At 66.6% G+C, this 57,494-nt stretch carries 49 protein-coding genes, 1 tRNA gene and 1 pseudogene (1 of these 51 running past the window's edge); 15 read left to right on the forward strand and 36 right to left on the reverse strand.

Translation table 11 applies throughout. The features are described from left to right. The first annotated feature begins 4 nt into the window (after nt 1–4). A complete protein-coding gene (locus VOI27_RS15900; RefSeq protein ID WP_323766408.1) occupies nt 5–94 on the forward strand; it encodes a transposase domain-containing protein in 90 nt (29 codons plus the stop codon). Between the two features lie 507 nt (nt 95–601). On the opposite strand, the pseudogene VOI27_RS15905 reads toward VOI27_RS15900, so the two are convergent. Then, a pseudogene (locus VOI27_RS15905) lies at nt 602–763 on the reverse strand (ISL3 family transposase); the annotation flags it as partial. 516 nt (nt 764–1,279) lie between these two features. Continuing rightward, nucleotides 1,280–1,356: transfer RNA gene (locus VOI27_RS15910), tRNA-Arg, on the reverse strand. Nucleotides 1,357–1,703: 347 nt separating this feature from the next. Between VOI27_RS15910 and VOI27_RS15915 the strand changes: the two genes are divergently transcribed. From VOI27_RS15915 to VOI27_RS15925, 3 genes are all read left to right on the forward strand, one after another. Next, nucleotides 1,704–2,726 (forward strand): LacI family DNA-binding transcriptional regulator, encoded by a 1,023-nt coding sequence (locus tag VOI27_RS15915; RefSeq protein ID WP_323766352.1) that lies wholly within the window; start codon nt 1,704–1,706, stop codon nt 2,724–2,726. A gap of 124 nt (nt 2,727–2,850) precedes the next feature. Next, entirely contained in the window at nt 2,851–4,044 is a 1,194-nt protein-coding gene (locus tag VOI27_RS15920) for a winged helix-turn-helix domain-containing protein (protein ID WP_416374685.1), read from the forward strand. 554 nt (nt 4,045–4,598) lie between these two features. Then, on the forward strand, nt 4,599–4,805 hold the full coding sequence (locus VOI27_RS15925; RefSeq protein WP_323766354.1) for a DUF1127 domain-containing protein: 207 nt from the start codon (nt 4,599–4,601) through the stop codon (nt 4,803–4,805). Between the two features lie 7 nt (nt 4,806–4,812). On the opposite strand, the gene VOI27_RS15930 is transcribed toward VOI27_RS15925, so the two are convergent. The 13 genes from VOI27_RS15930 to VOI27_RS15990 all read right to left on the reverse strand — a co-directional run bounded on the left by VOI27_RS15930 (nt 4,813) and on the right by VOI27_RS15990 (nt 20,853). After that, the gene (locus tag VOI27_RS15930) at nt 4,813–5,412 is read right to left on the reverse strand and encodes a glutathione S-transferase family protein (RefSeq protein WP_323766355.1); all 600 of its coding nucleotides are present in this window, start codon (nt 5,410–5,412) and stop codon (nt 4,813–4,815) included. A gap of 65 nt (nt 5,413–5,477) precedes the next feature. Next, complete coding sequence (holA, locus tag VOI27_RS15935; RefSeq protein ID WP_323766356.1) at nt 5,478–6,503, reverse strand: DNA polymerase III subunit delta; 1,026 nt, start codon at nt 6,501–6,503, stop codon at nt 5,478–5,480. A 15-nt stretch (nt 6,504–6,518) separates the two neighbouring features. After that, nucleotides 6,519–7,013: an LPS assembly lipoprotein LptE gene (lptE, locus tag VOI27_RS15940; protein WP_323766357.1), complete on the reverse strand. Its 495-nt coding sequence runs from the start codon at nt 7,011–7,013 to the stop codon at nt 6,519–6,521. Further along, nucleotides 7,000–10,062, reverse strand: a complete 3,063-nt coding sequence (leuS, locus tag VOI27_RS15945) for a leucine--tRNA ligase (RefSeq protein WP_323766358.1) — start codon at nt 10,060–10,062, stop codon at nt 7,000–7,002. The genes lptE and leuS overlap by 14 nt, the downstream gene beginning before the upstream one ends. A gap of 41 nt (nt 10,063–10,103) precedes the next feature. Next, the gene (locus tag VOI27_RS15950; protein ID WP_323766359.1) at nt 10,104–11,753 is read right to left on the reverse strand and encodes a peptidoglycan-binding domain-containing protein; all 1,650 of its coding nucleotides are present in this window, start codon (nt 11,751–11,753) and stop codon (nt 10,104–10,106) included. A gap of 16 nt (nt 11,754–11,769) precedes the next feature. Beyond that, entirely contained in the window at nt 11,770–12,942 is a 1,173-nt protein-coding gene (locus VOI27_RS15955; RefSeq protein ID WP_323766360.1) for a phenylacetate--CoA ligase family protein, read from the reverse strand. Between the two features lie 108 nt (nt 12,943–13,050). Then, the gene (locus tag VOI27_RS15960) at nt 13,051–13,887 is read right to left on the reverse strand and encodes an ABC transporter ATP-binding protein (protein WP_323766361.1); all 837 of its coding nucleotides are present in this window, start codon (nt 13,885–13,887) and stop codon (nt 13,051–13,053) included. 64 nt (nt 13,888–13,951) lie between these two features. Then, on the reverse strand, nt 13,952–15,238 hold the full coding sequence (locus VOI27_RS15965; RefSeq protein ID WP_323766362.1) for an ABC transporter substrate-binding protein: 1,287 nt from the start codon (nt 15,236–15,238) through the stop codon (nt 13,952–13,954). A gap of 50 nt (nt 15,239–15,288) precedes the next feature. Then, a complete protein-coding gene (locus VOI27_RS15970) occupies nt 15,289–16,365 on the reverse strand; it encodes a branched-chain amino acid ABC transporter permease (RefSeq protein ID WP_323766363.1) in 1,077 nt (358 codons plus the stop codon). Between the two features lie 99 nt (nt 16,366–16,464). Beyond that, nucleotides 16,465–16,839 (reverse strand): VOC family protein, encoded by a 375-nt coding sequence (locus VOI27_RS15975; RefSeq protein ID WP_323766364.1) that lies wholly within the window; start codon nt 16,837–16,839, stop codon nt 16,465–16,467. Nucleotides 16,840–16,867: 28 nt separating this feature from the next. Beyond that, nucleotides 16,868–17,821, reverse strand: a complete 954-nt coding sequence (locus tag VOI27_RS15980) for a branched-chain amino acid ABC transporter permease (RefSeq protein ID WP_323766365.1) — start codon at nt 17,819–17,821, stop codon at nt 16,868–16,870. Nucleotides 17,822–17,921: 100 nt separating this feature from the next. Continuing rightward, the gene (locus tag VOI27_RS15985; protein WP_323766409.1) at nt 17,922–18,713 is read right to left on the reverse strand and encodes an ABC transporter ATP-binding protein; all 792 of its coding nucleotides are present in this window, start codon (nt 18,711–18,713) and stop codon (nt 17,922–17,924) included. Nucleotides 18,714–18,879: 166 nt separating this feature from the next. Continuing rightward, entirely contained in the window at nt 18,880–20,853 is a 1,974-nt protein-coding gene (locus VOI27_RS15990; RefSeq protein ID WP_323766366.1) for an AMP-binding protein, read from the reverse strand. Between the two features lie 217 nt (nt 20,854–21,070). On the opposite strand from VOI27_RS15990, the gene VOI27_RS15995 reads away from it, so the two are divergent. The 3 genes from VOI27_RS15995 to VOI27_RS16005 are packed head-to-tail and all read left to right on the forward strand — an operon-like array spanning nt 21,071 to nt 25,085. After that, the gene (locus VOI27_RS15995) at nt 21,071–22,435 is read left to right on the forward strand and encodes a sensor histidine kinase (protein WP_323766367.1); all 1,365 of its coding nucleotides are present in this window, start codon (nt 21,071–21,073) and stop codon (nt 22,433–22,435) included. 38 nt (nt 22,436–22,473) lie between these two features. Continuing rightward, on the forward strand, nt 22,474–24,381 hold the full coding sequence (locus tag VOI27_RS16000; protein ID WP_323766410.1) for a PAS-domain containing protein: 1,908 nt from the start codon (nt 22,474–22,476) through the stop codon (nt 24,379–24,381). Then, on the forward strand, nt 24,378–25,085 hold the full coding sequence (locus tag VOI27_RS16005; RefSeq protein WP_323766368.1) for a response regulator transcription factor: 708 nt from the start codon (nt 24,378–24,380) through the stop codon (nt 25,083–25,085). The genes VOI27_RS16000 and VOI27_RS16005 overlap by 4 nt, the downstream gene beginning before the upstream one ends. Here the strand turns inward: VOI27_RS16005 and VOI27_RS16010 are convergent. Next, on the reverse strand, nt 25,079–25,246 hold the full coding sequence (locus tag VOI27_RS16010) for a hypothetical protein (RefSeq protein ID WP_323766369.1): 168 nt from the start codon (nt 25,244–25,246) through the stop codon (nt 25,079–25,081). The two genes, VOI27_RS16005 and VOI27_RS16010, sit on opposite strands and share 7 nt — an antisense overlap. A 119-nt stretch (nt 25,247–25,365) precedes the next feature. On the opposite strand from VOI27_RS16010, the gene VOI27_RS16015 reads away from it, so the two are divergent. Together VOI27_RS16015 and VOI27_RS16020 are read left to right on the forward strand one after the other, a co-directional pair. Beyond that, nucleotides 25,366–25,764, forward strand: a complete 399-nt coding sequence (locus VOI27_RS16015; RefSeq protein WP_323766370.1) for an MAPEG family protein — start codon at nt 25,366–25,368, stop codon at nt 25,762–25,764. A gap of 122 nt (nt 25,765–25,886) precedes the next feature. Beyond that, nucleotides 25,887–26,519, forward strand: a complete 633-nt coding sequence (locus VOI27_RS16020; protein WP_323766411.1) for an MT-A70 family methyltransferase — start codon at nt 25,887–25,889, stop codon at nt 26,517–26,519. Between the two features lie 240 nt (nt 26,520–26,759). Here the strand turns inward: VOI27_RS16020 and VOI27_RS16025 are convergent, their stop codons facing one another. Then, entirely contained in the window at nt 26,760–27,545 is a 786-nt protein-coding gene (locus VOI27_RS16025; RefSeq protein WP_323766371.1) for a BglII/BstYI family type II restriction endonuclease, read from the reverse strand. Between the two features lie 43 nt (nt 27,546–27,588). After that, nucleotides 27,589–30,354 carry a formate dehydrogenase subunit alpha gene (gene fdhF, locus VOI27_RS16030; RefSeq protein WP_323766372.1) on the reverse strand — a complete coding sequence of 922 codons (2,766 nt, stop codon included), beginning with the start codon at nt 30,352–30,354 and terminating at the stop codon, nt 27,589–27,591. Nucleotides 30,355–30,611: 257 nt separating this feature from the next. Between fdhF and VOI27_RS16035 the strand changes: the two genes are divergently transcribed. The 3 genes from VOI27_RS16035 to VOI27_RS16045 are packed head-to-tail and all read left to right on the forward strand — an operon-like array spanning nt 30,612 to nt 33,486. Next, the gene (locus VOI27_RS16035) at nt 30,612–31,262 is read left to right on the forward strand and encodes a histidine phosphatase family protein (protein ID WP_323766373.1); all 651 of its coding nucleotides are present in this window, start codon (nt 30,612–30,614) and stop codon (nt 31,260–31,262) included. A 37-nt stretch (nt 31,263–31,299) separates the two neighbouring features. Next, a complete protein-coding gene (locus VOI27_RS16040; protein WP_323766374.1) occupies nt 31,300–32,355 on the forward strand; it encodes a saccharopine dehydrogenase in 1,056 nt (351 codons plus the stop codon). Nucleotides 32,356–32,358: 3 nt separating this feature from the next. Further along, complete coding sequence (locus VOI27_RS16045) at nt 32,359–33,486, forward strand: saccharopine dehydrogenase family protein (RefSeq protein ID WP_323766375.1); 1,128 nt, start codon at nt 32,359–32,361, stop codon at nt 33,484–33,486. Here the strand turns inward: VOI27_RS16045 and VOI27_RS16050 are convergent, their stop codons facing one another. The 5 genes from VOI27_RS16050 to VOI27_RS16070 all read right to left on the reverse strand — a co-directional run bounded on the left by VOI27_RS16050 (nt 33,487) and on the right by VOI27_RS16070 (nt 38,369). Then, the gene (locus VOI27_RS16050) at nt 33,487–34,209 is read right to left on the reverse strand and encodes a metallophosphoesterase family protein (RefSeq protein WP_323766376.1); all 723 of its coding nucleotides are present in this window, start codon (nt 34,207–34,209) and stop codon (nt 33,487–33,489) included. It lies immediately after the preceding gene. A 58-nt stretch (nt 34,210–34,267) separates the two neighbouring features. After that, nucleotides 34,268–34,909, reverse strand: a complete 642-nt coding sequence (locus VOI27_RS16055) for a hypothetical protein (protein WP_323766377.1) — start codon at nt 34,907–34,909, stop codon at nt 34,268–34,270. A gap of 99 nt (nt 34,910–35,008) precedes the next feature. After that, nucleotides 35,009–36,607, reverse strand: a complete 1,599-nt coding sequence (gene serA, locus VOI27_RS16060) for a phosphoglycerate dehydrogenase (protein WP_323766378.1) — start codon at nt 36,605–36,607, stop codon at nt 35,009–35,011. 94 nt (nt 36,608–36,701) lie between these two features. Continuing rightward, on the reverse strand, nt 36,702–37,184 hold the full coding sequence (locus VOI27_RS16065) for a hypothetical protein (RefSeq protein WP_323766379.1): 483 nt from the start codon (nt 37,182–37,184) through the stop codon (nt 36,702–36,704). Between the two features lie 3 nt (nt 37,185–37,187). After that, a complete protein-coding gene (locus tag VOI27_RS16070) occupies nt 37,188–38,369 on the reverse strand; it encodes a phosphoserine transaminase (RefSeq protein ID WP_323766380.1) in 1,182 nt (393 codons plus the stop codon). Nucleotides 38,370–38,584: 215 nt separating this feature from the next. On the opposite strand from VOI27_RS16070, the gene serB reads away from it, so the two are divergent. After that, nucleotides 38,585–39,454, forward strand: a complete 870-nt coding sequence (serB, locus tag VOI27_RS16075; protein ID WP_323766381.1) for a phosphoserine phosphatase SerB — start codon at nt 38,585–38,587, stop codon at nt 39,452–39,454. Nucleotides 39,455–39,667: 213 nt separating this feature from the next. Here the strand turns inward: serB and VOI27_RS16080 are convergent, their stop codons facing one another. The 12 genes from VOI27_RS16080 to VOI27_RS16135 all read right to left on the reverse strand — a co-directional run bounded on the left by VOI27_RS16080 (nt 39,668) and on the right by VOI27_RS16135 (nt 52,180). After that, a complete protein-coding gene (locus tag VOI27_RS16080) occupies nt 39,668–40,258 on the reverse strand; it encodes a VOC family protein (protein ID WP_323766382.1) in 591 nt (196 codons plus the stop codon). A 75-nt stretch (nt 40,259–40,333) separates the two neighbouring features. Further along, nucleotides 40,334–41,140, reverse strand: coding sequence for a glutathione S-transferase family protein (locus tag VOI27_RS16085; protein ID WP_323766383.1), 807 nt, complete (start codon nt 41,138–41,140; stop codon nt 40,334–40,336). Nucleotides 41,141–41,232: 92 nt separating this feature from the next. Next, the gene (locus tag VOI27_RS16090) at nt 41,233–42,309 is read right to left on the reverse strand and encodes a BMP family ABC transporter substrate-binding protein (RefSeq protein ID WP_323766384.1); all 1,077 of its coding nucleotides are present in this window, start codon (nt 42,307–42,309) and stop codon (nt 41,233–41,235) included. Between the two features lie 35 nt (nt 42,310–42,344). Further along, nucleotides 42,345–43,268, reverse strand: a complete 924-nt coding sequence (locus tag VOI27_RS16095) for an ABC transporter permease (protein ID WP_323766385.1) — start codon at nt 43,266–43,268, stop codon at nt 42,345–42,347. Between the two features lie 40 nt (nt 43,269–43,308). Beyond that, nucleotides 43,309–43,569: a hypothetical protein gene (locus tag VOI27_RS16100; protein WP_323766386.1), complete on the reverse strand. Its 261-nt coding sequence runs from the start codon at nt 43,567–43,569 to the stop codon at nt 43,309–43,311. Further along, complete coding sequence (locus VOI27_RS16105) at nt 43,570–43,719, reverse strand: hypothetical protein (protein ID WP_323766387.1); 150 nt, start codon at nt 43,717–43,719, stop codon at nt 43,570–43,572. Nucleotides 43,720–43,797: 78 nt separating this feature from the next. Next, complete coding sequence (locus tag VOI27_RS16110) at nt 43,798–44,883, reverse strand: ABC transporter permease (protein ID WP_323766388.1); 1,086 nt, start codon at nt 44,881–44,883, stop codon at nt 43,798–43,800. Nucleotides 44,884–44,982: 99 nt separating this feature from the next. Continuing rightward, nucleotides 44,983–46,506, reverse strand: coding sequence for an ABC transporter ATP-binding protein (locus VOI27_RS16115; protein WP_323766389.1), 1,524 nt, complete (start codon nt 46,504–46,506; stop codon nt 44,983–44,985). Continuing rightward, nucleotides 46,503–47,267, reverse strand: coding sequence for a xanthine dehydrogenase accessory protein XdhC (gene xdhC / locus VOI27_RS16120; RefSeq protein WP_323766390.1), 765 nt, complete (start codon nt 47,265–47,267; stop codon nt 46,503–46,505). The genes VOI27_RS16115 and xdhC overlap by 4 nt, the downstream gene beginning before the upstream one ends. Next, entirely contained in the window at nt 47,264–49,702 is a 2,439-nt protein-coding gene (gene xdhB / locus VOI27_RS16125) for a xanthine dehydrogenase molybdopterin binding subunit (RefSeq protein ID WP_323766391.1), read from the reverse strand. The genes xdhC and xdhB overlap by 4 nt, the downstream gene beginning before the upstream one ends. Further along, the gene (xdhA, locus tag VOI27_RS16130; protein ID WP_323766392.1) at nt 49,699–51,084 is read right to left on the reverse strand and encodes a xanthine dehydrogenase small subunit; all 1,386 of its coding nucleotides are present in this window, start codon (nt 51,082–51,084) and stop codon (nt 49,699–49,701) included. Before xdhA ends, xdhB begins: the two co-directional genes overlap by 4 nt. Nucleotides 51,085–51,256: 172 nt before the next feature. Further along, nucleotides 51,257–52,180: a glutaminase gene (locus VOI27_RS16135; RefSeq protein WP_323766393.1), complete on the reverse strand. Its 924-nt coding sequence runs from the start codon at nt 52,178–52,180 to the stop codon at nt 51,257–51,259. Nucleotides 52,181–52,229: 49 nt separating this feature from the next. Between VOI27_RS16135 and dnaE the strand changes: the two genes are divergently transcribed. Continuing rightward, nucleotides 52,230–55,730, forward strand: a complete 3,501-nt coding sequence (gene dnaE, locus VOI27_RS16140) for a DNA polymerase III subunit alpha (protein ID WP_323766394.1) — start codon at nt 52,230–52,232, stop codon at nt 55,728–55,730. Nucleotides 55,731–55,788: 58 nt separating this feature from the next. Here dnaE and VOI27_RS16145 read toward each other — a convergent pair whose 3' ends face one another. After that, a complete protein-coding gene (locus VOI27_RS16145) occupies nt 55,789–56,556 on the reverse strand; it encodes a sulfite exporter TauE/SafE family protein (RefSeq protein WP_416374684.1) in 768 nt (255 codons plus the stop codon). Nucleotides 56,557–56,704: 148 nt separating this feature from the next. Here VOI27_RS16145 and VOI27_RS16150 point away from each other — a divergent pair, with 148 nt between their 5' ends. Further along, nucleotides 56,705–57,494: the 5' portion of an acyl-CoA dehydrogenase family protein gene (locus tag VOI27_RS16150; RefSeq protein ID WP_323766396.1), read on the forward strand. Its footprint extends 911 nt past the window's final position; the window shows 790 of its 1,701 coding nt (coding positions 1–790); its start codon is at nt 56,705–56,707; the stop codon falls past the right edge of the window.

Raw genomic sequence — 57,494 nt, forward strand, 5'->3', positions numbered from 1 at the left:
CTATTTGAAGGCGACCCTTGAAGCCATCGCCGCCGGTCACCCGGCCAGCAGGATCGACGAGCTGCTACCTTGGAACTTCACCCCGTCAAGCTGATCCCGCGTGGGGCGCAGACAGCGCTTACGATGATGCATGCTCATGAGCTTGCTCCCTGTTGAGGCGCTTCCAGCGCTTCAAATTTCGAACGCTTGGCGTCCGGACTGCCTTCATGGCGGGTCAAGGGTGGTAGAGCTCACGTTCACGTGCTCTTCGTGCCAGACATGTAGTTGCAGAATTTTCCCGCGCAACCCATCAAGATAATGTTTTTGTGTGTGTTTTTCCTTCGTCTTTTGCTAATTTGGCCGAGAGCCGCTGCAGGGAGAAGGACCCACGGGTTCGATCAAGTCTCACTCAGCGAACTAAGCTCTCGAGCACCTCGTACTTTCCGTTCTTTTCCGTGAACGTCCGGACGATGTTTTCCGAAAAGTTTGAGCTAATGGGATGAACTGCCTTCCCATCAACCCGCTGCCACCGTGGCGGGCATAGGTGGAGAGAGAAGCATCTGATGTGTCAATCGGCAGCGAACTTTGGCTCTCACTCAAAGTTGATGCACCTTCTCAACTATTATGTCGCGACAAGCCGAGCCTTGAGCAGGTCGATATTCGCGCGACCATACATCTGGCGTTTCAGCGTCTTTAGGCGATGGCCCTCGGTCTGCCCGTTCGACCAAGGTTCCCGCAGCGCGGCGGCAACTGCGGCCTGGTCGCTACGAAGGCCACCGGCGAAGATAGTGCCCCGAGAGGTGGTGTAAGAGCGCCGACCTTCGGAGAGGTCCAAGGCTGATCAGGTCGCCACGGCGGACAACCTTGAACTGATGCGGTGGATGCCCCCACCCAGCGGCATCAGTTCAGAAGAAGGCTATCACAGTCATGGAGCCGACTATCAGTTGATCTTAGAACAACGGGCATTCCGAGATGTTGGCCAAAGAGAGCTGGCCATCGCAGCGGCTGGCAGAGTTCACATAGCACTTGACTATGGGCAGGCACATTTCGACACGATGGATGACGCACACATGACGATGCTGGCTGCGCTAATGACGATCATGATCTACCACCGCTACTGCGAAGGTTCTTCTTTGATAACACCGGAGCGAAAGGAGGCCGAGTAAAATGAAGCCGAGCGTAGAGCCGCTGGCTGACTTGGCCCTGGCTGATCTGGCCCCTGCCGGGGGCACATTCATGACGAGATTTTCCAGTCCGGTGCTCAGCGCCTCCCTACATCGCATTAGTGGTTAGATGTTTTTGGTGACCCCGGTTGGATTCGAACCAACAACCTGCCCCTTAGGAGGGGGCTGCTCTATCCAGTTGAGCCACGGGGCCACTCTTGATGCGAAAACAGTTCGGAAGACTGTTCGCGCGCCGACGCTATCCTAACCATCCGTTGTTCTCAAAGGCAAACTCTCCTCTTGACCTGTCGCTTAGGAGGGGCCTGCTCTATCCAGTTGAGCCACGGGGCCGCGCAAGGTCTCACATACCCTCCCACGCTGCCGCTGTCAGCCCGGAAATCCGCGCGATCTGAAACGTCGCCGCAGGCCGGGGCCGGGCGGGGCCCGCGGGTGCGGTTCCGGACGCATGCGCCGGGGCCCTCGCTCGCCTGCGGCACAGGCGAACTTGAACACCCCCCGCGGAGGGCCTAGTCTGAGCCCAGATCAATCGGGATTATCCAAGTGACCTCAGAGCATAACCGCCCGCTGACGCTTCGCGACGTGTCCGAAGCCTCGGGGGTGTCAGAGATGACGGTGAGCCGGGTGCTGCGCAACCGTGGCGATGTCAGCGCCGCCACCCGCGAAAAGGTGCTCGCCACCGCCAAGCAGATGGGCTACGTGCCCAACAAGATCGCCGGCGCGCTGGCCAGCCAACGGGTCAACCTGGTGGCGGTGATCATCCCGTCGCTGTCGAACATGGTGTTTCCCGAGGTGCTGAGCGCGATCAGCGCGGTGCTGGAAGAGACCGAGCTGCAGCCGGTGGTGGGCGTCACCGACTACATGCCGGAAAAGGAAGAGCGGGTACTCTTCGAGATGCTGTCCTGGCGGCCCTCCGGGGTGATCATTGCCGGACTCGAACGGTCAGACGCCTCGCGCGCCATGCTCAAGGCCTCCGGCATCCCGGTGGTCGAGATCATGGACACCGACGGCATCCCGATCGACGCCGCTGTGGGCATTTCGCACCGCCGCGCCGGTCGGCAGATGGCCAAAGCGATCCTCAAGCAGGGCTATGAGAACATCGGCTTCATGGGCACCAAGATGCCGCTCGACCACCGGGCCCGCAAACGCTTCGAGGGGTTCACCGAGGAGCTGGCCCGCAATGGTGTCGAGATCATGGACCAGGAGTTCTATTCCGGCGGCTCGGCGCTGGCCAAGGGGCGCGAGATGACCAAGGCGATGATGGAGCGCACGCCGGACCTGGATTTCCTGTATTATTCCAATGACATGATCGGTGCGGGCGGGCTGTTGTGGCTGATGGAGGCGGGCTATGACATCCCCGGCCGCATCGGGTTGGCCGGGTTCAACGGCGTCGAGCTGCTGCAAGGCCTGCCGCGGCAGCTGGCGACGATGGATGCCTGCCGGCGCGACATCGGCAAGCGGGCGGCGCAGATCCTCGTCGAGCGTCTGGAGGGCAACGGCAGCGACGCGCGGGTCTTCGAGATGACCCCGACGATCAGTTTCGGCGATACCCTGAAACGCTATTGACCGGGCTGCGGGGAGCGCGGTGCAGGGGGCTCTGCCCCCGTCCTTGCAGGACTCCCCCGCGGTATTTTCAAACAGAAGAAGCAGGGGCGCGCGCCTGTCTTCGGGCCGGGGGGCTGCCGGCATGCTGAGGCTCGACAACCGCGCGGCGCGGCGGCTGTTCCTGCACCGGCACAGGCTGGCCGAGGCGCCCGAAGGCGCGGCGCAGGGCGCGGCGCTGGAGGAGGTGATCGCGGGGCTGGGTTTCGTGCAGCTCGATTCGATCAACACCGTGGCGCGGGCGCATGACCTGATCCTCTTTGCGCGCCGGCCGCGGTACCGGCCCGAGGCCCTCTGGCGGCTGGTCGAGGGCCGCCGGCTGTTCGAGCATTGGACCCACGATGCGGCGGTGATCCCGATGGGCTTTTATCCGGCCTGGGCGCTGAAGCGGCGGCGCGATGCGGCGCGGCTGGCCGAGCGCTACCGGGTCTGGCAGCGGCATGAGTTCCAGACCGAGTTCGACCGGGTGCTGGCGATGATCCGCGACCGCGGGCCGGTCTGCAGCCGGGATCTTGGCCCTGACACGCCGCGCAAGGCGGGCGGCTGGTGGGGCTGGCACCCGGCCAAGACCGCGCTGGAATACCTCTGGCGCAGCGGCACGCTGGAGATCTGTCACCGCTCGGGCTTTCGCAAGTTCTACGACCTCTCCGAGCGGGTGGTGCCGGAGGCGTTGCGCGCGGCCGACTGGGGCGCGGCCCGCACCATCGACTGGCTGATGCGCGGGGCGCTTGACCGGCTGGGGTTTGCCACCGCCGGAGAACTGGCGGATTTCTGGGATATCGTCACCCGGCAAGAGGCCGGGGACTGGTGCGCCGCGGCTTTGGCGCGCGGCGACATCGTCGAGATCGCTGTCGAGGGGGCCGATGGCAGCGAACGGGTGCATTTCGCCGCGCCCGATGTGCTGGCCGCGGCCGAGGCGGCGCCCCGGCCGCCCGGCCGGCTGCGGGTGCTCAGCCCGTTCGACCCGGCGCTGCGCGACCGCAAGCGCGCCGAGCGGCTGTTCGGCTTTCACTACCGGATCGAGGTCTTTGTGCCGGAGGCGAAGCGGCGCTATGGCTACTACGTTTTTCCGCTGCTCGAGGGCGACCGGCTGGTCGGCCGGATCGACATGAAGGCCGACCGCAAGGCCGATGTGCTGGCCATCACCGCGCTCTGGCCGGAGGCAGGGGTGCGCTTTGGAGCTACCCGCATCGCCCGGCTCGAGGCAGAGCTGACGCGCATGACCCGGCTGGCCGGGGTGTCGCGGCTGGCCTTTGCCGACGGTTGGCTGCGCCACGGCTGACCTGTCATCGCCCTGTCATGCAGGTCCGCTATCACCGGCCTCGGTATTGTTCCCATCCCCGGGCAAATTCTAGTGTTCGCTATTTCAGCATATCGGGCGGGCCTATTGCGGCCCGTCCCATTCCCACAGGCTCTGGATCAGGCTCTCTCAGGGCCGCTCACCAAAACAGCCCCGCGCCGGGGGCTGTTTCGATCCCGTCCGCCGACCGACGAAGGTCGGGCAGGTCCGGCGCTCGGGGAGGAGACAAGAGCCGGGCCACAGGCGGGAAAGTTGAATTGTCGTGGGTCTGTTAAACTCAAGTGTGCAATAGCCATCCCGGATCTGTCAAGAAAAACGCCGGTAGCGCTAAATCTATGCGCATTTGAGCAACACCCGATTTGAGGGCGCAGCGACGATCGCTTTTCAAACCGCTTGCGGGCCGTCCCGAGCGCCGAAAGCCACCGCTATGCGTCCCTCGCAACCCGGGTTTTCGATCGCGACACTGGTCAAAATGCTGCACCTGCACAATATATTCTGCAACACAGCGACACACGGACGAGAAAAGGAACGACCAGATGGCACAGCTGACCACCAACATCACCGACACCCGCCCCGGCCTCTTTGAACGCTTCATGGACTTCATGGTGAGCATTGCCGAGAGCAACAGCCGCATGCGCCGTGTCGAGTTTCTCAACTCGCTCTCCAACGACGAGCTCAAGGCCCGTGGCCTGCGCCGCGAAGACATCGTGCGTCACGTCTTTGCCGATGCCATGGCGATCTGAGCCGGGCTCAGCCCTCGGGTTTACCCAATGCACGGGCGCGTCCGAATGCCGGACGCGCCCGCATTCGTGAGAGATACTGCGCCAGTGGCGCGTCGGGCTCGGGGAACCGGGCCGAGATCGCCCAGTTGCAGCAATGGGTCAGCAGGATGTCCGGCACGGTCATCATCTCGCCCATGACAAAGGGCCCGGCCAGACGTTCGCCCAGCCGGGCGAGGTTGCGGGCGTATTCCGCTTTCAGGCTCTCCTTGACCTCCGGCACGCGCTCGTCCTCCGGCAGGACAAAGCTGTGGCGCGCGGCGGTCCAGAGCAGGCTGTCGAGCTCGTCGAGTACCGCGAAGCTGAAGGCATCCTGTCTGGCGCGCTCGAGGCTGCCTGCGGGGTAGGTCAGCGCTTCGTGGGTGTCGGCGAGATAGGTGACGATGGCGGTGGAATCGGTGAGCACCGCGTCGCCATCAAGCAGCACCGGGATCTTGCCGGCCGGGCTGTGCGCCGTGACCTCGGGCGTATGCGGCCGCGCCGGCACATGTTCATAGGCCGCACCCAGCTCTTCGAGCATCCAGAGCACGCGGAAGCTGCGGCTGGCGACGCCGCCGATCACGGTATACATGGCTGGTTCTCCCCCCACCTGACGCCGCGAGCTTATGCGCAGGGTCGGCGCGCGTGCAACCGGAACTAGCGGCTGGCCCCCAGCATCGCGAGGCGGATCAGCATCCGCTCCACCAGCGCCATCGCCGGGGCGTTTTGACCGGCCGAACGCAATTGCAGGTCGGTATCGGTCAACAGCGAGATCGCCTGATCGAGCCGGTGCGCGCCCCAGGCGCTGGCCTGCCGGGTCATCCGGTCGCGCCGGGGGCCAAAGATCGGCGGGCGCATGGCCGCGATCCCGCGCGCCGCGCCGTCCGGATGACTGGCGGCTGCATGGAGCGCGCGAAAGTGTCGCATGGCAGCAATCACCAGCCCCACCGGCTGGGTGCCCTGCGCGGCCAGTCGCGCCAGCATCGGGCCGATCTCGCGGGTCTTGGCCTCGGCCACGATATTGAGCACGTCGTCGAGCTCGGCCTCGGTCGAGACCGGGGCCACGGCGGCGATATCCTCTGGGGTCACCGGCGTGGCATCGCCGTGCTTGTAGAGCGCCAGCTTTTCCAGCGTCTGGCGGAAATCGCCGGGATCGAGCGCGCGAGAGAGCGTGGTGATGTCTTCCATCGCCGCGCCGCCGATGGTGACGCCGGCGCGGTTCAGCTCGGCCTCGATCTCGGCGCGCGACGGCGGGTCGTCATAGATCGCTGCGGCGTAGGCGTTGGGATGCGCCTCGAAGGCCTTGCGGATCTTCGACGTTGCCTTGAGCTGGCCGGCGGTGACGACGATCTGGGCATCGCCCTCGGCCCAGTCCTCGAGCGCGGCAAGGATCGCAGGCGCGGCCACATCCGTGGCCTCCTCGACAAAGGCGACGCGCGGACCGGGGAAGAAGCCGATCGCCTTGACCGCGTCGATCAGCAGGGTGGGCTGCTTGCGCAGATCGCCGCCGGGGATGCGGGTAAGGCGCATCTCGGCCTCGCCCGCAGGCCCGACCAGCGCCGCGATCACCTGCTGGCGCTTCAGCGCCACGCGCATGCCGTCGGGGCCGTAGATCAGCAGGCCGGTGCGGCGCGGATCGGGCTTGGCGAAATAGCCGGGGGCTTCGCGGGGCGAGAGTTTCATGACGGGCTTTCGGGGTCAGAGATCGGGCGCGGCAAGCACCAGCTCCTGGATCACGCGGTCGGCGAGGATCACCATCATCCGCTCTTCGGCATCGCGCTTGGCCTGCAGCGTGGCGACGGTGGAACCGGAGGCGGAATAGCCGGTGAAATGCCGCAGCGTATTGCTGTCGAGCACCTCGCCGCTGCCGGCGCGGCGCAGCGCATAGGTGACCCGGCCGAGCACCTGATAGCGGGTCAAGGCGCCGTCGGAGGTACTGGCCGAGCTCTCCTCGGACAGCGACAGGGTCAGCCCCAGCGCGTAGGGCGCATCGGCCCCGCCGGCGCCGAGCCGTTCCTCGATCCGGCGGGTGACCACATAGGCGTTGCGGCTGCCCGGCGTGTCGATGCGGATGGCGTTCTGCAGCTTGCTGGCGGCACCATTGGTGCCATAGGCCGGGGCAAAGCCGCAGCCCGCCAGCGTCGCCGCAGCGAGCCCGCCGAAAAGCAGGCTGCGTCGGTCAGACAACCACATTCACGATCCGCCCCGGCACCACGATCACCTTTTTCGGCGCGCTGCCCTCCAGCGCCTTGATCACAGCGTGATGGCCGAGCGCGAGTTTTTCAACCTCTTCCTTGGAGGCATCGGTGGCGACGCTGATTTCCGCCCGCCGCTTGCCGTTGACCTGGATCGGCAGGGTGACCGCGTTCTCGACCAGCATCGCCTCGTCGGCCTCAGGCCAGGACGCATCGATCACCAATCCGTCGCCGCCGAGCATTGCCCAGACCTCCTCGGCCAGGTGCGGCGTCATCGGTGCCATCAGCTGGGCCAGGGTGCGGGCGGCCTCGCGCTTGGCCGCGCCGCCGGCCTTGGATTTGGCCAGCGTGTTGGTGAAGGCGTAGAGCCGGGCGATGGCGGCGTTGAAGCCGAAGCTCTCGATGCCCAGCGTCACGTCGCGGATCGCCTTGTGCATCTCCTTGAGCAGCGCCTCATCGGCCCCTTGCGGGCCCTCCTCGGAGCCGGCCGCCTCTGTCGCGATGCGGTGGACGCGGGCGAGGTGACGCGCGGCGGCCTCGGCGCCGGCGGCGGTCCATTCCACGTCGCGCTCGGGCGGGCTGTCGGACAGCACGAACCAGCGCGCGGTGTCGGCGCCGAACCCGGCGACGATCTCGGCCGGGTCAACGACGTTGTTCTTGGACTTCGACATCTTGGCCGAGGGGATCACCTCGACCTGCTCGCCGGTCTCTTTGACGAAGGTGCCGCCGTCACGCTCCTCGACCTCGGCCGGGTAGTGGAAGATTGGTCGGTTGCCCTCGGTGCGCGCGGCATTGCGGTAGATCGCGTGCGTCACCATGCCTTGGGTAAAGAGCGCATTGAACGGCTCTCGGGCGCTCTCGGGCAGGTGGCCGGTTATGTTCATCGCCCGGGCAAAGAAGCGCGAGTAGAGCAGGTGCAGGATCGCATGCTCGACGCCGCCGATATACTGGTCGACGTTCATCCAGTAGTCCGCCGCCGCCATGTCGGTGGGGGTGTCGGCATCGGGCGCGGTGAACCGGGCAAAGTACCACGAGCTGTCGACGAAAGTGTCCATCGTGTCGGTCTCGCGCTGCGCCGGCTTGCCACAGGACGGGCAGGCGCAATCGCGCCATGTGGGATGGCGGTCGAGCGGGTTGCCGGGCGTGTCGAAGGTCACGTCGTATGGCAGCTCGACCGGCAGGTTTTCCTTCTTCTCGGGCACCACGCCGCAGGCATCGCAATGCACCACCGGGATCGGGCAGCCCCAGTAGCGCTGGCGCGACAGGCCCCAGTCGCGCAGGCGGAACTTGGTCACGCCCTGGCCCACGCCATTGGCCTCGCAAAAGGCGATGGCGGCGTCGATGCCCGCTTCGCCGGTCTGCTCGGTCTCGCCGGCAAAGCCGCGGACGTAGATCACCTTCTCGGTCTTCGGCGGCACATAGGCCTCGCCGCCATCCTCGGGCATGGCGCGGCCCTCATCCTCGGCGGGGGCGTAGGTCGAGGTGACGGGCAGGTCGTACTTGCGGGCAAACTCCAGATCGCGGGCGTCATGCGCCGGGCAGCCGAAGATCGCGCCGGTGCCGTAATCCATCAGGATGAAGTTGGCGATATAGACCGGCAGTTCCCAAGCGGTGTCGAAGGGATGACGGACGCGCAGCCCGGTGTCGAAGCCCTTTTTCTCGGCCTTCTCAAGCGCCTCTTCGGTGGTGCCGCCCTTGCGGCACTCGGCGGTGAAGGCGGCGAGCTCGGGGTTGTCCTTCTCGAGCGCCTTGGCCAGTGGGTGATCCGGCGAAATGCCAAGGAACGACGCGCCGAGCAGCGTGTCGGGGCGGGTGGTATAGACCTCGACCCGGTCGAAACCCTCAGGCGCGTCGACGAGGCCGAAGGCGAACTGCAACCCGCGCGAGCGGCCGATCCAATTCTGCTGCATCAGCTTGACCTTGGCCGGCCAGTCGTCCAGCCCGTCAATCGCCTCCAGCAGTTCCTCGGCCATGTCGGAGATGCGGAAGAACCATTGCGTGAGTTCGCGCCGCTCGACCTCGGCGCCGGAGCGCCAGCCCTTGCCATCCTCGACCTGTTCGTTGGCCAGAACGGTCATGTCGACCGGGTCCCAGTTGACCACGGCGTTCTTGCGATAGACCAGCCCGGCGTCGAGCATGTCGAGAAACAGCGCCTGCTGGTGGCCGTAATACTCGGTGTCGCAGGTGGCAAACATGCGCGACCAGTCAAGCGAGAGGCCCAAGGGCTTCATCTGCTCGACCATGTCGTCGATGTTGGAATAGGTCCAGTCCTTGGGGTGGATGCCACGGTCCATCGCCGCGTTCTCTGCCGCCAGACCGAAGGCGTCGAAACCCATCGGGTGCAGCACGTTGTGGCCGGTTGACATCTTGTAGCGCGCGATCACGTCGCCCATGGTGTAGTTGCGCACATGGCCCATGTGCAGCTTGCCCGAGGGGTAGGGGAACATCTCGAGCACGTAGTATTTCGGCTTGCCGCCCTCCATCGTGGCGGTAAAGGTTCCGGCCTGTTCCCAGGCCTTCTGCCAGTTTGCCTCGATCGAGGCGGCATCATAGCGCGACATATGCGGGTTTCCCTTGGGCGTCTTGCGGTCATCCGCGGTGATATGGCCTGACGTGGCCAGCGTCCAGTGGGGCAGGGGAAAAAGCGGCGCGTGGGGCTGGCTGCCGGCCGCGGTCCTGCGGTCCTGCCAGGCGGCCCGGATCATCTCGGCAAGCGCCGGCGTCTCGCAATCGGACAGGCTGCGGATCTTGACGTGGCGCATGTGCTTGCCGGTGCCTTCCAGCAGCCCCTCGGGATCGGGGATGTCGGTGCCGCGATAGAAGCCGAGGTTGACCCAGTTCCGGTGTGGCAGGATGTGGCAGTAGCCCTCGCTCATCTTGCGCGGCCCGACGCCGAAGGTGGCCGCCCGGTCGCCCGGCCGGACCACAACGCAGGCCTCGGGGTGCACCGCGAGAATGATCTCACGCAGCCGCCGGGTGACCGGACGCAGCGGCTCGGGCGTCATTTCGACGATGTCCTCGAACGCTCCGAACGTCTGATCTGCCATGCTGCGCCCCGGTTTGTGGCTGCGAGGGTCCGGAGGCGGGCTCAGCGCCCCGCCAGCAGGAAGGCAGCGGTGCGTTTGGTCACATAACCGCTGGCGAAGATACCGCGGTCTTCCTGGTATTCGCGCAGGGCGCGGCGGGTCTGGTCGGTGAAATTGCCGTCGGCCATCCCGAGCTTGTAGCCCAGCCCCATCAGCCGCTGCTCGACCAGCAGGCGGGTGATGTTGTTGGTGAGGATCTCGCGCTCCTCGGCGCGGGCGGATTCGAGCACCCGGTCGGTGTCGTCCTCGCGCAGTTCGGCGATCCGGCCGCGAGCGGCATCGGCGTACTCGGAATTGCCAAAGCGCGACAGGAAGGCCTCGTAGCCCTGCAGCGTGTCCTGCTCGCGGGCGTCATTCCAGGCGCGGCGGGCCTCGCGGGCGATCTCGTCTTCGCGGGCGCCGCGGATCTCCTCAAGGCGACGACGGGCATCCGCGGCATAGCGGCCCTCCGGGTAGCGCTCAAGATAGGCGGTCAACCCGGCTTCGTTGCCGAGCGCGCCGGTGTCGCGCCAATAGGCGTCCTCGGCGCGGCTGGCCTCCTGGGCCTGGTCTTCGCGGCGGTCGGCGGCCTCGCTGGTCAGCTGGCGCCATTGCCGCCGGTCGAGATAGCTGGTCACCTCGAGCCGCCGGTCGCGCTGCCAGCGCTCGATGGCGGTGCGGGTGCCCTGACCGAAAATGCCGTCGATCCCGCGGGTGTTGAAGCCCAGCAGCGTCAGGTCGCTCTGCACCTGCCGGCGGTCGTTGCGGCTGAGGTTCAGGGCGTCTTCAGCGGCCTTCCAGCGGTTGGCCTCTTCGGCGCCGAGCGCGGCGATCCGGCGCTTGGCCTCGCCGACGTAGCGGCCACGCGGGTAGCGCTCGAGATAGAGGGTTAGGGCGGGTTCGGTGCCAAGATCGCTGGCAGCAGTCCAGAAGCCTTCTTCCTGCGCCTGTGCGGTGATCGCGCCGGTATCGACCGGCGGCTGCGGGCGGGTGATCACGCCGCGGCCCTCGGTAAAGGCGACGCTGTCGCTGAGAAAGCCGCGCGCCGAGAGCTGGCTCAGCGCCTCGTTGAGGCTGACCCCCTCGCGCAGCAGCCCGGCAAAGATCGCGTAGCGCATCCATTCCGCCGAGCCGCTGGCCAGGGTCACCCCCTGTGGCAGCTCCATGCCCTGCGTACCGGTGCGCAGCCCGGTGTCCTGCAGCGAAAGGCTGCTTGACCGCCCGGCGAGCACCACCGCGCGGCCGGCGGCGGCCTCGCCGGCGATCTCGGCCAGCGCGGTCAGCGACAGGCCCTGCGCCGGCAGGGTCAGCGGCCCGACCTCGCGGTCGGCGTCGCGCGCCAGCATCCAGGCATCGGTGCCGGAGCTGACGAAGTGCCCGTCGAGCACGATCAGCACCCGGTCGGCCTCGGCGGCGCGGTCGCGGAAACTCTGGGCGCTGTCGAACATCTCGTCGGCATCGGCGTTGTACTCGCTGATGACGTCAAACCCCACCTCCTCGAGCCGGTCGGCAATGGCGCGCAGGTCGCGGGCACCACGGACTTCTTCGAGATTGCGGTAATCCCAGGTCGAAAGCACGAGCGCCAGGTCGGCGGCGGCCAAGGGGCTGGCGGCGGCAAGCACCGCCACGGCGGCCACGGAGCGCAGAAGCGCGCGGGGCAAGGACAGGGACATTCAGGTTCCTCCCGGATCAGTCGTAGACGCGGGTATCTTCAATCACGATGCCGTCCTTGGGAAGCTCACCCGGCCTCACAAGCTCGACAGCACCGCGGAGCTTGAGCACCTCGCGGATCGATGCCTCATAGAGGGTAGGGTCGGTGCCGGCGCTTTCAAGCCGGACGATCATCTTGTCGCTCTCGCCCTCGCGGGCGGCGATCACTCTGGCGCGGGTCACCTCGTCATGCCGCGCCACCAGTTCGGCGACCTGCTCGGGGCGGACGAACATGCCCTTGATCTTGGTGGTCTGGTCGGCCCGGCCCATCCAGCCCTTGATGCGCATATTGGTGCGGCCACAGGGGCTTGCCCCCGGCAGCACGGCGCTCATGTCGCCGGTGGCAAAGCGGATCAGCGGGTAGTCGGGGTTGAGCGTGGTGACCACGACCTCACCCACCTCGCCCTCGGCGACCGGGTCGCCGGTGCCGGGGGTGACGATCTCGACGATCACCCCCTCGTCGATGATCATCCCCTCCTGCGCATCGCTTTCATAGGCCACATGACCCAGATCGGCGGTGGCATAACATTGCAGGCAGGCGATGCCGCGATCGGCGTATTCCTGCCGGAGCGAAGGAAACAGCGCGCCGCCGCCCACCGCCGCCCGGGTGATCTTGAGCGGCAGACCCATCTCCTCGGCCTTGTCGAGGATCACCTTGAGGTAATCCGGCGTGCCGGCATAGGCGGTGACGCCGACATCATGCGCGGCGCGGGCCTGCAGCTCGGTCTGGCCGGTGCCGGCAGGCAGCACCGCCGCGCCCACCGCCCGCGCGCCGTTCTCGAAGATCATGCCGGCCGGGGTCAGGTGATAGCCGAAGCAGTTCTGCACGATATCGCCCGGGCCGATGCCGGCGGCATGCAGGAAGCGGCCCATGCGCCACCAGTCGTGGCTCACCCCGCCCGGCTCGTAGATCGGGCCGGGGGACTGGAAGACATGCGCCAGATTCGAGACCTGCAGCCCGCCAAAGGGCGGCTGCGCCTTCTGTTTCGCCACCAGCTCGGATTTGCGCAGCACCGGCAGTCGGGCGAGGTCCGAGAGATCGCTCACCGGATCGAGGCCGTGGCGCGCCAGTTGCGCGTTCAGCTCCGCGCGCTGGGCGGCGGCGCGCTCGTCGGAAGAGCGGGTTTCCAGGGCGTCGAAATGGCGACTCATGACGGGGGATCCTTCGGTAAAAATGGCACGGGCGGGCGGCCGGGGCCGGCCCGGGTGATGTGCTGCGATCGGCCGGCGAGCGCCGGCCTTGAGGTCAAATTCCGGGCGTCAGGCCAGCCAGCGCTTGCGCCGGCGGTAGGAGCGCACGTCGCGAAACGACTTGCGGCCTTCGTCTGACATGCCGAGGTAGAATTCCTTGACGTCGGCGTTCTCGCGCAGGTCCTTGGCGGCGCCGTCCATCACCACCCGGCCGCTCTCGAGGATATAGCCGTAATGGGCAAAGCGCAGTGCCACGTTGGTGTTCTGCTCGGCCAGCAGGAAGGAGACGCCCTCGTTCTCGTTGACCGATTTGACGATCTCGAAGATCTGCTCGACCAGCTGCGGCGCCAGCCCCATCGAGGGCTCGTCGAGCAGGATGGTCTCGGGCCGGCTCATCAGTGCGCGACCGATCGCCGTCATCTGCTGTTCGCCGCCAGAGGTATAGCCGGCCTGGCTCTTGCGGCGTTCCTTGAGGCGGGGGAAATAGTCATAGACCATCTGCAGGTCGGCCTCGACCGCGCCCTTGCCGTCCTTGCGCGTGTAAGCGCCGGTCAGCAGGTTTTCCTCGACGGTCAGGTGTTCGAAACAGTGGCGGCCTTCCATCACCTGGATCACGCCGCGCTTAACCAGCGCGGCCGGGTCCAGCCCCTGCACCGTCTCGCCCTTGTAGTTGATCGAGCCCTTGGTGACCTCGCCGCGCTCGGAGTGCAGCAGGTTCGAGATCGCCTTGAGCGTGGTCGTCTTGCCGGCGCCATTGCCACCGAGCAGCGCGGTGATCCCGCCCTTGGGCACCGAGAGCGACACGCCCTTGAGCACCAGGATCACGTGGTTGTAGATCACCTCGATATTGTTGACCTCGAGCAGCGGCTCTGGTGATTGGTCCAGGGTCGGGGCGGCGTCCAGCATCTTGTTCTCTTTCGCAAAAAGGCAGGTCCGGCGGCAGCGCTACGGGCCGCCGCCGGAGAGAGACTTACATCTCGCAGGCGTCGTTCACCGGCCAGGGCGCATTGGCCTCGGCGTATTCATCGGCCTTCTCGGTGACCAGCGTCTGATAGGCGTCGGTGTTCGGCGTCAGGTGGTCAGAGACCTTGACGAATTTCTCGCCGTCCCATTCCAGCATCCAGCCACCCGAGCCGCCGGTGTGGTCGGCACAGGTGGTCTTGAACGGCGGCACCATGCCGTCGAGGCCGAGCTCGGAGATCCGCTCCTCGGTCATGTCGATGTTCTCGAGGCCCCAACGCAGGTCGGCCGCGGTGATCTCGGCATTGCCGGTGTGCTCCTGCGCCATGCGGATGCCCTCGGCGAGGATGGCCGAGATGATGATGCCGCGGTTGTAGAACACGCCGGTCATCTCTTCCTCGTTGGTCTGAGAGTTGCCGGCGTCGATCACGTGCTGCTTGATGTCGGCCACCACCGGTGCGTCCATGTTCGGGAACGACCAGGAGATCGACTTGTAACCCTTGCCGTCTTCACCAACGATCTTCAAGTCGGCATCATGGCCGGCCCACCAGACGCCGATCATGTTCTCCATCGGGAACTTGGTCTTCACCGCCTCGGTGATCGCGCCCGCATTCATCGCGCCCCAGCCCCACATGACGACATAGTCGGGACGTTCGCGGCGGATCTGCAGCCACTGCGCCGACTGGTTCTGCATTTCCTTCAGGCCGACCGGGATCGGCACCAGCTCGAAACCCTTGTCCGCGGCCATCTGCTCGAACAGCGGCAGCGGCTCCTTGCCATAGGGGTGGTCGAGGTGCAGGAAGGCGATCTTCTTGCCGTCGAGCGAACCCTGCCCCTCAAGATACTGCACGATCATGTCGGCGGCGTCCCAGTACCCGGCAGGCGTGTTGAAGGCCCACTGAAAGGTCTTGCCGTCCATCATCGGCGAAAAGCCGTAGCCGGGGGCGAGGATCGGGATTTCGTCGATATTGGTCTTGGGCAGCACCTGCAGGGTGATGCCGGTCGACCAGGGCTGGGTCACGATCGCGCGGTCCTTGGTCTTTTCATAGCATTCCGCGCCCTTCTCGGTGGAATAGCCGGTCTCGCATTCCTCGAAGTCGATCATCACGCCGCCGATGCCGCCGTCGCGGGCATTGAGCATGTTCATGTAATCCGCCTGGCCGTTCATCAGCGGGATGCCGGTGGCCGCGAATGGCCCGGTGCGGTAGCTGAGGTTCGGGGTGTAGAGCTCGGCCAGCGCCGCGCTGCCCGCCGTGGCCAGCGCCGCAGCGGCCGCCCATTTGGTGAAGTGTCTCATCAGGTATCCTCCCATGGATTGCTTTTGTCTTGTTGATATTGGGCCGGCCCCTAATGCGGGAACGGCCAGAGAATGAGTTTCTCGCGGATCAGCGCCCAGAGCCGCGCCAGACCGTGCGGCTCGATGATCAGGAAAAAGACGATCAGCGCACCGACGATCATGATGTTGAGGTGTTCGACCATCGCCGAGGACACCGGGATGCCCAGCGCCTGCGGCAGGGTGCCCAGCACCACCGGCAGCCCGACAATCAGGATCGCGCCGAGGTAATTGCCGAGGATCGAGCCCAGCCCGCCGATGATGGCGATGAAGAGGACACGGAAGCTCAGCGGGATGTCGAAGAGGTTCGGCTCGGCCGCACCGCGCCACATGAAGACAAAGAGCGCGCCGGCAACCCCCACCACGTAGGACGAGACGGCAAAGGCGGTGAGCTTGGATTTCATCAGGTTGATGCCGATGAGCTCCGCCGCGATGTCCATGTCGCGGGTCGCCTTCCACGTCCGGCCGAGGTTGCCGCGGGTCAGGTTGATGCAGAGCAGGGTGAGCAGGGTGACGATCGCCAGCACAACGAAATACTGCACCACCGACGAGGCCTGCGGCCCGGCGACATAGACCCCGAAGGCCTCGAGGTTCGGCACCTGGATCGCGCCGGAGGCGTTGTAGTTGTAGAGCCAGGCCCATTTCTCGAACAGCCAGACCAGAAAGAACTGCGCCGCCAGGGTGGCGATGGCGAGGTAGAAGCCCTTGATCCTGAGCGAGGGGATGCCGAAGGCCACGCCGACCCCGGCCGAGAACACGCCTGACAACAGGATCGCGACGATCGGGTTCATCCAGGGCATCAGGGTGACCATCTTGTAGCAGGCATAGGCCCCCACCCCCATGAAGGCCGCGGTGCCGAGGCTGAGCTGCCCGGCATAGCCGGTGAGGATGTTCAGCCCCAGCGCCGCCAGCGCGTAGATCAGGATCGGGATCATCAGCGTCTGCAGCGCGAATTCGCTGGCGATCAGCGGCAGGATCACCCAGGCGAAGGCGAGGATGATGGCCAGCAGCACGGCATCCTGCCGCACCGGAAACAGCGCCTGGTCGGCCTTGTAGGTGGTCTTGAATTGTCCTGCGGTTCTATACAGCATCCGTCGCTTTCCGTTCCCTGTGTCGCCGGTGTGCGGTGTCCGCACAGCCGGCGTCTGTCCCGTAGGGTGCGCACCCGTTGCGCACCGTGTTTGGCGTCCTCAGGTCCATTCCGCGGCCGCGCCGGGGAAATCCTCGCCCTGCGGCCTGACCAGGCAGAACCGGTGCCCGGTCGGCGCCTGCATGACGGTCCAGTTCTTGACATCGCCCTCGCGGGTGGCGCCCAGCGCCTCCAGCCGGTCCGCTTCGGCCTGCCTGTCGTCGGTCTCGATATCCAGATGCACCCGCGGCGCGTGGTCCACCGCCTGCAACAGGATCTTCGGATACCCTGCGTGGCCGTCGAACTGGGCGTATTTGCCGTCCGGGTCCACCTTGGCCTCCTTGCCCAGCGCGGCCGACCAGAAGGCGCAGGCCGCGCTCAGGTCGTCGGTCTGGCAGTCGATGACGATGCATCCGATGCGTGATCTGTGGCTCATGTCTCTCTCCGTTGCGGGCCGGCGCCCGCTACACCCTCTCGATGATACGTTCCCCGAACAGCCCCTGCGGCCGGAACAAGAGCACCACCAGCGCCAGCACGAAGGCAAACCAGGTCTCGGTATTGCCGCCCAGCAGCGGCTGGCCCCAGTAGATCTCGAACAGCTTTTCGAGGATGCCGATCATCAGCCCGCCGATGATCGCGCCGGTGATGCTCTCGAGCCCGCCCAGCATCAGAACCGGCAGCGCCTTGTAGGCAATCACCTCGAGCGCAAAGCTGACCCCGGCGCGCGCCCCCCAGGCAATGCCGGTGACCAGCGCGATGATGCCGGCGATGAACCAGACCAGCACCCAGACCGTTTGCAGCGAAATCCCCACGGACAGCGCCGCCTGATGGTCGTCGCCCAAGGCCCGGATCGCCCGGCCCATCTGGGTGTAGTTGAGGAAGGCCAGCAGCGCCACGACCAGCAGGGTCGCCACGATGACCACCGTGATATCAAGGTGTTGCAGGATCAAGAGGCCGTTGAACGGCTCCAGCACCGTATCGCCTGTCGGGATGCCCAGCTCCTCGGTGATCATCACCTTGTTCTCGCCACCAAAGATGATCTCGCCCAGCCCGATCAGGAACAGGGTGATGCCGATGGTGGCCATGAACAGGATGATGTCGGGCTGGCCCACCAGCGGCCGCAGCACGATGCGCTCGATGCTGACGGCGAGGATGAACATCACCACCAGCGTCAGCCCGACCGAGATCCAGGCCGGGACCCCCATGGCATGCAGGCCCACCAGCGTCAGCGCCGCAAAGACCACCATGATCCCCTGGGCAAAGTTGAAAATCCGGCTCGAGCGGAAGATCAGCACGAAGCCCAGCGCGATCAACGCATAGAGGATGCCCGAGACCAGACCTTCCCAGAGCACCTGCATCAGGAAGTCCGGTGCTTCGACCATGTCGATGAAGGGGGTGATGAATATGTCTGTCAGCATGCCTGCGTCCTCTTTTGATCCCCGCCCCAAACCTGATCCGGGGCCTCTCGGCGATGGCCATGAGGTCCCGGATCAAGTCCGGGACGCGTGGGAAATGTCTTCAATGCGCCACCCCGAGGTAGGCATCGATCACGTCCTGGTTCGCGCGCACCTCCTGGGGCGTGCCGTCACCGATCTTCTTGCCGTAATCCATCACCACCACCCGGTCCGAGATATCCATCACCACGCCCATGTCGTGCTCGATCAGCGCGATGGTGGTGCCGAACTCGTCGTTCACATCGAGGATGAAGCGGCTCATGTCCTCCTTCTCCTCGACGTTCATCCCCGCCATCGGCTCGTCGAGCAGCAGGATCGAGGGCTCGGCGGCCAGCGCACGCGCCAGTTCCACCCGTTTCTTCAGCCCGTAGGGCAGGGTGCCCACCGGCGTCTTGCGGATATGCTGGATCTCGAGGAAGTCGATCACCTCTTCCACCTTGCGGCGGTTGGCGATCTCCTCGTCGCGGGCGCGACCCCACCAGAGCGCCTGCGCGCCCATGCCGGCTTTCATATGCGTCAGCCGCCCGGTCATCACGTTGTCCAGAACGCTCATCCCCTCGAAGAGCGCAATGTTCTGGAACGTCCGCGCCACGCCCAAGCGCGCCACCTCGTAGGGCTTCATCGCCGGGCGCTTTTCGCCCTTGTACCAGACCTCGCCCTCCTGCGGATGATAGAAGCCGGAAATCACGTTCAACATCGAGGACTTGCCGGCCCCGTTGGGCCCGATGATCGCCCGGATCTCGCCTTCGCGCACGTCGAAGGAAATGTCCTGGATCGCCACCACGCCGCCGAACTTCAGGGTGATGTTCTTCATCTCCATCAGCACGCCGCCGATCTGGCGCCCGTCTGCGGTCATGTAACCTTCGGTATCCTTCACCGCGCTCCCCCCTGCTTCATCTTGCCTGAAAAACTCCCGCCGGAGGCTCCCGAGATCGCCTCCCGCACCAAGGCCCGCGCTGTCGCGCCAACCTTGCCTCCACCGCTTGCGAGGACGGCCCGCCCGGGCCGGAAGAGCGCGCCGCTCATTCCGCCGCGACCTTCTGCGCCACCACCGGCACGACCTTTGCGTCGCGGATCTCCAGCGTGGCGCGGATCTTGCCCTTGCGACCGTCCTCGTAGGTCACCTCGGTCTCGGTATAGATGCTGTCCGAGCCGTCATAGAGCGCCGTCACCAGGTCCTCGAACTTCTCGCCGATGATCTTGCGGCGGACCTTGCGGGTCCGTGTCAGCTCGCCATCGTCGGCATCGAGCTCCTTGTGCAGCACAAGGAAGCGATGCACCTGGCAGCCCGAGAGCATCTCGTCCTGCGCCACGCTCTCGTTGGTCTCCTCGACATGGTTCTGGATCATCTCCAGCACCCGAGGATGGCCGGCCAGCTCCTGATAGGAGGCATAGGCAATATTGTTGCGCTCGGCCCAGTTGCCCACCGCCGCGAGGTCGATGTTGATGAAGGCGCAGCACCGGTCGCGCCCGGCGCCAAAGACCACCGCCTCGAGAATGTTGGGATAGAACTTCAGCTTGTTCTCGACGTATTTCGGCGCAAAGAGCGCACCATCGGCCATTTGGCCCACATCTTTGGCCCGGTCGATGATCCGAAGATGCCCGGTACCCTCCTCGAAAAAGCCCGCGTCGCCTGTGGCCACCCAGCCCTCCGGGTCCTTGGTGTCGGCGGTGCTCTCGGCGTTCTTGTAGTACTCCACGAAGGTTCCGGGCGAGCGGTAGAAGACCTCGCCGTTCTCGGCGATCCTGATCTCGACCCCGGGCGAGGGCACGCCCACGGTGTCGGACCGGACCTCGCCGTCCGGCTGCTGGGTGATGAAGACCGAGGCTTCGGTCTGGCCGTAGAGCTGCTTGAGGTTGATCCCCAGCGAACGGTAGAAATCGAAGATCTCCGGCCCGATCGCCTCGCCCGCGGTATAGCCCACCCGGACCCGCGAGAACCCCAGCGTATCCTTCAGCGGGCCATAGACCATGAACTCGCCGAGCCGGTACTTCAGCCGGTCGATCAGCCCGACCTTGCCACCGTCGAGCAGCGTCGGCCCGACCTTCTGGGCATGGTCCATGAAGTGATGGAAGATCCGCCGCTTCAGCGCGCCGGCATCCTCCATCCGGATCATGATCTGCGTCAGCTGGGTCTCGAACACCCGCGGCGGCGCAAAGTAATAGCTGGGTGCGATCTCGCGCAGGTCGGTCATCATCGTGTCGGCGCTTTCCGGGCAGTTCACGCAGAACCCGGTCCAATAGGCCTGTCCGATGGAAAAGATGAAATCGCCGACCCAGGCCATCGGCAGGTAGGCCAGCACCTCGTCGCCGGCGCGCAGCTTGTCGAACTCCGAGGAATTCTTCGCCGTCTCGACGATGTTGCGGTTCGACAGCACCACGCCTTTGGGCTTGCCGGTGGTCCCGGAGGTATAGAGCATGACGCAGGTGTCGTCATAACCCAGCGCGCCGCGGCGGCGCTCAAGCTCGGGCAGGAATTCCTCGCGCGCGGCGCGGCCTTGCTCCTGAACGTGGCTGAACTGGTGCAGGTGGGAATGGTCGTATTTCCGCAACCCGCGCGGATCGATGTAGACCATGTGCTCGAACTGCTGCAGCCGGTCCTGCACCTCGATCACCTTGTCGACCTGTTCCTGGTCGGCGCAGATCACAAAGCGGGCGCCGCAATGGTTGAGCACATATTCCATCTCTTCGGCCACCGCATCCTGGTAGAGCGGCACCGGCACCGCGCCCACCGATTGCGCGGCGACCATCGACCAGTAGAGATAGGGCCGGTTGCGGCCGATGATGGCAATGAAGTCGCCCGGGTTGACGCCGAGGTTCAGCAGCCCCAGCGCCAGTGCCTCGATCTCCTGCGCGGCCTCGGACCAGGTCCAGCTCTGCCAGATCCCGAGGTCCTTCTCGCGATAGGCGGGCTTGCCTGCGAACTGCGTGGCATTGCGCTGCAACAGCGCCGGAATCGCGCGCAGATCCCCTGCGCCCCGAGACGTGTCAGTCAACCGATGTCCTCCCTTTGCCCCGGTTTCCGGGGCCTGACCGCTGAAGCGATTCTGCTTTCCATTTGGTCGTTGCCGAGGCTGGCGGTCAACTTTTTCCTTATCTTTTCTGAAATCTTACGAATTGTAACCGGCGGGCCGCGGCGGAATTCACGGCGGCGTTAGCGAAGTCTTATCGGTTGGTCTGCGACACATGTCCGGCAAGCACGAGGAGCCCGGGGTGCAGTCTCTTTTCACGTTCTTCCAGGATCTGGGATACATGGCGCATGGCATGTGCCTGCTCTGGCAGCCCTGGCTCATCGCCCTTTTCATGGGCTCGGACCTCTTGATCTTTGCCGCCTATTCGCTGATCCCGCTGGCGATGCTGCGGGTGCTCAGGGCCCGGCCGGACATCGCGCTGGGCGGGCTGCCGCGGATGTTCGTGGCCTTCATCCTGCTCTGCGGGCTGACCCACCTGGTGGCCGTGGTCACCCTCTGGATCCCGATCTACGAGGTGCAGGGCGTCTTCAAGCTGGCCACCGCGCTGGTGTCGATGGCCACGGTGGCGGCGCTGTTTCCGCTGGTGCCCAGGATCATCGCCCTGCCGTCGCCCGCGGTTCTGACCGAGGCCAATGACCGGCTGACCCGCGAAATCGCGGCCCATGAGGACACGCTGGACCAGCTGCGCCAGTCGCGCCGGCGGCTCGAGGACAAGGTCGCCGAGCGCACCCAGGCGCTGGAGCGCACCAATGAGGAGCTCAACATCGTGCTGCGCGAGGCCGGCAACCGCGCCGGCAACCTCAAGACGCTGATGGAGGCGCTGGCCCATCGCACCGCGCGCGAAACTTCTGGCCCCGAGACGTTCACCCGCCTGTTCAAGTCGCGGCTGACCGCCGTGGTCGAGGCCTCCGATGCGCTGACCCGCGGCGACGGCAGCCTGCCCGACTGCATGCGCGACCTGGCCGAAACCCAGCTCAGCGCCTATATCGCCGCCTATCCCGGCCACATCCGGCTGAGCGGCGAAACCCGCAAGCTGTCACCGGTGGCGGCGCGGCAGATCGGGCTGGCGCTGAACGAGCTGGTCACCAATGCGGTCAAGCACGGCGCGCTGCGCGACGCCGAAGGCACGATCCAGCTGCACTGGTCCAGCTATCGCGGCTGGCCGGAGGAGGACCAGCGTTTCCAGATCAACTGGACCGAGACCCTGTCGCCGGCGGCCCAGCGCGCGCTTGCCAGACGCGATATGCTGCAGGACGGCCGCGTCGGATTTGGCACCCATGTGCTCAGCCTGTCGGTGCCGCGCCGGCTCAACGGCCGCGCCGATATCGATTTCCTGCCGGAGGGGCTGTCTTATGCGCTCGACCTGCCGCTGGACTGCGTGACCGGCGACCCCTGCGGTCAAGGCGATCCGGCAGGCGCTGCGCCATCCGGGTCACCCGGCGCCGCGCCGCCCAGTGCCGCCGCCGCCTGCGCCGAGCCGTCTTTCGGCGACCCACTGACCGATCCACTGACCGACCCTTTGCTCGGCCCGCTGCCCGCGCTGCCCGACCGGCGCGACGCAACGGAGGATCCGGCGGAGGTTGAACGCGAACGGCGAAGCGCGTAACTCTCGAAGGCCACGGGAGCCGCCGGGACGCCGCCTTGATGCATCATTCCGCCAGACATCTGACAGACCTGACCCAGGCCGGGCTGAACCTGATCCAGCAGGCGCTTTCGATCTACGGCCGCGACCTGCGACTGGTGCAGTGCAACCGCCGCTTCCGGGAGATGTTTCACCTGCCCGAAGCGCTGGTCACCCCCGGCGCGGATTTCGGCGAGACCCTGCATCATCTGGTGGCCTCCGGCGAATACGGCGAGGTCTCCGATCCGCAGGACTTCGTGGCCATCCGTGTCGAACAGGCGCGCGCCTTCGAGCCGCATTACATGGAGCGCCGCCGTGCCAACGGCCGCTGGATCTCGGTCGAGGGCGCGCCGCTGCCGCAGGGCGGCTGGGTCACCGTCTATACCGACATCACCCGCACCAAGGAGCAGGAGCAGCTGTTGCGCACCCGCTCGGAACTGCTGTCGGAAGAGGTTCTGAAACGCTCCGAACAGCTTGCCGCCACCAACCGCCAGCTGGCTTCGACAATCAGCGCGCTGGAAGAGACCCAGCGCCAGCTGCGCGCGATCGAGGCGCGCACCCGTCTGACCACCGAAATGATGCCGGCGCATATCGCGCATGTGGATTCGAGCGGCCACTACACCTATTCCAACCAGCGTCTGACCTCGGTGATCCCTGGCCGCCCCTCGGACATCGTCGGCATGTCGATCGCCGAGGCGCTGGGGCCGGACGCCTTTGCCAAGGTGCAGCCGCACCTCGCCGCGGCGCTGGCCGGCCAGCCCTCGACCTTCGAGTTCACCGATGCCCCGAGCCTGCGCCGCATCCGCGCCTCGTTCACCCCCGATCAGCACGAGAACGGCGTCTACATCCTGTCGATGGACGTCACCGAAGAGACCCAGACCCGCGTCGCCCTGCAGCAGACCCGCCGGCGTGAGATCGCGGCGCAGTTGACCAGCGGGCTGGCGCATGATTTCTCCAACCTGCTGACCATCATCCTCGGCATGCAGTCCAAGCTCGGCCGGATGCCCGATCTGCCGGCCGATGCCGCGCCGCTGATCAGCGCCACGCTCAGCGCCGCCCGGCGGGGTGGCACGCTGCTCGGCCGGATCGCCGACATGACCGCCAGTCGCCGCAACCAGCCGGTGCCGGTGCGGATCGAGCCGTTTCTGCAGGAACTCGCGGTGCTGGCCGGCCCCAGCCTGCCGCCCGGCGTCACGCTGCGCCATGCCGCCGATGTGCCCGGCGCCATCCTGCTTGACCCCGGCATGCTGCAGGATTCGCTGCTCAACCTGATCCTCAACGCCCGCGATGCCTGTGGCATGGCGGGCGAGATCGAGATCACCGCCCGCGCCGATGCCGCCACCTGGCTCAGTTTCGAGGTCCGCGACACCGGCCCCGGCTTTACCGAGGCGGCGCTGCGCCACGGCGCCGAGCCGTTCTTTACCACCAAGGGCGGCGAGGGTTCGGGCCTGGGCCTCGCCATGGTCTATGACGCCACCAAGCTGGCCGGCGGCGACCTGAAGCTGGCCAATACCGAAACCGGCGCGCAGGTGCTGCTACGCCTGCCATTGCGCCCGGCGCCAGAGGTCGAACCGGCCGCGCCGGGCATGGTGCTTCTGGTCGAGGACAACGCCGACCTGCGCGGCACCATCCGCGACATGCTGACCGGGCTCGGCTGGCGGGTGGTCGAGGCCGCCTCGGTCAGCGAGGCGCAGGCGCTGATCGCCGGCCTGCCGGAGATCACCTCGGTGCTCACCGACATCCAGCTCGAGGGCGGCGAGACCGGGCTTGACCTCGCCGCCGGCTGCGAGGTGCCGGTGGCGCTGATGACCTCGCTGCCCGGCGATCACGCGCAGCACCGCGCCGCCGCGGCGCTGGGCCCGGTGCTGCGCAAACCCTTCAGCGCCGGCGAGCTTGCCGCCGCCCTGGGCGAAAGACGGGACGCCGCATGAGTGACGCGCCGCTGATCACCATCCTCGACGACGAGCCAGAGATCCGCCGTCTGCTGGCCGAAACGCTGGAGGAGGCCGGCTTTCGCACCCTCAGCTTTGGTCGCGCCACCGAGTTCGAGGCCGCGCTGCGCCGCACCACGCCGGATGTCTGCCTGGTGGACCTCAGCCTGCCGGACCGCGACGGGCTGTCGCTGGTGCACCGGCTGGCGCTGGAGCAGGGCGCCTCGGTGATCATCATCTCGGGCCGGGCCGAGGTGCAGGACCGGGTAATCGGGCTCGAGCTTGGGGCCGACGACTACATCATCAAGCCCTTCGATCCGTCAGAGGTGGTGGCCCGCATCCGCGCCCGTCTGCGCGCCGCACGGCCAGCGGTGCAGGCCGGTCGGATCGCGTCTTTCAGCGGCTGGCAGGCGGATTTCGACGCCTATACCCTGCGCAACGAGGCCGGCGACGTGGCGAGCTTTTCCCATGCCGAGGGGGCGGTCTTGCGGATGTTTCTCGAAAGTCCCGGCCGGCTGATCACCCGCCAGCAAATGCAGGAGACGCTGGGTGGTGCGGCTGGCGAAAGCTTTGACCGGGCGATGGATGTGCGGATCTCGCGGCTGCGCACCAAGCTTGGCGAAGACCCCAAGACCCCGCGGCTGATCAAGACGATCTACGGCGCCGGCTATATCTTTCTGGGCGAGGTCAGCTGGCGTCAGTAGTCCAGGCCGAGCCCGAGGCGCAGCGCCGGCAGCAAGGTCGCGGCCAGGATGCCGACGATGCCGCCGACGATCAGCCGGATCGGCGGCCGGCCCAGCCGTGGTCCGGCCAGTCCAAGCACCCCGCAGACCAGCGCATAATAGGTGACGGTGATGAGGTCCATGGTCCGAACCTAGCATGAAAATCGCACGAATTCAGCCTTTTGCCGCAGAGCGAGCGGCAACAACGACCTCACATGTGATATGCTGGGCCATGGTTGGCTGACTTGAAGGGGAGAATCCGATGACGACCCTGGAATTCTACACCGCGCTCAGCGCGCTCTGGATCGCCCTCGCCTGGGTGCCCTATATCCTCGACCGGCTGGCGGTGCGCGGGCTGATGGGGGCGCTGGGCAATTACGACCCGCAGGCGATCCCGCAGTCGGACTGGGCGCAGCGGGCGATGCGGGCGCACACCGTCGCGGTCGAGAGCTTCGTGGCCTTCGCGCCACTGGCGGTGCTGGCGATGATCCGCCTGCCGGAGGACGGCTATCCCGGGCTGCTGGCGTTGACCTATTTCATCGGCATTGCGGCGCATTACATCATCTATTGCCTCGGCATCCCGGTGCTGCGCACCCTGGCCTTTGCCCTTGCGGCATTTTCGACCCTGGGGCTGGGCCTTCGGGTGCTGGGCGTTTACTGAAGCCCTGCGCGGCCGGTTCGGCGTGGTGCCGGCGTCACGCCGCGCGACCTTCATTGATGTTTAAACCCTGTTCGCGTATTGTTCGCTTGCGTCACGGGGACGGGATACGCAACATGTGCGATATGCAAAACGAAGCAGCTCAAGATCTGGCGGGATTCCTGGATGGCCAGACATTCGGCACCGTGCTGGCCGACCCGCCCTGGCGGTTCACCAACCGCACCGGCAAGGTCGCGCCCGAACACAAGCGGCTGGCGCGCTATCCGACGCTCGATCTCGATGCGATCTGCGCGCTGCCGGTGGCCGACCACCTGATGGATGCGGCACATTGCTATCTCTGGGTGCCGAACGCGCTGCTGCCTGATGGTCTGCGGGTGCTCGAGGCTTGGGGCTTCGAGTACAAGTCGAACCTGATCTGGCACAAGATCCGCAAGGACGGCGGCTCTGACGGGCGCGGGGTGGGGTTCTATTTCCGCAATGTGACCGAGATCGTGCTGTTCGGCGTGCGCGGCAAGAACGCCCGCACCCTGCCGCCCGGCCGGCGCCAGGTGAACATGATCCAGACCCGCAAGCGCGAGCATTCGCGCAAACCCGACGAGCAGTACGAGCTGATCCAGGAGTGCAGCTGGGGGCCTTATCTCGAGCTCTTCGGTCGCGGCGTGCGCGAGGGCTGGACGGTCTGGGGCAACCAGGCCAGCGACGACTACAAGCCCGACTGGAAGACCTATTCCTACAACTCCTCGGTCGCCGCCGAGTGATCCCGCGTCCCGGACCTGATCCGGGACCTCCTGTCGGGCGAAGAGGCCCCGGATCAGGTCCGGGGCGGCGACAGTGCGGGCCGGCCCTTCCGCCGCGTACTCCGCCCACAGACAGTCTTGGTTGATCGCGCTGTTCCGCCGAAGGTCATTCGTCTCTCGGGTGCCGCCGCATGATCTCCCGTCCCGGACTTGATCCGGGACCTCATCGCTGGCGGGGCGCGATCTGTGCCCGCGGCCCCCTCACGCCTCATCCTCCGGCCAGAGCCAGCCCTGTTCGATCTGGCGCGCCGGTTCGTCGAAGGTCACCCGCTCCACCCCGATGCCGATCAGGATCAGCGGGCAGGGGTTGCCGACGCCACGCCGCACCCGGTCCTGCAGCTTGTCCCAATGTGTGCTGGCGGTGCCGAACTTGTCGGCCACGAAGGCCTTGGCAAAGGCCGCCCGGTAGCCCAGCCCGGTGCGCATCAGCCGCGTCACGATCTCACGCTGCCGGGCGGTGCGCTCTTTCATGTCAAAGACCGCCAGCCCCTCTTCGCTGTCCACCCCCTCGGCCGCCAGCCCGGCGATCACCAGATCGGTCATCCCCTCCTGCAGCGAGGCGCCACGGGTCACCACCACGCCGAAGCTGATCGCCGAGAGCGCGTGCAGCCGCTGGAAATTCTCGAGATCGCGGTCGAAGAACGGGTCCTTGTTGTTCCACTCGATCTCCAGCGCGACGGTGCCGTTGCGGCCGCGCCGCACGTGGTCGATCTCGTGGCTGATCGCCTCGCGCTCGATGCCGTCGATGGTGGCGCGCTGGATGAAGTTGTGCTTGTGCCAGCCCTTGGCCGCCAGGTCTCGGCGCAGCCGCTGGGTCGAGCCCGCCTCGCCGCCGCCAGAGGCGATCAGGTCCTGTGCCGAGATCCGGAAGCTCTCGAGCGCGCCGCAAAGCTCGGCGATCTCCTCGGGGAAATCATGCGCGACGATGGCCTCCGCATGGTTGGTGGCGGCGACCTGATAGCCGATATCCCTGAGGCGCTGAAACATGCGCCGACCCTAGGGGCGGACCGGCGCAAAGACAATCGCGCCGCTACTCCGCCGCCACCGTGCCTTCGGCCTTCTCCACCTTGACCGCCGAGAACTTGAACTCCGGGATCTTGCCGCAGGGATCGAGCGCCGGGTTGGTCAGGATGTTCGCCGCCGCCTCGACATAGGCGAAGGGCAGGAACACCATGTCGGGCGCAATCGCCCGGTCGGCCCGCGCCATCACCGTGATCGTGCCGCGCTTGGTGGTCAGCCGCACCAGTCCGCCGGGCTCCACACCCAGTTTGCGCAGGGTCGATGGGTGCAGCGAGCAGTTGGCCTCTGGCTCCACCGCGTCCAGAACCCGCGACCGCCGGGTCATCGAGCCGGTGTGCCAGTGTTCCAGTTGCCGCCCGGTGGTCAGGATCATCGGATACTCCGCATCCGGCACGTCATCCGGCGCGACGATACTGGCGGGCGTGAACTTGGCCCGTCCCTCGGCGCGCGGGAAACCGTCCGCAAAGACCACGGGCTGGCCCGGATCGGTTGCCGACAACGAGGGGTACATCACCACGTTCTCCGCCTCGAGCCGGTCCCAGGTGATATTGGCCAGAGACTTCATGGTGAGCTTCATCTCGTCGAAGACCGCGCGCGGGCTGTCATAGGTCCAGTCCAGCCCGCAGCGTTTCGCCAGCGCCACCGTGATCGCCCAGTCCTCGCGCGCCTCGCCCGGGGGGGCGACGGCCGGCCGGCCCATCTGCACCTGCCGGTTGGTATTGGTGACGGTGCCGGTCTTTTCATAGAAGGCCGAGGCCGGCAGGATCACATCAGCGTAATTCGCCGTTTCGGTCAGAAAGATGTCCTGCACCACGAGGGTGTCGAGCTTGGCCAGCGCGTCGCGGGCGTGCTCGACGTCCGGGTCCGACATCGCCGGGTTCTCGCCGAGGATGTACATCGCCCTGATCTGGCCGTCGTGCACCGCGTCCATGATCTCGACCACGGTCAGCCCCTTCTGCGCCGGCAGGTCGGCGTCGCCCCAGATCTCCTGAAAGGCCGAGCGCACGCCGTCATCCTCGACGCTCTGGTAATCCGGCAGGAACATCGGGATCAGCCCGGCGTCCGAGGCGCCCTGAACGTTGTTCTGGCCCCGCAGCGGGTGCAGCCCGGTGCCCGGCCGGCCGACATGGCCGCACATCAGCGCGAGGCTGATCAGGCAGCGCGAATTGTCGGTGCCGTGGATATGCTGCGAAATCCCCATGCCCCAGAAGATCATCCCCGCTCTTGCGCCGGCAAAGGTCCGCGCCACGTCGCGCAGCACCTCGGCTTCGATGCCGCAGACCTCGGCCATCTTCTCGGGCGGGAACTGCGCCAGATGCGCCTTCTCGGCCTCCCAGTTTTCGGTGAAGGCCTCGATATACTGCCGGTCATAGAGCTCTTCCTCGACGATCACATGCATGATCGCGTTGAGCATCGAGACATCGGTGCCGGGGCGGAACTGCAGCCTGTGGCTGGCGTGCCGCTTCAGGCCCACGCCGCGCGGGTCCATCACGATCAGCTTGCCGCCGCGCTTGGTGAACTGTTTGAAGAAGGTGGCGGCAACGGGATGGTTCTCGACCGGGTTGGCGCCGATCACGATCGCCACATCGGCGTTTTCGATCTCGTTGAAGGTGGCGGTCACGGCGCCACTGCCCACGTTCTCCATCAGCGCTGCGACGCTCGAGGCATGGCAGAGCCGGGTGCAGTGATCGACGTTGTTGTGGCCGAAGCCCTGCCGGATGAACTTCTGGAACAGATAGGCCTCTTCGTTGGTGCATTTGGCCGAGCCGAAGCCCGCCACCTCGCGCCCGCGGCCCTTCAGCCCGTTGGCGGCCGCGTCGAGCGCCTCCTCCCAGGAGGCTTCGCGGAAATGCGCCTGCCAGTTCTCCGGATCGACGTTCAACCCCTTCTCGGGCGCATCGGCGCGGCGGATCAACGGCTTGGTCAGCCGGTGCGGGTGGTGGATGTAGTCGAAGCCGAAGCGCCCCTTGACGCAGAGCCGCCCCTCGTTGGCCGGGCCGTTCACCCCGTCGACATATTTGACGCGGCCGTCCTTGACCTTGAGCGAGACCTGGCAGCCGACGCCGCAGAACGGGCAGACCGAGCGCACCTCCTGGTCGAAATCGGCGCTGTCGCCAATCTGGGCGTCATCGACCACCGAGGCCTCGATCAGCGCGCCGGTGGGGCAAGCCTGCACGCATTCGCCGCAGGCGACGCAGGTGCTCTCGCCCATGGGATCGTCGAAATCGAACACCGGATAGGCATCATGGCCGCGCCCCGCCATGCCGATCACGTCGTTGACCTGCACCTCGCGGCAGGCGCGGACGCAGAGGTTGCACTGAATGCAGGCATCAAGGTTGACCCGCATCGCCACGTGGCTGTCATCGAGCAGCGGAATCCGCCCGGCCTCCAGCGTCGGCAGCCGGCTCTCGGAAACGCCGGCCTGATCGGCCATGTCCCAGAGATGCGAGGAGGCATCATGCGCCGCCGCGCGCTCGGGCTGGTCGGCCACCAGCATCTCGATCACCATCTTGCGGGCCGATTGCGCCCGAGCCGAATCGGTCGTGACTTTCATTCCCTCGGCAGGCTCCCGGATGCACGACGCCACCAGCGTGCGCTCGCCCTCGACCTCGACCATGCAGGCGCGGCAGTTGCCGTCGGGGCGATAGCCCGGGGCCGGCTTGTGGCACAGATGCGGGATCACCAGGCCGCGGCCATGGGCCACCTCCCAGATGGTTTCACCGGGCTGCGCCTCGACCTCGCGGCCATCGAGGGTAAATCGGATCGTGTCGGACATGCGTAAGGTCTCCCGTCTTCCGCTGGGTTAGACCATGATCGCGACCCGGGGTCAGGGTCAATCCCGACACCTGCCACGGAATATGCGGCGCGCCGTGTTTCCGATAGAGACCTCCCGCCCCCTATTGCTGCCACTTGCGGGCGGGACGCGACGCTCCCCCTTCATCTTGCCCGGGGCTCCGCCCGTTCGGAGGCTCCCGCACTTCCCCCCGGCGCCAAGGCCCGCTACTCAGAAAGAAAACTGCGCAAAGGCCCCGCATGACCCACATCACCCTCATCCGCCACGGACAGGCCAACACCCACGCCACAACGGCCGCGGATTACGACAAGCTTTCCGATCTCGGCAGCCAGCAGGCCCGCTGGCTCGGCCAGTACCTGCGCGACACCCAGGCCAGCTTCGATCACGTCTGGGCCGGCGACATGTCGCGCCACCTGGCGACCGCGCGCGGCATGGGCCACACGGCGCCGCAGATCGACCCGCGGCTCAACGAGTTCGACTATTTCACCCTCGCCCGGCTGGCCGAGCTGGAAAAGGACCTGCCCGCGCCGCAAAGCCCCGAGGAGTTCGCCAGCAACATCCCCCGACTGATGGAATTCTGGCGCGAGGATGCCTTTGCCGACGCGCCGGAGCGGTTCGCGGATTTCGAAGGGCGGGCGCAGGGCGCGGTCGATGACATCCTCAACGCCGGCGGCCGGGCGCTGGTGATCACCTCTGGCGGGCTGATCTCCATGGTGCTGCGGCAGGTGCTGCGGCTCGAGATCCCCGAGATGACGCGGCTGATGTTCCTGCTGCGCAACTCTTCGGTGACCGAGATCGAATATGTGCACGGCCACCTGATGCTTTCGGTCTACAATGCGGTGCCGCACCTGGCGGCGCCCGACCGTGCGCATGCGCGAACGTTCATCTGACCGCGCGCAGGCGCTGACGTCTAACCAAGGAGAGGCCATGACACATCTCTGGGTCCGCGCCGAGCAACGCGCCAACGAGGAACGGGTGGGCCTCACGCCTGAGGGTGCGGCAGAGCTGCTGGCGGCGGGCCTGCGGTTGACCGTCGAGGAAAGCTCGGTCCGCGCCATCCCGATCGACGGCTACTGCGACGCGGGCTGCGAGATCGCGGCCGAGAACAGCTGGCCCGAGGCGCCGGCAGAGGCGATCATCTTCGGCCTCAAGGAGCTTCCCGAAGACGGCACGCCGCTCACCCATCGTCACATCCTCTTTGGCCACGCCTACAAGGGCCAGCCGGCGGGGCAGGTGCTGCTGCGGCGCTTCAAGGCGGGCGGCGGCACGCTCTATGACCTCGAATACCTCGTCGACGACGCCGGCCGGCGGGTCGCGGCCTTTGGCTACTGGGCGGGGTTTGCCGGTGCCGCAGTGGCGCTTCGGTGCTGGGCGGCGCAGCAGGCGGGCGGGATCTGTGGCCCGGTGGCGACCCACCCGTCGGCCGGGCATCTGAAGGCCGAGCTGGAAGAGGCGCTGTCGCTCACCGGCCAGCCGCGCCCAGATGCCACCGTGATCGGTGCGCTGGGCCGCGTGGGCAGTGGCGCGGCGGATCTCTGCGATGCCATGGGGGTGCGCGTCACCGGCTGGGACATGGCGGAAACCGTCCATGGCGGGCCGTTCCCGGAGGTGCTCGACCACGATATATTCCTCAATTGCATCCTCGCCCGCCCCGGCACCCCGGTCTTCGTGCCGGCCGAGGCAAAGACCGCGCCGCGCCGGCTGCGTGTGATCGGCGACATTGCCTGCGATCCCGACAGCGATTTCTCCCCCATCAAGGTCTACGACCGCACCACCACCTGGAGCGTCCCGGCGCTGCGGGTGCATGACGACCCGCCGCTCGACGTCACCGCGATCGACAACCTGCCGTCGATGCTGCCGGTCGAGAGCTCGCAGGACTACGCCGCGCAGCTGCTGCCCTCGCTCAGGGCGCTGGGCGATCTCGAGGCTGGCGTCTGGGGTCGCGCCAAGGCAAGGTTCGACCGGCATGTCAGCGAGGTGTAGCAGATGACGATCCATTGGTGCGGCACCGGCCTGTCTGCCATTCCCGGCCTGCGGCGGCTGATCGCGGCGGGCCACGCCGTCACCGTCTGGAACCGCACCGAAGAGAAGGCGCGCACGGCGGTGGGTGATCTGACCGACCGGATCAGGACCTTCGACCGCGACAGCCTTGCCGACGCGGTGCAGCCCGAGGATGTCATCGTCTCGATGCTGCCCGGCGACTGGCACGTGCCATTGGCCGAGCTGGCGCTGGCCCGCGGCGCACATTTCGTTTCGTCGAGCTATATCACGCCGCAGATGCGGGCCTTGCATGCCAAGGCGCAGATCAAGGGGGTGAGCCTGGTGGGCGAGGTCGGGCTTGACCCCGGCATCGATCACCTGATGGCTCATGCGCTGGTCTCGGACTATCGCGCCAGCCCGCGCTGCGATGCCTCCAATGCGCTGAACTTTCACAGCTATTGCGGCGGCATCCCGAAGCATCCGACCGCGTTTCGCTACAAGTTTTCCTGGTCTCCGCTGGGCGTGCTCAAGGCGCTGAACAGCCCGTCGCAATCGATCCGCGACTACCGCCCCTACAAGGTCGACCGGCCCTGGGAGGCGCTCGGCCAGTACCGCGCGCCGCTGCCCGAGCCGGAGACCTTCGAGGTCTATCCCAACCGCGACAGCCTGCCGTTCATCGAGGAATACCGCTTCGATCCGACCTGGCGGGTCGAGAGCTTCGTGCGCGGCACCCTGCGGCTGAATGGCTGGGCCGCGGCCTGGCAACCGGTGTTCGAGGAGGTCGAGACCGCCGGCGAGGACCGGCTGCGCAACCTCTCCGACAGGCTCTGGGCGGAGCATGCCTATTCCTCGGATGAGCCCGACCGGGTGGTCATGTGCGTCTCGCTCTCGGCCTCAGATGCCAGCGGGCCGGTCTGGCACAAGACCCATGTGATGGACGCCTGGGGCGACGCCCGCGACAGCGCCATGGCGCGTCTGGTCTCGGTGCCGGTGTCACTGGCGGTCGAGGCGATACAGGCGGGGCAGCTGTCGGCGGGGGTGCAGGCCGCGCCCTCTGACCCGGTGATGGTGACGCAATGGCTGGCCGAGGTCGGCCGGCTGGCGCAGCATATGGCGGTGGTCGATCACAGCTGATCAGCCAAGCACGGCGCGGCCCAGCTCGGTCAGCGTATAGGTCGCCTCGCCCTCGAAAACGCCGACGCTGAGCGGCCGGCCATAGCCCGCCCCGGTGTCGAGATTGACCCGGTTGCCATAATGCGTCGCCGCCTTGATCGCGGTATGGCCATGCACCACCAGCGCCTCGAAGGGCCGGGTCTCTTCGAGAAATGCGTCGCGGATCCAGACAAGGTCATCCTCGTCCTGCCGATCCAAAGGCACGCCGGGGCGCAGGCCCGCATGGACAAAGATCAGCCCCGGCTCGCGGTGCAGCAGCTTGCGCGTTGCGAGAAATTGCTTGTGGGTCTCTGGCACCCGGGCGCGGGCCTCGGCCAGCAACGCGTCCTCGGGGCGGTCCTCGGCGACGTCGACCCCGTAGGAGGCCAGCGTCATCGGCCCGCCGAGCGCCGGGTGCAGCCAGCCCTTGCCGGACAGGATGCGGGCGTCATGGCGCGTGCCGTCCTCGAGGAAGCGGCGGAACATGCGGTCATGGTTGCCGGTCAGCGCGATCCAGTCGCGGCCCTCTGCCAGCCCGCGCACCAGCAGCTCGATCACGCCGAAGGAGTCCGGCCCCCGGTCGACCAGATCGCCGAGAAAGACCACCCGCGCGTCCGGCCCGCCGTCGGCCTCGATCCATTCGAGCGCCCGGCAGAGCATGTCAAACTGTCCGTGCACATCGCCGATGGCATAGATCGGTTTCATCGCGCGCTCCCTTTTGCGCGAGGCTTAGCAGCTTGTCGCGCAGGCCGCACCTGGGTTTTCAGTCGCCGAGAAAGGCGATGGTCAACGGCACCGGCGCCACCGCGAGCATGGTGGTCAGGGCAAACAGCAGCGGTGAGAACACCCGGCTGAGCCCGGCCATCATGGCAATGCCGCCGCCGCCGCCAAGCACGATATTGCCCGGCATGTTGAAGAGCAGCGCAAGGGCCAGGTAGCGCTGGCGCAAGAGCACCGCCGCGGCGCGGTTGGGGGCTGCGGCCACCAGTGCCGGAAAGACCGCCTCCTGCGGCAGCGCCCCGAGGCGGAGAAAGAGCGCCTGGGCGCGGCGCAACCCGAACTCGCCGGCCAGCCGCGCCAGCACCGTCGGCGGCACCAGCCGGCCAGCAATGAAGGCAAGCCAGAGCCCGACGAGGGTACAGAGATAGACAAGGTAGCCCATTTCGGGCCCGCCGATGGCCATCAGCATCAGCCCGATCTCGATGCCGGGCACGAAAGGCAGGGCAAGCGCCAGCGCATAGAGCAGCAGCGCGCTAACCACCAACCGGCGCAGCATCCGCGGATCGGCGGCGGCGAGGTCCGCCTCGAGCATGGCAAAGAAGGCCTGCAGGTAGCGGTTGGCGAGCACCAGCAGGGCGATCAGGACGAGCAGTCTGAGAACGGTGGCAGCACGCGGTCGCGACACGGGGACCCCCTTTGGTGCGGCCAGACTAGCAGAGCAGAGACGAAACGCCGCCCGGAAAGGGCGGCGTTTCTCGGTATTCATAGGGCCGGAAAAACCGGCTCAGGCAACCTCGAACTGCAGCGGCTTGACCTGCCGGAACATGCCGGTGGCGGTCAGCTTGTCGAGCACCGGGGTCGGCACGACGCCATCGACATAGAGCAGGGCAATCGCCTCGCCGCCCTTGTCGTGGCGACCGAGGGTGAAGTTGGCGATATTGACGGCGTTCTCGCCCAGGGTCTGGCCCAAGGTGCCGATGATGCCCGGCATGTCCTCGTTCGAGGTATAGAGCATGTGTTCGCCGATCTCGGCGTCGATGTTGATGCCCTTGATCTGGATGAACCGCGGCTTGCCGTCAGAGAACACCGTGCCGGCGATCGACCGCTCGCGCTTGTCGGTCACCACGGTCACCTTCACGTAGCCGTCGAAGGCGCCGGACTTGTGCTGGTTGGTGGTCGAGATCTTGACGCCGCGCTCCTCGGCGATCACCGGCGCCGAGACCATGTTCACCTCGGGGTTGGCGCGCTTCATGATGCCGGCGATGGTGGCGCAGTTCAGCGCCGCCAGGTTCATCTCGGCGACCGAGCCGTCATAGAGGATGTTGATCGCCTTGATCGGCTCGTCGGTCATTTGGCCGATGAACGACCCGAGGTGACCGGCCAGCTTGACCCAGGGGCCCATGACCTTGGCTTCCTCGGCGGTGACCGAGGGCATGTTGAGCGCGTTCTCGACCGCGCCGGTCAGCAGGTAGTTCGACATCTGCTCGGCGACCTGAAGTGCCACGTTCTCCTGCGCTTCGGTGGTGGCGGCACCGAGGTGCGGGGTGCAGACCACGTTGGGCAGGTTGAAAAGCGGGTTCTCCGTGGCCGGCTCTTCCGAGAAGACGTCGAAGGCCGCACCGGCCACATGGCCCTCTTTCAGCGCATCGGCCAGCGCCGCCTCGTCGACCAGCCCGCCGCGGGCGCAGTTGATGATCCGCACGCCCTTCTTGGTCTTGGCCAGGTTCTCGCGGCTCAGGATGTTGCGGGTGCCATCGGTCAGCGGCACGTGCAGGGTGATGAAATCGGCGCGCGCCAGCAGCTCGTCGAGCTCGACCTTCTCGACGCCCATCTTGTCGGCCTTGTCCTGGCTCAGGTAGGGGTCGAAGGCCACGACCTTCATCTTGAGGCCGCGGGCGCGGTCGCAGACGATGCCGCCGATGTTGCCGGCGCCGATCACGCCGAGGGTCTTGTTGGTCAGCTCGACGCCCATGAACTTGGACTTTTCCCACTTGCCGGCATGGGTCGAGACGCTGGCCTCGGGGATCTGCCGGGCGACCGAGAACATCATCGCGATGGCATGTTCGGCGGTGGTGATCATGTTGCCGAAGGGCGTGTTCATCACGATCACGCCTTTTTTCGAGGCGGCGGGCTTGTCGATGTTGTCGGTGCCGATGCCGGCGCGGCCGATCACCTTGAGGTTGGTGGCGCTCTCGAGGATCTTTTCGGTCACCTTGGTGGCCGAGCGGATGGCGAGACCGTCATAGTCGCCGATCACCTCGGCGAGCTTGTCCTTGTCCTTTCCGAGGTCGGGGCGGAAATCCACCTCGATGCCGCGGTTGCGGAAGATCTGGATGGCGGCTTCGGAAAGCTTGTCGGAGATGAGAACTTTGGGGGCGGTCATGGGGCGGATCCCTTGTTGATGTCCGGCAGGGCCGGGGAGGTCGGATTGATGTGAGGTGGAAGAGGCCGCCCGTCCGGGCGGGCCCAGTGTGATGTCAGCGCAGCCAGCGATCCATCTCGGGATAGGGCCGCGTGGCGGTGCCGGGCTGCCGGCCGTGCGGATCGGCGGTCACTCCGAACCAGATCAGCAGGGGCAGACCGGGACCGATGCCGTTGGAATAGGCTTCGATCATCGCGTCGGCACCGTCGCTGTAGCCGTGCTCGTGAAAGACCAGCCTGACCGGCAGGTTCAGGTGGCACACCGCGGCGTAGGACCATGCGGCGGCCGCCATCTCCTCGGCCTTGGTGGGCTTCAGAACAGGCTGCATCCGGCGCTCTTTGTCGGCAACCGCGATATGACCGGCCTCGTGGAGGATGTCTCCGGGATAGGCGAGGCGGCCGTGGTCGACGATCAGGGCGCCGTTCTGGATATCAAGACCGGGAAGAAAGGTCTTGTGCGCCAGGGTGCGGTCCCGAACCTCGATCCCGATGCTGCGCACGAACTCGAGGAGCCGTGGAACAACGGGATCGACCGGCACGGGTCAGGCCGCCTCGGACTGCTCGGCGAGCGTCGCCTCGTAGGCCCAGGCAAGCCAGGGCAGCATCGCCTTGATGTCCGCCGTCTCGACCGTGCCACCGCACCAGATGCGCAGGCCAGCCGGCGCGTCGCGATAGGCGCCGACGTCAAGCGCCACGCCCTCGGCTTCCAGCCGCTTGGCCACCGCCTTGGCAAACCCTGCACCGTCGGTGATGCGGGCGTCGGTGAACTTGAGGCAGACGCTGGTGTTCGAGCGGGTCGCCGGGTCGGCGGCCAGGTTGGCGATCCAGTCGTTGGCGTCGCAGAAATCCCAGATCGCCTGTGCGTTGGCATCGGCGCGGGCCTTCAGCCCGTCGAGCCCGCCCACCGAGCGCGCCCAGTCGAGCGCCACAAGGTAATCCTCGACCGCCAGCATCGACGGGGTGTTGATCGTCTCGCCCTTGAAGATGCCCTCGATCAGCTTGCCGCCCTTGGTCAGGCGAAAGATCTTCGGCAGCGGCCAGGCCGGGGTGTAGCTTTCCAGCCGTTCCACCGCACGCGGGCTGAGGATCAGCATGCCATGCGCCGCTTCGCCGCCCAGCACCTTCTGCCAGGAGAAGGTGGTGACGTCGAGCTTGTCCCAGGGCAGGTCCTGCGCGAAGGCCGCCGAGGTGGCGTCGCAGATGGTCAGGCCGCCGCGGTCGGCGGGGATCGCTTCGCCCGAGGGCATGCGCACGCCGGAAGTGGTGCCGTTCCATGTAAAGACGACGTCGGTGTCATAGTCGACCGCGGCCATGTCGACGATCTCGCCATAGTCGGCGGTCTTGACCTCGGCGTCGATCTTGAGCTGCTTGACCACATCGGTGACCCAGCCGGCGCCGAAGCTTTCCCAGGCGACCATGGTGGCGGGGCGTTCGCCCAGGAGAGACCACATCGCCATTTCGACGGCACCGGTGTCCGAAGCCGGCACGATGCCGATCCGGTAGTCGGCCGGAATGCCCAGGATGTCGCGGGTTTCCTCGATGGCGGCGTGGAGCTTTGCCTTGCCCACGGCGGCACGGTGCGAGCGGCCCAGGGGCGCGTCGGACAGCTGTGTCAGCTCGAATGTGGGGATTTTGGCGCAGGGGCCAGAGGAGAAACGCGGGTTGGTCGGCCGCGTGTCAGGTTTGCGCACGAGATCGTGCGACGCCGGTTCTTGCATAGCCATATAGCTACCCTTCCAGATAAGCGCCCCTCGTTGGGGAGGGGTGTCCCGCCGCCGGACATACGGCCCGCCGGCGCGTCCGGCAACAGGAAATTGCGCCGCCGCGACCTTTTCTGCACCGGATCCGTCGCGGCGGGGTTCCGATCGGAAACCTCAGGAGGCAGTGGCGTTTCGCGCGGCGGTGCGGTAGGGGCAGGCCGCAACCAAGGAGTGCCGCCATGTATGTCACCACTTTGATCGCCAGACCCGGCCAGCTGGACCCCGCCGCCGCCGAGGCGCTGCGCAATGCCTGGGGCGGTGGCGCCCTGCAGTGGCTCGCCCCCGACGAGGCTGCGGAGTTTTCGCTCGACACTGTGCCGGAGAATCGCTGGCAGGTCTGGGAGGAGATGCAGGTGCTGGGCATCGATCTGGTGGTGCAGCCCGCCGAGGGGCGGCGCAAGAAGATGCTGCTGGCCGACATGGACAGCACGATGATCCAGCAGGAGTGCATCGACGAGCTGGCCGAGGAGGCCGGGGTCGGCGATCGGGTCAAGGAAATCACCGCGCGGGCGATGAACGGCGAGCTGGATTTCGAAGGCGCGCTGACCGAGCGGGTCGGGCTGCTCAAGGGTCTGCCCGAAGCGATCATCGCACAGGTGCTGGAGACCCGGATCACCCTGATGCCCGGTGGCAAACAGCTGCTGGCGACGATGAAGGCCCGGGGCGGCTATTGCGCGCTGGTCTCTGGCGGGTTCACCGCCTTTACCGCGCGGGTGGCCGAGCAGCTGGGGTTTGACGAGAACCGCGCCAACACGCTGACCATTGTCGAGGGCGCGCTCTCGGGCGAGGTCGGCCGGCCGATCCTCGGGCGCGAGGCCAAGGTGCAGGCGCTGGAAGAGATCACCGCGCGGCTGGGGATTTCCGAGGCCGAGGTGATCGCGGTGGGCGACGGCGCCAACGATCTCGGCATGCTGCACCGGGCCGGCGCGGGCGTTGCGTTGCATGCCAAGCCGGCGGTGGCGGCGGAATGCGACATTCGCATCAACCACGGCGACCTGACGGCGCTGCTTTACCTGCAGGGCTATGCGGCGTCGGAGTTCGCCGGCTGATCTGACCCGCGCCCCGGACTTGATCCGGGGCCTCCCGGTTTGCTGCCTGGAGGTCCCGGCGCGGAGGCATTCTGGGCTGCGAGGAGGTCCCGGATCAAGTCCGGGACGCGGTGTGTCTATTGCCGGCTCGGAGGCCCCGGATCAGGTCCGGGACGCGGTAGGGGCTGCGTCTTTGGCGTTGAGGTCTCGGCGCGGCGGCCGGAACGGGAGTTGCTAGCGGCCGCTGTAGGGGTTCTTGGCTGCGCGGTCGTCGCTCAGAGATTGCTGCCGCCGTTCGACCAGAAGTTCGATGGCGTCGGCCAGATGCACCTCGGCGATATGGCCGTCGCCCCGGTCGACCCGCAGACGATGCGCCTCGATCATCACGTCCGCATGCGAGCAGCCCATCGGCGGCTCGAACCGGTAGCAGGCCAGTTCGATCAGCAGCCCCAGCGGATCCTTGAAATAGATCGAATCCATGAACCCGCGGTCCTTGACCCCGGAGTGCTTGATCCCGCGCGCATCGAGCCGCTCGACCGCCTGCGAAAACGTCGCCTTGGAGACGTTGAACGCCAGGTGATGCACGCAGCCGGGATCGGTGGGCGTGCGGTCATGCACCGGCTTGCGCGATTCGTTGCTGAAGATGGTGATCAGACGCCCGTCGCCGGGATCGAAATAGAGATGCCCTTCGTCGGGGTTGTCGAGATTGGGCTGGTCGAAGATGAAGGGCATCCCCAGCACCCCCTCCCAGAAGTCGAGGCTGGTCTGCCGGTCTGCCCCGATCAGCGTGATGTGATGAACGCCCTGGGCCTGAAGTTTGCGCATATGTCGGTCCTCCCTTGGCGCAACGATAGAGGGGCGGACCGAAAAAGCGAGAGTGCAGGCGGGAAATCCCGGCCGTCAGGCCGCCTTCAGGCCAAGCTCCGCGTCGCTGGCATGGGTGTCGTACTTGCCTCGCGGCGGCCAGGGCCGCGCCTGCCAGTCCGGTTCGAAGGCAAAGCTGGACACCTGGCGGCCCTCCGGCAGGGCGCCGTTGCCGGCGCCGAGGGCGTAATCGTAATAGAGCTTCACGATCTCCTCGCGGCTGACCTGCTGTGCCGCCGGATGCGCCAGGCAGGCCTCGCGCCAGTGCCGCACGCGGGCATATTCGGCCACCGCCGGCACGTCGAAGTCTTCGTAATACTCGAGGAACCAGAAGCGCATGAACATCGGCGTAAAGACCGCCTCGGCCAGACCGAAATCGTCGAACAGCCAAGGCCCGTCGCCGCGCCCTTCATGGCGCAGGAAGGCGTCGATCTCGCGGTAGAGGCCCAGCATCTTCTCCACATGCGCCGCCCGCTTGTCGCGGTCCTGATTCATCACGAAGCTGTAGCCGGCCATGGTGAAGCTGCCTTCCTTGGCGATCAGCATCGATTCCACCGCATGTTCCAGCGGATCGGCCCGGCGCAGCGGCCTGTCTCCCACGACCTCGTCGAGGTAACGCAGGATGACGAGGCTTTCCTTGACGATCTGTCCATCCGGCATCTCGAGCACCGGCAGCGCCGTGGTGCCGCGGGTCTTTTCCAGCAGGGCGGGGTCGCGGGGCTTGGTGATGTCGACCACCTGAAAGGTGACGGCATCGCGCGCGCCTTTCAGGTCGAGCATGATCTCGAGCCGTTGCGAGAACGGGCAGACGGGGATGTGATAGACGATCGGGGTCCGGGACATGGTCAACCTCTTGTCAGGGCGCATCACGGGATGCGCGACAAGGAGAGAACCCCCGCCCGGCGGCGGGGGTTCCCGTCAGCTTCGGAGAGCGATCAGTTGGGGATCTCGCCGGTCAGGCCTTCGACGTAGAAATCCATCCCCGCCAGGGTGCCGTCGTCAGCGACCTCACCCTCGGCCAGCCAGGCCGTGCCGTCCTGCTTGTTGATCGGTCCGGTGAAGGGATGGTAGTCGCCGCTGGCGATCCGGTCCTTGAGCGCCAGAGCCGCCTCCTTGACCTCGGCAGGCACCGCATCGGTGATCTCGCCGATGCCGACCATGCCCGGGCCGATGCCGTCCCAGGTGTCCATGCTCTCCCAGGTGCCGTCCATCACCGCCTGCACGCGGTCGATGTAATAGGGGGTCCAGTCGTCGATGATCGAGGAGACTCGCGGCATCGGCGCATATTCCGCCATGTCGGAGGCCTGGCCAAAGGTGATCACGTTGCCGGCCTTCTGCGCCGCGGCCTGCGGCGCGGTAGAATCGGTGTGTTGCAGGATCACGTCGGCACCCTGTTCGATCAGTGCTGTGGCAGCATCCGCTTCCTTTGCAGGGTCCATCCAAGTGTAGGCCCAAATCACCGAGAATTCGACATCGGGGTTCACCTCCTTGGCGTGGAGATAGGCCGAGTTTATGCCGCGGATGACCTCGGGGATCGGGAAGGAGGCAATATAGCCGATCTTGTTCGTCTTGGTCATGTGGCCGGCGATCAGCCCCTGAATGGCACGGCCCTCGTAGAACCGGGCCGAATAGGTCGAGACGTTGTCGGCGCGCTTGTAGCCAGTGGCGTGTTCGAACTTCACGTCCGGGAACTTCTTGGCGACGTTGATCGTCGGATCCATATAGCCGAAGGAGGTGGTGAAGATGATGTCGGCTCCAGAAAGCGCCATCTGGGTCATCACACGCTCGCTGTCAGCCCCCTCGGGAACGGATTCCTGATAGACAAACTCCATCTTGTCTCCGAAATGCTCCTGCATCTCGGTGGCGGAATGATGGTGTGCCTGGTTCCAGCCGCCATCCGTGATCGGTCCGACGTAGACAAAGCCGACCTTGGTCTTGTCGTCCTGCGCCATGGCGGTCCCGGCCAAGCCGAGCGCCAGCGCGGCGCCGGTGAGAAGTGTTCTGCGGTCCATTTGTTAACTCCCTGAGTCTTCTTTTGAATTTGGCCTCAATGCGAGGCGTGGAACGGGCGGCCGAGCGAGGCCGGCGCGCCGTGGTAGCCCCGTGCGGAGATGACGACCAGCACGAGAATTGTTATCAGATACGGTGACATCGACAAGTATTCGACCGGCAGCTTGGTGCCCGCCGCCTGCAGGTTCAGTTGCAGCACGGTGACGCCGCCAAACAGGTAGGCCCCGATCAGCACCCGCCAGGGTTTCCACGAAGCAAAGACCACGATGGCCAGCGCGATCCATCCGGCACCTGCCGTAATGCCCTCGACCCATTGCGGCACCCGGACGAGGCTGAGGTAGGCGCCGCCGAGACCGGAGCAGGCACCGCCGAAGGCAATCGCCAGCAGCCGGATGCGCACCACCTTGTAGCCCAGCGCATGGGCGGCATCGTGGCTCTCTCCCACCGCGCGCAGGATCAGCCCGGCGCGGGTGAATTTCAGCACCGCCCAGACAGCGGCAACGAGGGCGATCGAGAAATAGACCATCAGGTCGTGTTGAAAGAGCATCGGGCCGAAGAACGGGATATCGGCCAGCAGCGGGAGATGCAGATCCGGCAGGGTGGGGGATTTCATCCCCTCGTAGGGCTTGCCGATCAGCGACGACAGGCCGAGACCCACCAGCGTCAGGCCAAGCCCGGTGGCCACCTGGTTCGACAGCAGGAACTGGGTCAGCACGCCAAAGCTGAGCGACAGCACCGCCGAGGCCAGGGCGGCGGCAACGAAGCCGAGACCCGGGCTGGTGGTGTTGATCGCCACGGCAAAGCCCACCACGGCACCGGTGATCATCATGCCCTCGACGCCGAGGTTGAGGACGCCGGATTTCTCCACCACCAGCTCGCCAATGGCGGCGAGCAGGATCGGGGTGGCCGAGACCATGAGCGAGGCGACCAGAAGCACCGGATTGATTGCGCCGAAATCCATCATGCCGCTCCTTGAAGGTCAGTCCGGCGCGGCCCGGGGGCTAGCCGATACGGAGGCACCGCGAGGCATACACCTGACCGTTGTCGTAATGGTGGGTGAAGGCCATCTCGCCCTCGGATATGAAGGCCGACTGGAAGAAAAAGCTTGTCGGTGCAAAGCCCACACCACCGGACTTTGAGCCCTGAACAACGATCTGACGCCCGTTGACCTGCCATTGGCCCTGGAAACTGAACGGAAACTGGCCGGATCCGGACATGTCGAGCCCCTGACCCTCGGCCTGTTGGTTGGTGTAGAGCGCCATCTAGAATTGCGCGCCCACCGCATTGGCGGGCACGTTCGGCGCGGTGTTCTGGAAGCCCATTTCGCAGGTCCATTGGCTGGGGGCAGTCTGCGCCGGGAGCGCGGCGGGCAGAAGATAGAGCAGAAGGCAAAGCTGTGTCAGACGTGGCATTTTCGGCAATCCTTTCGTGAAATGTGAAAAGGATACTCCGAAACCGCCAGTCCCTGGATGAAAAATGCCGGTGATATGTCATGCCGCTTTGCCCTGTCCCAGCTGGATCCGGTAGTTGGTGAACACATCTGTCGCCAGCAGGAAGAACAGCAGCATCCCCTGGAACAGCTGGATCGAGGCGCCCGGCAGGCCGAGCATCAGCTGCGCCAGCTCGCCGCCGATGTAGGTCAGCGCCATCAGCAGCCCGGCCAGCAGGATGCCCACCGGGTGCAGCCGGCCGAGAAAGGCCACGATGATCGCGGTGAAGCCGTAGCCCGAGTTGAAATCGATGGTGATCTGCCCGGCCGGGCCTGCGACCTCGAAGAGCCCGGCCATGCCGGCCAGCGCGCCAGAGAGCCCGAGGCAGAAGATCACCACCCGCGCCGGGTTGACCCCGGCAAAGCGGGCCGCGCGGGGGGCCTCGCCGGTCAGACGGATGTGGAAGCCGCGGATGTGGCGGGTCAGCAGCACATAGGCGAAGATCACCGCCACGAAGGCCGCCACCACACCCCAATGCATGCCGGTGCCGGCGATCACCTCGGTATTGGCGCCGGCCTCCCATTGCTGGAAATTGCGCGAGCCGGGGAAGCCGCGGCCCTCGGGATTTTTTAAGAGGCCCGAGGAGACCGAGGCCAGCCAGGCCTCGGCGACATAGACCAGCATCAGCGAGACCAGGATTTCGTTGGTGCCAAATTTCACCTTCAGAAGCGCCGGGATCATCCCCCAGGCCCAGCCTCCCAGCGCGCCGGCGATCACCATCAGCGGAAACACGATGACACTGTCGAGCGGATAGAACGCCAGCCCGACCCCGGCGCCGGTGATCGCGCCCATGATGTATTGCCCCTCGGCGCCGATGTTCCAGATGCCGGCGCGAAAGCCGATCGAGAGGCCGATGGCGATCAGGATCAGCGGCCCGGCCTTGACCAAGAGCTGCGGTCGCGAATAGGCGGCGAACTGCGGGTGGAACAGCGGATCCCAGAAGATCGTGCGGATCGCCTCGAGCGGCGGTTTGCCCAAGGCGGCGAACATGATGCCGCCGACGATCATGGTGAGGATCACCGCCAGCAGCGGGGTGAGCGCGGTCCAGAGCCGCGAGGGCTGCGGGCGCTTGACGAGATGGATCATGCGCGACCTCCGGGCGGCGTGGCTGTGGCGGGCGTCGGACCGGGGGCTGTCTGCCCCCGGGCCCCCGAGAGTTTACCTGGCAAGATGAAGGCGCGGGGGTCAGGCCTCGACATGGGCCACCTCCATGTCATGCGCGCCGCCCATCATCAGGCCGATCTCGTCGACCGTCAGGCCCTGCACCGGGCGGATGTCCGAGAGCCGGCCTTCGTTGAGCGCGGCAAACCGGTCGGCGACCTCCATCAGCTCGTCGAGGTCCTGGCTGATGACGACCACGGCGGCGCCCTCGGCGGCGAGATGCAGCAGCGCCTGGCGGATCGCGGCGGCGGCGGCGGCGTCGACGCCCCAGGTTGGCTGGTTGACCACCAGCACCTGCGGGCGCTGCATCACCTCGCGGCCGATGACGAATTTCTGCAGGTTGCCGCCAGAAAGCGCGCGCGCCGCGGTGCCGGGGCCGGGGGTGCGGACGTCGAAGGCCTTGATCACCTTCTCGGTAAAGCTGCGCGCGCCGGGCCAGTCGAGAAAGCCGTTCTTCATCAGCCCCTCGCGCGCCGCCGCGGTGAGCACGGCGTTCTCGGTCAGGCTCATGTCGGGCGCGGCGGCATGGCCGAGCCGTTCCTCGGGGGCCGAGAGCAGCCCGGCGGTCCTGCGCGCCTCGGGACCCTGCTGGCCCACCGGGGTGCCGTCGAAATGCACCATGTCGGCGGCGGTAATAATCTCGCCCGAGAGCGCGGCCAGAAGCTCGTCCTGGCCATTGCCGGCAACGCCGCCGATGCCCAGAACCTCGCCGGCGCGGACCTCGAAGGAGATGTCCTTGAGCGCGGTGCCGAAGGCATTGGGCGAGCGGGCCGAGAGATGTCTGACCGCCAGCCGCACCGCGCCGGGGGTGCGCGGTTCGCGGGTGACCGCGTCGAAGGAGGCGCCCACCATCAGTTCGGCCAGCTGCCGGGCCGTGGCCTCGCGCGGGTCGCAGGTGTCGACCACCTTGCCCAGCCGCAGGATGGTGGCGGTCTCGCAGAGGCTGCGGATCTCCTCGAGCTTGTGCGAGATGTAGAGGATGGCGGTGCCCTCGGCCGAGAGCTTGCGCAGGGTCTGGAACAGGATCTCCACCTCCTGCGGGGTCAGCACCGAGGTCGGCTCGTCCATGATCAGAAGTTTCGGGTCTTGCAGCAGGCAGCGGATGATCTCGACCCGCTGGCGCTCGCCGGCCGAGAGCCCGCCGACGGTGCGGTCGGGGTCGAGCGGCAGGCCGTAGGTCTCCGAGACCTCGCGGATCTGCCGTGCCAGGTCACGCGGTTTCGGCGGGTTCTCCATGCCCAGCGCGACGTTTTCCGCCACGGTCAGCGCTTCGAAGAGCGAGAAGTGCTGGAACACCATGGCGACGCCCGAGGCGCGGGCGGCATGCGGGTCTTGCGGGGCGAACCCGGTGCCGTTCAGGGTCATGTGGCCGCTGTCGGGTTTCACGAGCCCGTAGATCATCTTGACCAGGGTGGATTTGCCCGCGCCGTTCTCGCCCAGAAGCGCGTGCACCTCGCCGCGGCCGATGTCGAAGGAGACGTCGGAATTGGCCACCACACCGGGGTAGGCCTTGGTCAGGCCGTTGATCTGCAACAGGGTTTCTCTCACGCGCGTCTCTCCTTGGGGGCGGCGGATTCTGCGGTCCGGGCAGCCCGGGCCAGATAGCGGGCCGCCACGCCGATCGCAATTGCCTGGGGGTGTTTGCCGAGGCGCGGATCGCCGATCGGGCAGGCAATGCGCGAAATCTGTGCGGCGCTGTGCCCCAAGGCGGCAAGTCGTTTGCGAAACCGCGCCCATTTGGTGGCCGAGCCGATCAGCCCGCAGCTGGCAAACCCATGGCCCAGCAACGCATCGCAGAGCGCGAGGTCGAGGTCATGGGAAAAGGTGACGATGATGTGGCCGGCCTCACGCGGGGCATGGCGCACCGCGCGCAGCGGATCGGCGGCGATCAGCGGGGTGACGCCTGCGGGCAGCGGATCGGGCAAGCGGGCGGCGCTGGTGTCGATCAGGGTGATCCGCGGATCACCGAGCGGGGCCATGGTGGCGGCGATGGCGCGGCCGACATGGCCGGCGCCCCAGAGCCACAGTTCGGCGGTCTCGCCGGGGGGCTCACATGCGTTGCGGATGAACTCCAGCGTCACCGCGCCGCCACAACACTGGCCCATGTCGGGGCCGAGCGCCATGCGGCGTTGGGCGTGATCGTGGCCCTCGGCCAGCATCTGCCGGGCGGTCTGCGTCGCCTGCCATTCCAGCGTGCCGCCGCCGATGGTGCCCTCCTGCGTCTCGGCCCAGACCCGCATCGCGGTGCCGGGCTCGCGCGGGGTCGAGCCGCGGGCCTCGGTCACGGTGATGCGGATCCAGTCGCTCATCCGCGCGCCCGTGCCACCGCGCGCAGGATCTCTTCCGGCGTGGCGGGGGCCTTGAGGTCGGGGTACTTCGGCCCGCAGGCGGCAACCGCGTCCGACAGGGCGAAAAAGGCCGACATGCCGAGCATGAAGGGCGGCTCGCCCACCGCCTTGGAGCGGTAGATCGTCTCGGCCGGGTTCTCGCCCTCCCAGAGCGCGACGTTGAAGATGTCGGGCGTGTCGGGGCAGGCGGGGATCTTGTAGGTCGAGGGTGCATGGGTGCGCAGCGCGCCGCGGTCGTCCCAGACCAGTTCCTCCATGGTCAGCCAGCCGGCGCCCTGCACGTAGCCGCCCTCGATCTGACCGATGTCGATCGCCGGGTTCAGCGAGGCGCCGGCGTCATGCAGGATATCGGTGCGCAGGATGCGGTTCTCGCCGGTGAGCGTGTCGATCACGCATTCGGTCACCGCGGCGCCATAGGCGAAGTAGAAGAACGGCCGACCGCGGCCCTTGATCCGGTCCCAGGCGACATCGGGCGTCTTGTAAAAGCCGGTGGCCGAGAGGCTGATGCGCGCCTCATAGGTGAGCTGGGCGGCCTCGGCAAAGCTCAGGGTCTCGCCGCCGACATGCACGCGGCCGTCCTCGAAGCGCACGCTCTCGACCGGCTGCTGGTGCAATTCGGAGAGGTGTTCGGCGATCCGTTGCCTGATCTTGTCGCAGGCGTCCTTGACCGCCATGCCGTTGAGATCGGAGCCCGAGGAGGCGGCGGTGGCGGAGGTGTTGGGCACCTTGGCGGTGTCGGTGGCGGTGATCTTGATCGCGTCTACGGCCAAGCCGAAGCGCGCGGCGGCGACCTGCGCCACCTTCTGGAACAAGCCCTGGCCCATCTCGGTGCCGCCGTGGTTCAGGTGCACCGAGCCGTCCTGATAGACATGCACCAGCGCGCCGGCCTGGTTGAGGTGGGTGAGCGTGAAGGAGATGCCGAACTTGACCGGCGTCAGAGCTATGCCGCGCTTGAGGATCGGGTTGGCGGCGTTCCATTCGGCAGCCTTGGCGCGGCGGGCGGTGTAGTCGGACTGCTCCGCCAGCCGGTCGGTGATCTCGTGCAGGATGAAGTCGGTGACCTCCATGCCATAGGGCGTGGTCTGCGCGCCCTTCGGCGGCTCCGGCACCCGAGGCGGGGCGACATTGCTGGCAGCGCCGCGCGAGGCGAGGTCTTCCTGCGGCGCCCTGGCCGGGCCGGGCGCGGCGTAGCGGTGGCCTTGGCCTGTTTGCGGGCCGGAGTAGGGCTGGCCGGTGCCGGGGCCTGTCCGGGCGGGCGGGTGGTAGTAGTTCACCCGTCGCACCTCGAGCGGGTCCAGCCCCAGGTGATGGGCGATGTGATCGACCACCCGCTCGATGCCGAGCATGCCCTGCGGGCCGCCGAAGCCGCGGTAGGCGGTGGCGCTCTGGGTGTTGGTCTTGAGCCGGTGGCTCTCGATCCGGGCGTGGTCGAGCAGGTAGGCGTTGTCGGCATGCAGCATGGCGCGGTCGGCCACCGGCAGCGAGAGGTCCTGCGCCCAGCCGCAGCGGGCGTATTGCACGAAATCGACGCCCCTGATGCGGCCGGTGTCGTCGAAACCGACCTCGTAGTCGATGCGGAAATCATGGCGCTTGCCGGTGATGATCATGTCGTCATCGCGGTCATAGCGCATCTTGCAGGGGCGGCCGGTCAGCCCCGCCGCCACGGCGCAGGCGACGGCCAGCGCATTGCCCTGGCTTTCCTTGCCGCCGAAGCCGCCGCCCATGCGCCGGGTCTCGACCCGGACGGCATGCATCGGGCGGCCGATCGCCTCGGCGACCTTGTGCTGGATCTCGGTCGGGTGCTGGGTGGAACTGTGCACCAGCATGTCGCCATTGTCCTGCGGCAGGGCCAGCGCGGCCTGGCCCTCGAGGTAGAAATGCTCCTGTCCGCCCATGGTGAGGCTGCCCTTGAGCAGATGCGGCGCGCCGGCGATGGCCGTGGCGGCGTCGCCCTTGGCATAGATCCGCGGGCCGTCCTCGAAGCGGCTGTCGGCGGCGAGCGCCTGCTCGATGGTGAGCAGCGGGGTCTCTTCCTCGGTCTCGATTTGGCCGAGACGCGCGGCGCGGCGGGCGGTGTGATGGCTCTCGGCCACCACGAGAAAGAGCGGCTGTCCGAGGTAGTGGATGGTGCCGTCAGACAGCAGCGGCTCGTCATGGATCGACGGCGAGACATCATTGGCAAAGGGCAGGTCCTGCGCGGTCAGCACCGCGACGACGCCGGGCAGGGCGCGGGCCTCTGCGAGGTCCATTCCGGTGATGCGTCCCTTGGCGATGGTGCTCAGGCCAAAGGCCAGATGCAGCGTGGCGCGCGGGGTGGGGATGTCGTCGACATAGCGCGCGGCGCCGGTGACATGCAGGCCGGCGGCATCATGCGGCAGGGGTTTTGCGACGCTCATGGCTGCACCTTCAGCACGGAGGTTTCCGCGCCCTCGATCTCGTGGAAATAGCGCAGGGCGAGGTTTTTCGCCGCCGCCATCCGGTATTGGGCCGAGGCGCGCATGTCGCTGAGCGGCGCGAAGTCCTCTTCCAGCGCTGCGGCGGCCGCCTTCACGCTGTCTTCGGACCAGTCCTGACCGGTGAGCGCGGCCTCGAAGGCCGGGGCCCGTTTCGGGATGCCGGCCATGCCGCCAAAGCCGGTGCGGACCCGGGTGACCTGGCCGTTTTCGACCGTGACGTTGAAGGCGGCGCAGAGCGCGGAGATGTCCTGGTCGAAGCGTTTCGAGATCTTGTAGCAGCGCATCTGCGGCTGACGCTTGGGCAGGGTGACCGCCTCGACGAACTCGCCGGGCGCGCGGTCCTGCTTGCCGTAGTCGAGAAAGAACTCCTCGAGCGCGATGTCGCGGCGGGTGTCGCCGCGGCGCAGGTGCAGCCGGGCGCCGAGGGCGATCAGGGGCGGCGGGCTGTCACCGATCGGCGAGCCATTGGCGATATTGCCGCCGAGCGTGGCGGCCTCGCGCACCTGTACCGAACCGTAGCGGCGCAGCAGCTCGCCGAAACTGGGGTAGAGATCGGCCATCAGCGGCCAGAGCCGGGCGATGGTGACGCCGGCGCCGATCCTGAGGGTGTCGCCCCAATCCTCGATCTCCTGAAGGTCGCGGACCTTGTGGAGGAAGATCACCGGGTCGAGCTGGCGGAGCTGTTTGGTGACCCAGAGACCGACGTCGGTGGCGCCGGCGATCAGGGTGGCGTCGGGAGTGGCGGCGTAAAGTTCGGCCAGGTCGTCTGAGGTTTCCGGCAGGAGGGGGGCGCTGCCCCCGCCGCCTCCCCCGGGAGAATCTTGGCCAGAAGACGCATCCGTGGTGACCCACTGCGGGATCGGGGCCGTTTCGGCGGCCTCGGCGGCGCGCAGGATCGGCGCGTATCCCGTACAACGGCAGAGGTTGCCGGCAAGGCGGTCGGCGTGATCGGTCTGGCCGTTGGCGTGCGAGACCGCCATCGAGGCGATGAAGCCGGGGGTGCAGAAGCCGCATTGCGAGCCGTGATGCGCGACCATGGCCTGTTGCACAGGGTGCATCCCGCCGTCGTCGGCGCGGAGGCCTTCGACGGTGCGCACTGCCTTGCCGTCGAGCTGCGGCAGGAACAGGATGCAGGCGTTGAGCGCCCGGATGCCGGTCTCGTCTTGCACCATCACGGTGCAGGCGCCGCAATCGCCCTCGTTGCAGCCCTCCTTGGTGCCGGTGAGGCCACGCGCGTCGCGCAGCCAGTCGAGCAGGGTTCGGGTCGGGGGCTCTGGGCGGATCCGGACCGGTTCTCCGTTGAGAAGAAAGCCAATGTCCATGTTGATGACCTGCCGCTCTACCATGCGCACGTAATTTGCAGGCCTTCGATGCGGCGTAGAAAACCTGCGTGCTTGTGAGGCCAGATTAGGAAGGCTGGAACGGGGCTTGCAAGCTTTTCCTTGGCTGCGGTGCAGAAAAATGCGGCAGTGCCTGTGCGATAAGCAGGGCCGCTCAGCCGAAAACCGACCAGCCGGTGAAGCGCGCCAGCCGTTCCGCCGCCTCGGTGCCGGCCTGCGAATTGCCCCAGGCGTTGAGCCCCGGCGACCAGATCGCCACCGAGGCGCGGCCGGGCACCGCCAAGAGGATGCCGCCGCCGACGCCGGACTTCCCGGGCAGCCCGGTGCGAAAGGCGAAATCGCCGGAACCGTCGTAGTGCCCGCAGGTCAGCATCAGGGCGGCGATCCGGCGGCGCTTGACCTCCGAGAGCTTGAGCGGCGCCTGCGGCAGACCGGCGATGCCGCGGCCGGCCAGCGCGAGCTGATCGGTGGTCATCTCGATGGCGCATTGGTGGAAATAGGTGCCGAGCACCAGTTCGGCCGGGTTGCGCAGGTTGTCGTAGCTCAGCAGGTAATGCGCCAGCGCCCGGTTGCGATGGCCGGTCTCGGTCTCGGAGGCGGCGGTCTCGGCGTCGAAGTGAATGTCATCGTCGCCGGCGCTGGTCCGGACAAAGCCGATGATTTCCGACAGCGCCTCGCGCGGGGCGCGCCCGGCGAGCAGCTCGTCGGTGGTGACAAGGGCGCCGGCGTTGATGAAGGGGTTGCGCGGGCGGCCCTGCTCCTGCTCGAGCAGCAGGATGGAATCGAAGCGGTCGCCGGAGGGCTCTCGGCCGACCCGGTGCCAGATGCTCTCGCCGAAGCGGGCGAGCACGCAGGCCAGCGAGAAGACCTTTGAGATCGACTGGATCGAGAACCGCTGCCGGTATTGCCCGGCGTGCATCAGCCGGCCGTCGGCCAGTGCCACCGAGATGGCGAATTGCGCCGGGTCGATGCGGGCCAGTTCCGGGATATAGCCCGCCACTCGCCCCCAGTCGCCGGCCGCGCGCATCTCGGCGTCGAGGGTTTCGAGAAAACCGGGCAGGGCATCGAGATCGGACATGACAAGGAAGCTACTTCAATTGCCGGCGGTGTCCACATATTGTGGCGCAATGAGCAGCTCCCCCCGATTCATTCACCTTCGCACCCATACCGAATATTCCCTGCTGGAAGGCGCCATGCGGCTGAAGAAGCTGCCGGGCCTCTGTGCCGATATGGGCATGCCCGCCGTCGCCGTGACCGACAGCAACAACCTGTTCTGCGCGCTGGAGTTTTCCGTCGGCGCGCAAGGTGCCGGCGTGCAGCCGATCATGGGGCTGCAGATCGACGTGGCCTATGTCGATTTGAACCCCGGCGACAAGCCGGTCGACCCGGCCGCCGTGGTGCTGCTGGCGCAGAACGAGCGCGGCTATGAGCACCTGATGAAGCTCAACACCTGCCTTTACGTCGACAAGGGCGGGCAACTGCCGCAGGTGACCCTGCAGGAGCTTGAGGCCCATTCGGAGGGGCTGATCTGCCTCAGCGGCGGGCCTGACGGGCCGGTTGGGCGGCTGTTGCGGCGCGGCCAGCGGCCGGCGGCCGAGGCGCTGATGGAGCGGCTCAAGAGCATTTACGGCGACCGGCTTTATGTCGAGCTGCAGCGCCATCCCGGCGAGGGTGGCCTGCCCGAGGCCGAGGCGCGGTCGGAGCGCGGCTTCGTCGAGATGGCCTATGCGATGGACCTGCCGCTGGTGGCCACCAACGACGTCTATTTCCCGAAACCCGAGATGTATGAGGCGCATGACGCGCTGATCTGCATCTCGGAGGGCGCTTATGTCGACCAGCAGGACGCCCGGCGGCGGCTGACGCGCGAGCATTACTTCAAGAGCCCGCAGGAGATGGCGACGCTGTTTGCCGATCTGCCGGAGGCGCTGGAGAACACCGTCGAGATCGCCCGGCGCTGTGCCTTCGGCACCTATCGCCGCGACCCGATCCTGCCGAAGTTTGCCGATGACGAGGTGGCCGAGCTGCGCCGGATCGCCAATGAGGGGCTGCAGAAACGGCTGGCGGTGATCCCCCATGCGGTGAGCGTCGAGGACTACCAGAAACGGCTGGATTTCGAGCTTGGCATCATCGAGGGCATGGGCTTTCCCGGCTACTTCCTGATCGTTGCCGACTTCATCCAGTGGGCCAAGGACAATGACATTCCGGTGGGGCCCGGGCGCGGCTCTGGTGCCGGGTCGCTCGTCGCCTATGCGCTGACCATCACCGACCTTGACCCGCTGCGCTATTCGCTGCTGTTCGAGCGGTTCCTCAACCCCGAGCGGGTGAGCATGCCCGACTTCGACATCGACTTCTGCATGGATCGCCGCGAAGAGGTGATCCGTTACGTGCAGGAGAAATACGGGCGCGACAAGGTGGGCCAGATCATCACCTTCGGCGCGCTGCTGTCGAAGGCGGCGGTGCGCGACATCGGCCGGGTGCTGCAGATGCCCTACATGCAGGTCGACCGGCTGTCGAAGATGATCCCGGTCGAAGGGGTCAAGCCGGTCTCGATCGAGAAGGCGCTGCAAGACGAGCCGCGGCTGCGCGAGGAGGCCCGCAACGAGGAGGTGGTCGACCGGCTGCTGACCTACGGCCAGCAGGTGGAAGGGCTGCTCCGGAACGCCTCGACCCACGCCGCCGGGGTGGTGATCGGCGACCGGCCGCTGGATGCGCTGGTGCCGCTCTATCAGGATCCGCGCTCGGACATGCCGGCGACGCAATTCAACATGAAATGGGTCGAACAGGCCGGGCTGGTGAAGTTCGACTTCCTCGGGCTCAAGACCCTGACGGTGATCCAGAACGCCATGGATCTGGTGTTCAAGTCCGGCCGGCCGCTGCATGTCTCGGCCGAAGGCGTCGAGCTCTATGCGCCGGCCGAGGGGGCCGAGAACCAGATCAACGCCATTCCGCTGGACGATGAGGCGACCTACAAGCTCTATGCCGCCGCCAAGACCGTCGCCGTGTTTCAGGTGGAAAGCTCGGGCATGATGGATGCGCTCAAGCGCATGAAACCGACCTGTATCGAGGATATCGTCGCTCTCGTGGCGCTCTACCGGCCCGGCCCGATGGAGAACATCCCGGTCTATTGCGAGGTCAAGAACGGCCTCAAGGAGATCACCTCGGTCCACCCGCTGATCGACCATATCCTCGAAGAGACGCAGGGCATCATCGTCTATCAGGAACAGGTGATGCAGATCGCCCAGGTGATGGCGGGCTATTCGCTCGGCGGTGCGGACCTCTTGCGCCGTGCGATGGGCAAGAAGATCAAGGAGGCGATGGACGCCGAACGGCCGAAGTTCGAAAAGGGCGCGGCCGAGAACGGTGTCGAGAAGAAGAAGGCCACCGAGGTCTTCGACCTGCTGGAGAAATTCGCCAACTACGGCTTCAACAAGTCGCATGCGGCGGCCTATGCGGTGGTGTCGTACCAGACCGCCTGGCTCAAGGCGAACCACCCGGTCGAGTTCATGGCCGGGGTGATGAACTGCGATATCCACCTGACCGACAAGCTCGCCACCTATTTCGAGGAGGTCCGCAAGGGGCTGGGCCTGCCCTGGGTGCCGCCCTGCGTGAACCGCTCGCTGGCCAGTTTCGATGTGGTCGACGGTGCGCTGGTCTACGCGCTGGGCGCGCTGAAGAACGTCGGTCTCGAGGCGATGAAACTGGTGGTCGAGGGGCGGGACGGGAAACCCTTCGCCACACTGTACGATCTTGCCCGGCGGGTCGATCTGAAGCGCGTCGGCAAGCGGCCACTGGAGATGCTGGCGCGCGCCGGCGCCTTCGACCAGCTCGATCCCAACCGCCGGCGGGTTTTCGACTCGCTCGATGCGCTGGTGAACTACTCGGCGGCGGTGCATGAGCAGAAGAACTCCAATCAGGTGTCGCTGTTCGGCGAGGCGGGCGACGATCTGCCGGAGCCGCGGCTGGCACCGGTCAACGACTGGCTGCCGGCTGAACGTCTGGCCGAGGAGTTCAAGGCTGTGGGCTTCTATCTGTCGGGCCACCCGCTCGACGATTACATGGCGGCGCTCAAGCGCAAGGACGTGATGACCCTCGACGAGGTCATGGCCAAGGCCGAGCGTTCGCCCTGCCTGGCCAAGCTGGCCGGGGTGGTCGCCGGGCGGCAGGAGCGGAAATCGGCGCGCGGCAACCGCTTTGCCTTCTGTCAGCTCTCGGACACCACCGGCGCCTTTGAGGTGACGCTGTTTTCCGAGACGCTGGAAAAGAGCCGCGAGTTTCTCGAGACCGGCGCCAAGGTGGTGGTGACCGTCGAGGCGACGATGGAGAGCGACCAGCTCAAGCTGCTGGGCCGCTCGGTGACGCCGATCGACGCGGCGGTGGCCGATGCGGGCTCGATCGGGCTCAAGGTGTTTGTCGAGGAGCCCGGCGCGATCCCCTCGGTGGCCACGATCCTGTCGGAGGCGGCGGGCAAGGTGCAAAAGGCGGCCCGCGGGCCGATCCTGCTCTACCTGATGGACCCGGCCCTGCCCGGCGAGGTCGAGATCGACACCGGCGCGGAATACCCGGTCAACCCCGAGATCAAGGGCGCATTGAAGAGCCTGCCGGGAGTGATGGCGGTGGAGGAAGTGTGACGCCCCGCGCCATGGCGCGACCGGCGTAGGGTGGGTTTACAACCCACCGCACCAATCCTTATGCGAAATACGCCCGCCGGATCAGGTTCAGCCCGGCCACCAGCAGCACCATCAGGGTCGCCCGGCGAAAGGTCTCCTGCTCGATCCGGTCCGACACCAGCCCGCCCAGCCACATCCCCAGCAAGGCCGGCACGCAAAGCCCGGCCGAGAACAGCAGCGTCTCGCCGCGGATCACGCCGCTGCCGGAATGTGCCACCAGAAGCAGCAGCGCGCCCAGCCCGAAAGCCACGCCCTGGGTGCGCATCTGCAGCCGCTTCTCGGTATGCAGCGCGGTCAGATAGGCCACCAGCGGCGGCCCCCAGACGCCCGACAGCCCGCCGATGAAACCGGAGACCCCGCCAAGGGAAATCTCCGCGGCGAGCGATTGTCGGCTGAGCTGCAGGCGCAGGCCCAGCAACTGGATCAGGCTGAACAGCACCATCGGCAGACCGATCGCCAGAAGCAGCACCCAGACCGGCAGAAAGGCATAGAGCTGCGCCGAGACCATCAGCATCACCGCGCCGGCAATCAGGTAGACCCGAAACTGCCGCGTCGCCGCCAGCGCCGGCCCCGGCCCGTCGCGCAACGCCTGCGCGCCATTGGAAATCAGCGTCGGCAGCATCAGCCCGGCCAGCGCCAGGTCCGGCGGCAGGAAGATGCCCAGGAGCGAGATCATGACCATCGGCATGGCAAAGCCCACCATGCCTTTGATCACCCCGGCCAAAAGCGCGACCATGCCGCTGGCGAGGAGGATCGGAAGGGTAAATTGGACAGCGGCCATTTCCATGCTCAGCGCCTAGCATGCCTGCTCTTGCGCCGCATGCCGAAAGTGACTGGGTAATTTTAGGCAACCATTGATCTTCCAAACGTATTTTTGTTGCGCTGCAACTGCGAAGGTATTATGCACGTGCAGGATAGCAGAAGGATGATGACGCATGGCGCATGACGGACAGGACGTGACCGTGGAGGCAACAGTGCAGCTGCCCGATCTTCTTACCCTCACCGGCGCGGCGATTGCCCCGGTCGAGGCGATCTTTGACACATCCCGCGCCCATCTGCGCGACCTTGTGGTGTCCGAAGGCCGGGTGTCGGCCAGGCTGGTCGAGGCCAACCAGGATGCGGCGCATGGTCTGGCCTGGCTCGCCACCTACCTGGAATCGCTCAGGCAAATGCAGGGCTGGGCCGAGCGGATGACCACCGAGGGCAAGTTCGGCGAGCTCGAGGCACTGCTCCACCAGATCGCCTTTGGCGAGTACCTTGCTCAGATTCGCGGCGGCATACCGATGAACCAGGGCGAGATCGTGCGGCCGCGCGACTTCGGGGTCGAGCCGTCGGAGCTCGGGGTGCTCGACACCCCCGAGATCGAGACCCTGCTGACCCGCGCCAATACCACCGCCGCCCGGGTCCGGCTGGTTGAACTCATGCAGGCGCAGCATGGGGCGACGATGTTCGGCATCTCCGGTCTCGATGACGAGCTCGAGATGATCCGCGAGCAGTTCCGCCGCTACGCGGTGGATAAGGTCGAACCCTTTGCCCATGAGTGGCACCTCAAGGATCAGCTGATCCCGATGGAGATCATCGAGGAACTGGCCGAGATGGGCGTCTTCGGCCTCACCATCCCCGAGGAATTCGGCGGGTTCGGCCTGTCCAAGGCGTCGATGTGCGTGGTGTCGGAAGAGCTGTCGCGCGGCTATATCGGCGTCGGCTCCCTCGGCACCCGCTCCG

The sequence above is a fragment of the Marinovum sp. genome (assembly GCF_034669705.1).
In the GTDB taxonomy this organism is placed as follows: Bacteria; Pseudomonadota; Alphaproteobacteria; order Rhodobacterales; family Rhodobacteraceae; genus Marinovum.

Coding starts and splice junctions, on each gene's coding strand:
- VOI27_RS15925 (WP_323766354.1), top strand. CDS start 4,599: ATGGCACAGCTGACCACCAACATCACCGACACCCGCCCCGGCCTCTTT.
- VOI27_RS15930 (WP_323766355.1), bottom strand. CDS start 5,412: ATGTATACCGTGATCGGCGGCGTCGCCAGCCGCAGCTTCCGCGTGCTC.
- holA (WP_323766356.1), bottom strand. CDS start 6,503: ATGAAACTCTCGCCCCGCGAAGCCCCCGGCTATTTCGCCAAGCCCGAT.
- lptE (WP_323766357.1), bottom strand. CDS start 7,013: ATGTGGTTGTCTGACCGACGCAGCCTGCTTTTCGGCGGGCTCGCTGCG.
- leuS (WP_323766358.1), bottom strand. CDS start 10,062: ATGGCAGATCAGACGTTCGGAGCGTTCGAGGACATCGTCGAAATGACG.
- VOI27_RS15950 (WP_323766359.1), bottom strand. CDS start 11,753: ATGTCCCTGTCCTTGCCCCGCGCGCTTCTGCGCTCCGTGGCCGCCGTG.
- VOI27_RS15955 (WP_323766360.1), bottom strand. CDS start 12,942: ATGAGTCGCCATTTCGACGCCCTGGAAACCCGCTCTTCCGACGAGCGC.
- VOI27_RS15960 (WP_323766361.1), bottom strand. CDS start 13,887: ATGCTGGACGCCGCCCCGACCCTGGACCAATCACCAGAGCCGCTGCTC.
- VOI27_RS15965 (WP_323766362.1), bottom strand. CDS start 15,238: ATGAGACACTTCACCAAATGGGCGGCCGCTGCGGCGCTGGCCACGGCG.
- VOI27_RS15970 (WP_323766363.1), bottom strand. CDS start 16,365: ATGCTGTATAGAACCGCAGGACAATTCAAGACCACCTACAAGGCCGAC.
- VOI27_RS15975 (WP_323766364.1), bottom strand. CDS start 16,839: ATGAGCCACAGATCACGCATCGGATGCATCGTCATCGACTGCCAGACC.
- VOI27_RS15980 (WP_323766365.1), bottom strand. CDS start 17,821: ATGCTGACAGACATATTCATCACCCCCTTCATCGACATGGTCGAAGCA.
- VOI27_RS15985 (WP_323766409.1), bottom strand. CDS start 18,713: ATGACCGCAGACGGGCGCCAGATCGGCGGCGTGCTGATGGAGATGAAG.
- VOI27_RS16000 (WP_323766410.1), top strand. CDS start 22,474: ATGCATCATTCCGCCAGACATCTGACAGACCTGACCCAGGCCGGGCTG.
- VOI27_RS16005 (WP_323766368.1), top strand. CDS start 24,378: ATGAGTGACGCGCCGCTGATCACCATCCTCGACGACGAGCCAGAGATC.
- VOI27_RS16010 (WP_323766369.1), bottom strand. CDS start 25,246: ATGGACCTCATCACCGTCACCTATTATGCGCTGGTCTGCGGGGTGCTT.
- VOI27_RS16015 (WP_323766370.1), top strand. CDS start 25,366: ATGACGACCCTGGAATTCTACACCGCGCTCAGCGCGCTCTGGATCGCC.
- VOI27_RS16020 (WP_323766411.1), top strand. CDS start 25,887: ATGCAAAACGAAGCAGCTCAAGATCTGGCGGGATTCCTGGATGGCCAG.
- VOI27_RS16025 (WP_323766371.1), bottom strand. CDS start 27,545: ATGTTTCAGCGCCTCAGGGATATCGGCTATCAGGTCGCCGCCACCAAC.
- fdhF (WP_323766372.1), bottom strand. CDS start 30,354: ATGTCCGACACGATCCGATTTACCCTCGATGGCCGCGAGGTCGAGGCG.
- VOI27_RS16035 (WP_323766373.1), top strand. CDS start 30,612: ATGACCCACATCACCCTCATCCGCCACGGACAGGCCAACACCCACGCC.
- VOI27_RS16040 (WP_323766374.1), top strand. CDS start 31,300: ATGACACATCTCTGGGTCCGCGCCGAGCAACGCGCCAACGAGGAACGG.
- VOI27_RS16045 (WP_323766375.1), top strand. CDS start 32,359: ATGACGATCCATTGGTGCGGCACCGGCCTGTCTGCCATTCCCGGCCTG.
- VOI27_RS16050 (WP_323766376.1), bottom strand. CDS start 34,209: ATGAAACCGATCTATGCCATCGGCGATGTGCACGGACAGTTTGACATG.
- serA (WP_323766378.1), bottom strand. CDS start 36,607: ATGACCGCCCCCAAAGTTCTCATCTCCGACAAGCTTTCCGAAGCCGCC.
- VOI27_RS16070 (WP_323766380.1), bottom strand. CDS start 38,369: ATGGCTATGCAAGAACCGGCGTCGCACGATCTCGTGCGCAAACCTGAC.
- serB (WP_323766381.1), top strand. CDS start 38,585: ATGTATGTCACCACTTTGATCGCCAGACCCGGCCAGCTGGACCCCGCC.
- VOI27_RS16080 (WP_323766382.1), bottom strand. CDS start 40,258: ATGCGCAAACTTCAGGCCCAGGGCGTTCATCACATCACGCTGATCGGG.
- VOI27_RS16085 (WP_323766383.1), bottom strand. CDS start 41,140: ATGTCCCGGACCCCGATCGTCTATCACATCCCCGTCTGCCCGTTCTCG.
- VOI27_RS16090 (WP_323766384.1), bottom strand. CDS start 42,309: ATGGACCGCAGAACACTTCTCACCGGCGCCGCGCTGGCGCTCGGCTTG.
- VOI27_RS16095 (WP_323766385.1), bottom strand. CDS start 43,268: ATGGATTTCGGCGCAATCAATCCGGTGCTTCTGGTCGCCTCGCTCATG.
- VOI27_RS16100 (WP_323766386.1), bottom strand. CDS start 43,569: ATGGCGCTCTACACCAACCAACAGGCCGAGGGTCAGGGGCTCGACATG.
- VOI27_RS16105 (WP_323766387.1), bottom strand. CDS start 43,719: ATGCCACGTCTGACACAGCTTTGCCTTCTGCTCTATCTTCTGCCCGCC.
- VOI27_RS16110 (WP_323766388.1), bottom strand. CDS start 44,883: ATGATCCATCTCGTCAAGCGCCCGCAGCCCTCGCGGCTCTGGACCGCG.
- xdhC (WP_323766390.1), bottom strand. CDS start 47,267: ATGAGCGACTGGATCCGCATCACCGTGACCGAGGCCCGCGGCTCGACC.
- xdhB (WP_323766391.1), bottom strand. CDS start 49,702: ATGAGCGTCGCAAAACCCCTGCCGCATGATGCCGCCGGCCTGCATGTC.
- xdhA (WP_323766392.1), bottom strand. CDS start 51,084: ATGGACATTGGCTTTCTTCTCAACGGAGAACCGGTCCGGATCCGCCCA.
- VOI27_RS16135 (WP_323766393.1), bottom strand. CDS start 52,180: ATGTCCGATCTCGATGCCCTGCCCGGTTTTCTCGAAACCCTCGACGCC.
- dnaE (WP_323766394.1), top strand. CDS start 52,230: ATGAGCAGCTCCCCCCGATTCATTCACCTTCGCACCCATACCGAATAT.
- VOI27_RS16145 (WP_416374684.1), bottom strand. CDS start 56,556: ATGGAAATGGCCGCTGTCCAATTTACCCTTCCGATCCTCCTCGCCAGC.